Source organism: Cyclobacterium sp. 1_MG-2023 (genome assembly GCF_030546805.1).
GTDB lineage: Bacteria > Bacteroidota > Bacteroidia > Cytophagales > Cyclobacteriaceae > Cyclobacterium.
This window is the reverse complement of sequence record NZ_JAUOPC010000017.1, coordinates 57,672-107,327: the sequence shown is the minus strand read 5'-3', so window position 1 is coordinate 107,327 and position 49,656 is coordinate 57,672. Positions and strand designations below refer to the sequence as shown.

Annotated in this window: 37 protein-coding genes and 1 riboswitch (1 of these 38 cut by a window edge); of the genes, 15 read left to right on the top strand and 22 right to left on the bottom strand. The window is 39.8% G+C overall.

All coding sequences use genetic code 11. The annotated features are described in order from the left end of the window. Nucleotides 1–919 precede the first annotated feature (919 nt). From fabF to Q4534_RS21655, 10 genes are all read right to left on the bottom strand, one after another. Nucleotides 920–2,167 carry a beta-ketoacyl-ACP synthase II gene (gene fabF / locus Q4534_RS21700; RefSeq protein ID WP_303615255.1) on the bottom strand — a complete coding sequence of 416 codons (1,248 nt, stop codon included), beginning with the start codon at nucleotides 2,165–2,167 and terminating at the stop codon, nucleotides 920–922. A 48-nt stretch (nucleotides 2,168–2,215) separates the two neighbouring features. Continuing rightward, nucleotides 2,216–2,806: a TetR/AcrR family transcriptional regulator gene (locus tag Q4534_RS21695; protein ID WP_303615254.1), complete on the bottom strand. Its 591-nt coding sequence runs from the start codon at nucleotides 2,804–2,806 to the stop codon at nucleotides 2,216–2,218. A gap of 170 nt (nucleotides 2,807–2,976) precedes the next feature. Then, entirely contained in the window at nucleotides 2,977–4,056 is a 1,080-nt protein-coding gene (locus Q4534_RS21690; protein ID WP_303615253.1) for a DUF262 domain-containing protein, read from the bottom strand. After that, nucleotides 4,043–4,633 (bottom strand): hypothetical protein, encoded by a 591-nt coding sequence (locus tag Q4534_RS21685; RefSeq protein WP_303615252.1) that lies wholly within the window; start codon nucleotides 4,631–4,633, stop codon nucleotides 4,043–4,045. Before Q4534_RS21685 ends, Q4534_RS21690 begins: the two co-directional genes overlap by 14 nt. Before the next feature lie 71 nt (nucleotides 4,634–4,704). After that, nucleotides 4,705–4,893, bottom strand: coding sequence for a hypothetical protein (locus Q4534_RS21680; protein ID WP_303615251.1), 189 nt, complete (start codon nucleotides 4,891–4,893; stop codon nucleotides 4,705–4,707). A gap of 438 nt (nucleotides 4,894–5,331) precedes the next feature. After that, nucleotides 5,332–6,642 (bottom strand): C1 family peptidase, encoded by a 1,311-nt coding sequence (locus Q4534_RS21675; RefSeq protein ID WP_303615250.1) that lies wholly within the window; start codon nucleotides 6,640–6,642, stop codon nucleotides 5,332–5,334. A gap of 1,448 nt (nucleotides 6,643–8,090) precedes the next feature. Beyond that, on the bottom strand, nucleotides 8,091–8,561 hold the full coding sequence (locus Q4534_RS21670; protein WP_303615249.1) for a GAF domain-containing protein: 471 nt from the start codon (nucleotides 8,559–8,561) through the stop codon (nucleotides 8,091–8,093). Next, nucleotides 8,554–9,588, bottom strand: a complete 1,035-nt coding sequence (gene ribD / locus Q4534_RS21665; protein ID WP_303615248.1) for a bifunctional diaminohydroxyphosphoribosylaminopyrimidine deaminase/5-amino-6-(5-phosphoribosylamino)uracil reductase RibD — start codon at nucleotides 9,586–9,588, stop codon at nucleotides 8,554–8,556. The genes Q4534_RS21670 and ribD overlap by 8 nt, the downstream gene beginning before the upstream one ends. A 13-nt stretch (nucleotides 9,589–9,601) precedes the next feature. Further along, a complete protein-coding gene (locus Q4534_RS21660) occupies nucleotides 9,602–10,408 on the bottom strand; it encodes a DUF4382 domain-containing protein (RefSeq protein WP_303615247.1) in 807 nt (268 codons plus the stop codon). A gap of 53 nt (nucleotides 10,409–10,461) precedes the next feature. Further along, a complete protein-coding gene (locus tag Q4534_RS21655) occupies nucleotides 10,462–11,523 on the bottom strand; it encodes a carbohydrate-binding family 9-like protein (RefSeq protein WP_303615246.1) in 1,062 nt (353 codons plus the stop codon). A gap of 245 nt (nucleotides 11,524–11,768) precedes the next feature. Between Q4534_RS21655 and Q4534_RS21650 the strand changes: the two genes are divergently transcribed. The 7 genes from Q4534_RS21650 (at nucleotide 11,769) to Q4534_RS21620 (ending at nucleotide 25,225) form a co-directional block, all read left to right on the top strand. Next, nucleotides 11,769–12,953: an efflux RND transporter periplasmic adaptor subunit gene (locus Q4534_RS21650; RefSeq protein WP_303615245.1), complete on the top strand. Its 1,185-nt coding sequence runs from the start codon at nucleotides 11,769–11,771 to the stop codon at nucleotides 12,951–12,953. Nucleotides 12,954–12,956: 3 nt separating this feature from the next. Continuing rightward, nucleotides 12,957–16,136 (top strand): efflux RND transporter permease subunit, encoded by a 3,180-nt coding sequence (locus Q4534_RS21645; protein ID WP_303615244.1) that lies wholly within the window; start codon nucleotides 12,957–12,959, stop codon nucleotides 16,134–16,136. Nucleotides 16,137–16,147: 11 nt separating this feature from the next. Next, nucleotides 16,148–17,569, top strand: a complete 1,422-nt coding sequence (locus tag Q4534_RS21640; protein ID WP_303615243.1) for a TolC family protein — start codon at nucleotides 16,148–16,150, stop codon at nucleotides 17,567–17,569. Between the two features lie 51 nt (nucleotides 17,570–17,620). Continuing rightward, nucleotides 17,621–18,949 carry a dGTP triphosphohydrolase gene (dgt, locus tag Q4534_RS21635; RefSeq protein WP_303615242.1) on the top strand — a complete coding sequence of 443 codons (1,329 nt, stop codon included), beginning with the start codon at nucleotides 17,621–17,623 and terminating at the stop codon, nucleotides 18,947–18,949. Between the two features lie 672 nt (nucleotides 18,950–19,621). Beyond that, the gene (locus Q4534_RS21630; protein WP_303615241.1) at nucleotides 19,622–20,017 is read left to right on the top strand and encodes an endonuclease domain-containing protein; all 396 of its coding nucleotides are present in this window, start codon (nucleotides 19,622–19,624) and stop codon (nucleotides 20,015–20,017) included. A gap of 1,188 nt (nucleotides 20,018–21,205) precedes the next feature. Then, nucleotides 21,206–24,580 carry an isoleucine--tRNA ligase gene (ileS, locus tag Q4534_RS21625; RefSeq protein ID WP_303615240.1) on the top strand — a complete coding sequence of 1,125 codons (3,375 nt, stop codon included), beginning with the start codon at nucleotides 21,206–21,208 and terminating at the stop codon, nucleotides 24,578–24,580. A gap of 3 nt (nucleotides 24,581–24,583) precedes the next feature. After that, entirely contained in the window at nucleotides 24,584–25,225 is a 642-nt protein-coding gene (locus tag Q4534_RS21620; RefSeq protein ID WP_303615239.1) for a lipoprotein signal peptidase, read from the top strand. Nucleotides 25,226–25,784: 559 nt separating this feature from the next. Here Q4534_RS21620 and Q4534_RS21615 read toward each other — a convergent pair. Together Q4534_RS21615 and Q4534_RS21610 are read right to left on the bottom strand one after the other, a co-directional pair. Beyond that, entirely contained in the window at nucleotides 25,785–27,494 is a 1,710-nt protein-coding gene (locus Q4534_RS21615) for a GMC oxidoreductase (RefSeq protein ID WP_303615238.1), read from the bottom strand. A gap of 16 nt (nucleotides 27,495–27,510) precedes the next feature. Further along, complete coding sequence (locus Q4534_RS21610; protein ID WP_303615237.1) at nucleotides 27,511–28,053, bottom strand: gluconate 2-dehydrogenase subunit 3 family protein; 543 nt, start codon at nucleotides 28,051–28,053, stop codon at nucleotides 27,511–27,513. Between the two features lie 149 nt (nucleotides 28,054–28,202). Between Q4534_RS21610 and Q4534_RS21605 the strand changes: the two genes are divergently transcribed. From Q4534_RS21605 to Q4534_RS21585, 5 genes are all read left to right on the top strand, one after another. Then, the gene (locus tag Q4534_RS21605) at nucleotides 28,203–30,455 is read left to right on the top strand and encodes a TonB-dependent receptor domain-containing protein (RefSeq protein ID WP_303615236.1); all 2,253 of its coding nucleotides are present in this window, start codon (nucleotides 28,203–28,205) and stop codon (nucleotides 30,453–30,455) included. Between the two features lie 23 nt (nucleotides 30,456–30,478). Next, nucleotides 30,479–31,084 (top strand): nitroreductase, encoded by a 606-nt coding sequence (locus tag Q4534_RS21600; RefSeq protein WP_303615235.1) that lies wholly within the window; start codon nucleotides 30,479–30,481, stop codon nucleotides 31,082–31,084. A gap of 2 nt (nucleotides 31,085–31,086) precedes the next feature. Continuing rightward, on the top strand, nucleotides 31,087–31,701 hold the full coding sequence (gene gldD, locus Q4534_RS21595) for a gliding motility lipoprotein GldD (RefSeq protein ID WP_303615234.1): 615 nt from the start codon (nucleotides 31,087–31,089) through the stop codon (nucleotides 31,699–31,701). Nucleotides 31,702–31,799: 98 nt separating this feature from the next. After that, entirely contained in the window at nucleotides 31,800–32,867 is a 1,068-nt protein-coding gene (locus tag Q4534_RS21590; RefSeq protein ID WP_303615233.1) for an acyl-CoA desaturase, read from the top strand. A 49-nt stretch (nucleotides 32,868–32,916) separates the two neighbouring features. Then, nucleotides 32,917–33,013, top strand: a riboswitch (TPP riboswitch). An 82-nt stretch (nucleotides 33,014–33,095) separates the two neighbouring features. Beyond that, a complete protein-coding gene (locus Q4534_RS21585) occupies nucleotides 33,096–35,498 on the top strand; it encodes a TonB-dependent receptor (RefSeq protein ID WP_303615232.1) in 2,403 nt (800 codons plus the stop codon). 64 nt (nucleotides 35,499–35,562) lie between these two features. On the opposite strand, the gene Q4534_RS21580 is transcribed toward Q4534_RS21585, so the two are convergent. Beyond that, nucleotides 35,563–36,678: an NAD(P)/FAD-dependent oxidoreductase gene (locus Q4534_RS21580; RefSeq protein ID WP_303615231.1), complete on the bottom strand. Its 1,116-nt coding sequence runs from the start codon at nucleotides 36,676–36,678 to the stop codon at nucleotides 35,563–35,565. A gap of 121 nt (nucleotides 36,679–36,799) precedes the next feature. Between Q4534_RS21580 and Q4534_RS21575 the strand changes: the two genes are divergently transcribed. Next, on the top strand, nucleotides 36,800–39,292 hold the full coding sequence (locus Q4534_RS21575) for a zinc-dependent metalloprotease (RefSeq protein ID WP_303615230.1): 2,493 nt from the start codon (nucleotides 36,800–36,802) through the stop codon (nucleotides 39,290–39,292). Nucleotides 39,293–39,355: 63 nt separating this feature from the next. Here Q4534_RS21575 and Q4534_RS21570 read toward each other — a convergent pair whose 3' ends face one another. From Q4534_RS21570 to rfbC, 7 genes are all read right to left on the bottom strand, one after another. Continuing rightward, nucleotides 39,356–40,102: a shikimate dehydrogenase gene (locus Q4534_RS21570; protein WP_303615229.1), complete on the bottom strand. Its 747-nt coding sequence runs from the start codon at nucleotides 40,100–40,102 to the stop codon at nucleotides 39,356–39,358. After that, nucleotides 40,099–41,034 (bottom strand): DUF368 domain-containing protein, encoded by a 936-nt coding sequence (locus Q4534_RS21565; RefSeq protein WP_303615228.1) that lies wholly within the window; start codon nucleotides 41,032–41,034, stop codon nucleotides 40,099–40,101. The genes Q4534_RS21570 and Q4534_RS21565 overlap by 4 nt, the downstream gene beginning before the upstream one ends. A 30-nt stretch (nucleotides 41,035–41,064) precedes the next feature. After that, the gene (locus tag Q4534_RS21560) at nucleotides 41,065–41,826 is read right to left on the bottom strand and encodes a phosphosulfolactate synthase (protein WP_303615227.1); all 762 of its coding nucleotides are present in this window, start codon (nucleotides 41,824–41,826) and stop codon (nucleotides 41,065–41,067) included. Nucleotides 41,827–41,862: 36 nt separating this feature from the next. Then, nucleotides 41,863–43,275, bottom strand: a complete 1,413-nt coding sequence (locus Q4534_RS21555; RefSeq protein WP_303615226.1) for a tetratricopeptide repeat protein — start codon at nucleotides 43,273–43,275, stop codon at nucleotides 41,863–41,865. A 99-nt stretch (nucleotides 43,276–43,374) separates the two neighbouring features. Beyond that, nucleotides 43,375–44,337 (bottom strand): NAD-dependent epimerase/dehydratase family protein, encoded by a 963-nt coding sequence (locus Q4534_RS21550; RefSeq protein ID WP_303615225.1) that lies wholly within the window; start codon nucleotides 44,335–44,337, stop codon nucleotides 43,375–43,377. Between the two features lie 22 nt (nucleotides 44,338–44,359). Continuing rightward, nucleotides 44,360–45,115: a tyrosine-protein phosphatase gene (locus tag Q4534_RS21545; protein WP_303615224.1), complete on the bottom strand. Its 756-nt coding sequence runs from the start codon at nucleotides 45,113–45,115 to the stop codon at nucleotides 44,360–44,362. Then, a complete protein-coding gene (gene rfbC / locus Q4534_RS21540) occupies nucleotides 45,115–45,666 on the bottom strand; it encodes a dTDP-4-dehydrorhamnose 3,5-epimerase (protein ID WP_303615223.1) in 552 nt (183 codons plus the stop codon). The genes Q4534_RS21545 and rfbC overlap by 1 nt, the downstream gene beginning before the upstream one ends. 228 nt (nucleotides 45,667–45,894) lie before the next feature. Between rfbC and hflX the strand changes: the two genes are divergently transcribed. Beyond that, nucleotides 45,895–47,160 (top strand): GTPase HflX, encoded by a 1,266-nt coding sequence (gene hflX / locus Q4534_RS21535; RefSeq protein ID WP_303615222.1) that lies wholly within the window; start codon nucleotides 45,895–45,897, stop codon nucleotides 47,158–47,160. Nucleotides 47,161–47,405: 245 nt separating this feature from the next. Further along, nucleotides 47,406–48,089, top strand: coding sequence for a monofunctional biosynthetic peptidoglycan transglycosylase (gene mtgA / locus Q4534_RS21530; RefSeq protein ID WP_303615221.1), 684 nt, complete (start codon nucleotides 47,406–47,408; stop codon nucleotides 48,087–48,089). A gap of 9 nt (nucleotides 48,090–48,098) precedes the next feature. Here mtgA and Q4534_RS21525 read toward each other — a convergent pair whose 3' ends face one another. Together Q4534_RS21525 and Q4534_RS21520 are read right to left on the bottom strand one after the other, a co-directional pair. Beyond that, a complete protein-coding gene (locus Q4534_RS21525) occupies nucleotides 48,099–48,701 on the bottom strand; it encodes a DUF2179 domain-containing protein (protein ID WP_303615220.1) in 603 nt (200 codons plus the stop codon). A gap of 159 nt (nucleotides 48,702–48,860) precedes the next feature. Next, nucleotides 48,861–49,656, bottom strand: partial view of an MFS transporter gene (locus Q4534_RS21520; RefSeq protein ID WP_303615219.1) — the 3' portion only. The gene runs 395 nt beyond the window's last position; 796 of the gene's 1,191 nt are visible here — the last part of the coding sequence; the start codon falls outside the window, past its right edge; its stop codon occupies nucleotides 48,861–48,863.

Here is a 49,656-nt window from a genome sequence, read left to right as displayed (position 1 = left end):
AAGCTACCGGAGGCTGAGTCCAACATACGCTACAATGAACCGAAGTCTTACTTCGCATCATTGTAGCTTAATTGTTGTACATTTTTTCTTTCTTTTTTCTGAGTTTTTGATCGATAATGAGTTGTTTAATATCTTGTCCGAGTGATAAAAAATAGGAGATAAAAATGTTCAACTGATAAGGGGGAATGCGTTTTTAAGAATTTCGAATGACAAAAGAAAGTCCAGTTTTCATCGACGAAATGAAAGAGAAGTTTGAAAGTCGATTCCTACGGATGAACTGTTAGATTTTAAAAGTTTGTTCGATAAATAGAATTTCATTTTCAATTGATAAGTAGAATTTTTTTTACTTTCATCATTACGATTTTCTTGGTTTAAATTTCTATCGACGAATAGAAAGGTTTTGACTTTCTACGATAAACTTTCTTCTTAAACAGCCAAAAAAAGCAAAAAACAGGAGAGGAGTTTTTAGCGAGTGAATTATCAATAAATTTTAAATCTGGTTGATAATTATGTACAACAATTGTATATAGCTATGTTTTGCAGGGAAGTTGCGTATATATCGACTATGTATCTCGCTCTTTTGTATTGTTTTTCCCTGTCAAATTAAGGATTTGGGACAAGGAATCTAAAGGAGAGACCACATATTTATTGGAAAGGGTTAAAATTGGACTTCCAGCTAGATTCTTTTTATTGTATAAGGGTTTAGAAGTGAATAAATGGCAATTGGCTTAATGGGACAGGTATGTCCTAATGGCAAAACAGCCTATAACTCGCGCTTAAGCCATTAGAAAAGTGGTAAAAAATAAAACTTAGCAAACAAACACCCTATATCCAACCATTCCCCAAAGCAACCAAGTTCCCAATATCGAGAACTGCTCCCTGAGCTTGCCGAAGGGGCAGCCGTCAGGATGCTTGGTTATTAGCCAACGTATTTTTTGATTATCATTGCTGAACAATGACCTCCAAATCCAAAACTGTTGCTTAAAGCATAATCAACTTTTTTTGAAGATTTTTTCCCTAATGACAGATTTAATTCTTTGTGAATATTTTCATCTACCTCTGTCGTGTTGATTGTTGGTGGAATTAAATCTGTTTTTACGGATAAACATGTCGATATTGCTTCTATAACACCTGTTCCTCCTAATAAATGACCAGTCATAGATTTGGACGCACTAATCTGTACCTGGTCAATATTTGATTCAAATAGTTTTGTTATTGCTTTAATTTCAGATAGATCTCCTAATCCGGTAGAAGTTGCGTGTGCGTTTATGTAATCAATATTATTTGGTATTATTTCAGCCTCATTTATTGCGTTTTCCATCGCTAAATATGCTCCAAGACCTTCGGGATGCGTTCCAGTTATGTGGTAAGCATCTGAACTTTCCCCACCACCAACAATTTCTGCATAAATTTTTGCATTTCTTTTCAATGCCGAATTAAGACTTTCAACAATTAAAGCTCCTGCACCTTCTCCAACAACAAAACCGTCTCTATTCTTATCAAATGGTTTTGAAGCTAAACTATAATTTTCATTATTGGTAGACATTGCTTTCATAGCGTTAAATCCTCCAATCGATGATTCTGTAATTGGTGCTTCTGAACCACCGGCGATAATAATAGCTGCCTTTCCTAATCTGATATAATTAAAGGCTTGAATTATGCTCTGTGTTGATGAAGCACAAGCGGTGACAGGGCAATAATTTACGCCTCTTAGGCCGTGGTTAATTGAAATTATACCAGACAAACCATTGGATATTATTTTTGGTATAAAAAACGGATTAAAACGAGGGTTAAAATTCCCATTTGTATAATCAATTATTTCTTTTTCAAAGGTTTCAAAGCCACCAATTCCACTCGAAAAAATTACACCAATTCTATTCGTGTCCAATTGTGAAAAATTGAGATTAGCATCTTTGATGGCTTCTTCAGCTGAAATTAGTCCATATTGACTAAACCTGTCAAGTTTTCTTGCTTCCTTTCGGTCAAAATAATCTAAAGCGTCATAGTCTTTTATTTCACAAGCGAATTGAGTTTTGAATTTGCTTGCATCAAAACGTGTTATTCTATTTGCACCAGAAACACCTTTCAATAGATTTTCCCAATACTGTTTTACATTTGCTCCAATAGGTGTAATTGCCCCTAGTCCTGTTATTACTACTCTTTTCATATTTATATATTTTCATATACCGTAAGGTATATGGGTGGTTAAATTTTTTTATTGCTGTTTTAATTGTTGAATTTCGGTCTTTAGATGTTCTAGGTTATTTAATAAAATCTCTGGTTTGTTCAATGTTTTTGCCAATAAAATGCTACCCTCAATTATAGCAATCATTCGATACGAAAATTGTTCAATGTCTATTTCTTTGAGTTCTTTTTTATTAACTCCTTCAATCAAGATTGATTCAATTTTTTTATGCCAATTGTGAATTGTTTTTATTACTTCTTTTTTCAATAATTCATTTCCATCATCCGTATCAACTGCAGTATTTAGGATTGCACAACCTCCATTATTAAAAATTGGTTTAAATGCTGTTTTATAATGATTTAGAAATGCAATTAATTTATTTCCTGAATTGTCTTCTTTTTCAATTTTGTTAATTATTTGACGCGTCTGAAATTTATAATTGAATTTAAAAGCTTCTAGAGCAACTTCGTTTTTATTTTTGAAATTGCCATAAATACTGCCTTTTGTTAATCCAGTAGCATTGGTCAAATCGGACAAATAAGTGCCTGTATATCCCTTTTTATTGAATATAGAAGCAGTCTTTTCAATTATTAATTGCCTAGTTTTTTCGGACCTTACCATTTCGCTAATATACTCTACGGTATATGAGTTTCCAAATTTCTATATTGATTTTGTTTTTACTATGATTTTTTTGCTTGCTCGATATGTTGGCTAACGTTGAGTATAAGCAAGGTAGGCGATTGCGGACTTCAAACTTATCAAATCGTTACATAGTTGGGGGCTAAAACCCTTTAATTTACTACTGTCTTGGCTATTATTTTCTTTAGAATTCTATATCGTTCAAATCGATTAGACTTCTGTCTTGTTCCTTCTTTTGAAAGAGATTTATATTGATATATTTCCGTCATGAGTTCTGGGAAGTGTTTTTCTAAGACTTCATCATTGTCATAATTATCAATGAAGTTTTGATAATTCAGTTTTTGCTCCTCAGTCAATTTCTCATTATCACTAAGTAATTCATAAATTACTGTAAAAAGGGAATACATATGAACTTGTCTTCTTAGGAATTTCATTCGTTCTGAATTTGAACTGATTATTTCCTGAATTGAATTTAAGATTGATTCGAATTTCTCATGGTCTTTATCTTTATTTGGATAATCATCATTATACAAGTCATATATCTGATTTAAGTTATTATTTGATATGTCCTCAGATATTCCTTTTTTCATAAAAACAAGAAGGGTACCTATGAATGAGATATCTCTCATTCTACGTCTGTCGGCTACACCAAAAATTTTATTCTCCTCCCAAAAATTTAAATCAGCGAGCGTAGATGCTAGTGTCATGAATTCCCCCTCAAACTCGGCATTTCTTAACTCTTGAGGGTTAAGAGTCATATTGTTACTATTTAACCGCAGAAACATTTTAACAATAGATTCTCTATCAACTTGAAATCGAACCAATCTAATTGAAAAGATGTATGCCCACAATGCTTTTTTTTCACCCGTCTCTAAGTCTTTGAAATGCCGATTCTTGATAACTGCAAACTTCGAACTGTTTGGGTCGAGATGATTCTCCTTTAACTTAAAAGTGTTAGCTATAAATTGAAAAATTGCACCACATCTTTGTTGTCCATCAATGATGGAATATTTTGTGTCACCTGTATCCTCATCTGTTCCTGTATTCCATAAATAGATTTCTGGAATTGGGAAACCTAATAGAATGGATTCGATAAGTTGAACTTGGTTTTTTAGAGTCCAAACATAGTGTCTCTGAAAGGAGTTATCTACTTCTAAAAGCCCTTTGTCATTTAAGTCATAAAGCCATTTAGCGCTTTGTGGCTGTATATCTATTTGTTCAATTAGTTTCATCTAATGTGTTTTTAAGTTTTGAAATACCTTTTAAATGGTAAGCTTCAACAGATTCCCAATCAGAATAGATGCGATAATTGATTTCATGTTGAATGTTGAATTTCAATTGCAGTTCTGCCTTAAAAGAAAGAATCAATTTCTGCCAATTTTCTAAAGTTTCATTTCCATAGGTTTTATCATCATCCTTAAGACTTACAAATCCCTGAAAGACATTGCCACATTTATATTCATAACCATGTAAAAATTGATTGTTTGAAATTTGCCGGTATGCTTCCCAAATGTTATAGAAAAGTCTTCTCGATACAATTATTAAATCAAAATCGGACTCTTCGTGAAATTCAGAGAAATTTTTAGAGGGGGAGAAACTGTAACGAGTCTTTGCGCTTCCTACAATAGAAATATTATTAAAAGGAATTTTTAAATTTTTAGATATAAATTTTTTAAACTGGTCATAATCAGAACTAAAATCAGGCCCATTGTTTTGGAAATACCATACCTCTTGGCCTAACAAATAGTCATAATAGATATCCAATTCCTTTTTGGATTTGATTTGTTCTATAAGATTCTGTTTATCCATTTTCTAATTATGCATAACAATTGTAAATAGCTATGTTTTGCAGGGGAGTTGCGTATATATTGACTATGTACCTAGCTCTTTTGCATCGTTTTTCCTGTCAAATTAAGGATTTCGGACAAGGAATCTAGGGGAGAGACCACATTTTTATTGGAAATCGTTAATTTATGACTGTAAATCTTTGTGGTAGTGGAGCAGTTATGCGCTTGCCCAAGCGTGGCATTTTTCTGTGCCGAGTTCCATCGGTTAATTCGATGTTTCATTTTGACCAGGTTCATTAGAAGAGGAAGTGTGATAGAAAATGAAAAACCTGATCAGATATGGAGTAGAAAAGTGACAAGCATATGCATGGAAGGACTGAGCGTAAAAAAATGACCTCTTTAGGTCATTTTAGTGAAGGGCCAGATTGCGGGAGGGTAGAAAAGGAGGCTGGGCAGTGGCTTAAAGTCCAATTCTGATTACTACTATTACTTTGTCACGCCTGAGAAGAAAAGGGTATAAATCTATGCTTTCCTATTACCTCAAAACGCAACCCATAATCCGGTGAACTGGGGCTAAGCGTAAAAAATGATCTCTTTGGATCATTTTAGTGAAGCGCCGGAATGCAGGGCAGGTACGAGACCCGTACGTACGGTGGTTTGAGAGCCTCAACCTGAGCTATTTGGCTCAGGTCGGGCTACTCGATTAGGCAAAGTTTTATTCTACCATCTAATAATCATTGGAGTCATATTTGATTTTGCTTTTTCAAACTCATTAACATATAAAGTTGCTTGGACATTAACGTTATGAGAGACACTGCCGTTTGTTGCAGGAAAATTTAAAGCATAATAGGGTATGTAAATTAGATGATTTCCTAATGGAGCAGGGTCATTAAATACTTGACCTCTCATTGTTCCTGAAGCAACTAATCCATGTACATCTCTGTAATTTTTTTCCGAAACATTTGCAAAGAGAGGAGCTCCATTTTGCATATAAAATCTTATCACAACTTGTGCTCTTGAACCTCTTCCGTTAAAAATATTACCTGGAACACTAATTATCATCCCTAATTGATTTCCTATTGGGGTTTGGATTATTTGATTATGATTTACAATTGGCTGATTTAAAATTGCATTAACTGAAACGGCACTTGGCGGAATTGGAGGTGGAATTGTAACATTATCATTGATGTTTTGCTGTTCTTCAATTTGGGATACTGCGTCTGGGTTATTGATAACTATATCTTGGGAAGAGTATGCTTCTCTAACTCTTGCTTTGAATGCGCTATATGAAACCCAAGCATATCCATTTGTTCCAAAATTAGTACTCCAAGAGTTTAAAATTTTATATGCTTTTTTAGAGTCATCATATCCTGTAACAACCATTGCATGACCACCTTTTTCTTGACCACTAGGGTTTGTATAAATTTGGTTCATTCCGAGGTTTTCAAAGCCTTGGTCAACTCTCATCCCAATAACGATAGGAAATCCAGAGTTTAATTGACTCTTTACTTCAATATCATCACTAAAATTGACTCGCCTCCACTCAGCAATAGCATAGTTTTTGGCTTTCTGTTTAACAGTTTGATTAGGCTTCGAAGAGCATTCAAATTCACTATATGGGAAATCCTCAATTGTAGAAACTCCACTAGATTTTAACAAGTTTAATGCTTCGACAATACTCGAGCCACCTCCACAACTTCCTAGTTTTATCTGATTATATATAAATGATGGACTATAAATTTGATTATTAGATGTTGGCTTTAGATTTCTTTCCCTTGCCTCTTGGTAGCTTTTTAATCCATAAGCAACTGCCCAACCTACACATGATGATTGTTGTCCTTGATTACCAGGAGAAGGAAACCATGAGGATAAATCTACTTTTGAAGGCAAAGTACCCATCATTGCGGAAGTTGCAAGTGGAATATCTTTATATTCTTCTTGGTCAATAAAGACTAAACCTGTAGTGTTTTGAGCAAATAAAAAATATGAATTGAATAAAATCGCGATTATTAATAATGTGTGTTTTTTCATGGTTTTCTAATTTTGCCTAACAATTGTATATAAACAAGACCCTTGGAGGAATTACGTATATATCGTCAATGTGCCCAGCTCCTTTGCATTGTTTTTCCCTGTCAAATTAAGGTCAACAAACAAGTCCTCTACTAAATTATAATCATTATTAATTTTATCCTTGGCCCCACGAAATTATGAGAGATCAAATTAAACCGCTAATAAATATTTGTTGTTATCTAAATAATTAAAAGTGACTCACATTGCCATGCTCTAATTATCAAGGTGTTAATCCTAATTTTCTACCATTAAGATAGTTTTAACCCATCCTTACTGAAAATATATAAATTTACTACTAAAAAGATTCTTCAATTCAATATAGCTTCTACACATAGGTATATTTCACCAAAAGAGTTTCCGATATACGTGTTGTGTATCAGTGTCCTATGATTTTATTATTGCATTTCAACTTAATAAAAATGTTTTATATATATACTGTATTGTATTAAGTTTTTAAAATAAAAATTTAAAATAGGATTTTATGGTTGGGCGGATTATCTTATATTGTGTTTTTTAATAGATAATTCTTTTTTTGACTTCCTTAGATGATAATTTTAAAATTTGAAATCAATCTATAAGTGGCTTCTAAATTATTTTTATAAGGGGACTGAGTGATATAAAAAATAAAGCTAGAATATTAAAACCAAGGCTTTTACTTTATCAATATTTTAGGTTGTTAAAAAATTAAATAAATACCCTCTTTGTTAATAATTTATTGAGGTGTAATAGTATTCCATTGAAGGGCCAAATTAAATTGTTTCGGCCTTTTGATTATTAAGTTCTTAAAAAATCGTATTTATCTATTCAATCATCTCTTCAGTTTTGCGCTGAAGGTGTTCTGCTAAATTCATTCCTATTTTATAAATTTCTTCCTATTGTTTTTTAGGAACTCCTTCGTAATTCTTTTTATAGGGTTCGTGAAAAATCTTATGTATCACTTGGTTTCTTAATTGATTGAATTTTATCAACTTTTGATACTCATCTTCACTCAGTTTAGAAATAATACATAGCATTTTTGCAGAAGCAATTAGACTAATTTGATTGGCAATATCCCAGGTTTTCTCTGAATCAACATTTAAAATTAATATTTCTTGAAGTTTGTTTTTAATCCAACCATGTAAAACCTGAATAGCTTCAATGTAATGTTTGCTAGCCTATGCTGATTGAGCGTGATCAGTGACCCACGTTCTGATTCTAATATATTCTTCAGACATATTGCTTTTTTATTAATTCAACACTTGAATGTATCAGTGTCTATCAAAAAAGCTATGAATAGTATCAACTTCCTTCAAATTTCTTCTGTTTATTTTTCTATTTCAAATGAAGGGATCCAGTTAAAAGTGTTCATTTATTAAAAAATTACCAACATAGGCATGTAAGCCCCATTTGTAGTGGATTTGCGGAACCTCCTAGAACCACCCCACCATTTCCTCCAAATACTTCCGGTCCACTGCGTCAAATGCATTCAATTGATCAGAATCAATATCCAAAACAGCAATGATCTCCTTTCCTTTGGATACAGGGACGACTATTTCTGATTGGGAGGCTGCACTGCAGGCAATATGACCTGGAAAGGCATTGACATCTGGTACCAGCTGTGTTTCCCCGGTCTCCCAGGCTTTGCCACATACGCCTTTTCCTTTTTGGATCCGCGTGCAGGCTACCGGTCCCTGGAAAGGGCCCAAAACCAGTTCACCTTTTTTGATTATATAAAAGCCCACCCAAAAAAAGCCGAAAGCCTCCTTTAGTACAGCGGACATATTGGCCATATTGGCGACCAAGTCTTCCTCTCCGGAAAGCAAGGCCTTAACTTGTGGCAGAAGGGCTTTGTATATTTCCTCCTTGTTGGCATTTTTGGGTAGATTGATTTCCTCAGTCATGGTTCCTGTAAATTGCTAGTAAATCCTCCTTAAAAGTATATTGGGCTTTGGGAATGGATGTCATGATGGGTGCGGGGATGCCCAAACCAAACTTGGCATTTCCAGTAAAAACCCTTGCCTCATCCCATAAGTCATTTGCTATAAAATCCCCCAAAACAGCGGCCCCACCTTCTACGATCAGACTCTGAATGTTTCTGGCATAAAGGTCTGCTACGATTTCTTTGGCATCGATGCGAACATCCATTTTTACCCATTCGGTCTTTCCGACGGTCTTATTGAGTTGGTTATTGTAGATGATGGTGTCCTGCTGCCCATCAAACAAATGTAAACTTTCCTCCAATTTCAACTCCCTGTCTACGACCAACCTCAGTGGATCTTTTCCATACCAATCTCTGGCATTCAGTCGGGGATTGTCATAGCGTGCAGTATTTGTACCCACCAAAATGGCATCCTCTTCTGTTCGCCAGCGGTGTACCTGTTGTCTGCTAAGTGAATTACTGATCCATTTACTGTCAAAGTTGGTTCGGGCTACAAAGCCATCTTTTGTCTGGGCCCATTTTAGAATAATATAGGGACGCTTTTTTTCCATCTGGGTAAAAAACCGCACATTCTGATTTCTAACCTCCTGCTCCATCACTCCTGTAGTCACGGCTATTCCTGCCTGCGCTAACTTCTGAATGCCTTTTTTCTCTACCAAAGGGTTGCTGTCTACGGCAGCGATGATGACCTCCTTTAATTGATGCTTTACAATTAAGTCTGCACAGGGCGGCGTTTTTCCATAATGGGCACAAGGCTCCAGGCTAACATAAAGGGTTGCCTCTTTTAAAAGGGATTTGTCCTGAACTGAAGCGATGGCATTTACCTCTGCATGGGCTTCCCCATATTTTTGGTGGTAACCTTCTCCGATGATCAAACCATCATGTACGATCACACAGCCCACCATGGGATTTGGACTCACGCTCCCTCGGCCCAATTCCGCCAATTCTATGGCCCTTAACATGTATTTTCTATGCGTACTTTCTGTCATCACTTTGGCTATATTATTCGGATGAGGTGCTTTCTTGTAAAGTGATGGATTCCAGGGTCAAGGTACTGTCGGGGTAAGTCAAAAGATTGAAAGTAGTGTCCACATATCCGCTGGGTGCCTCGATCTTAAATAGGTATTCATCTTCCGGTAAGCCACTGAGAAAGAAACCGCCATCATCTGAGGTAAGTGTACTAAAGGTGTCGGTGGCTGATATGGCCAAAACATGCGGAGCAATATCAATTGGTAGGATAGTCCCTGAGATTTCCGACAAACCGTTGCTAACAAAAGCCCTGAAATGGGGTGTAAAGACATAATCTCCATTTTGGTCAGCTACTACAGATTGTATCAGGTCAAGGTCCAAAATGATGTCATAAGAATAGCCACTTTCTACGGAGATGTCTACATCTAACTCCAACAAATCCTCTATATCCGGAGTTAAAGTCATGTCTGTTCGCTCGTCATCTTCATTTAAGAAGTAAGCCTCTTCGCCTAAGAGTAATCGTATTTTAGAAATATTTCCGGATTGTAATTCTGTTCGGCCCACGAGCAACTGGGTTTCGTCTATCAAGGCACTGACCAACACCATATTGCTGGCCGCTTGATAGGGGATACTGACCCAGTTGGCATTGTCCTCACTTCCCCGACTTCCTGCAGGCAGGATTTCCACGCCTTCCACTTCTATCCATACTTCATCAAAATCTCCGGGTGCGTCAATTAGCAAAATATTTACCAAGGATCGGGTCTCTGAAGGTTCTGTGCAGCCTGTATAGAGAGCGCCAAAAAGGACAAGCAGGAACAAATAAATTGTATTTTTTATCATGAGATGAGATTTGCCATGGTTTGAATGAATACCTCCTTCTGCGGAATTGCCATTTATTTTTTCCAAATCTTACTGTCTTCGGTGATATGCCAGTATTCACCATTGGTAACAGCCGGGCTGGAAATTTTAAACCAAGATTTGGTGGCTTCAATTTCCACCTTGGTTAGGCTAGTATCAACGTTTAAATCAGATAATTTGTTGGTATACCGTCCATTTCCTGCAAAAAATTGCTTCTCTGCATCATAGAGCTTCCTCAACTCATTTTTGATTTTTTCTTTGGGCTCAGCTTTAAAAGCTTGCTTTCCTTCCCCAATATTGATCTCCGAAAACTGTAAATAACCCCAGCGTTCTGGAAGGTGCATATTGATTGGTCCCATAGGTGACCAAACCCAATTGTCTTCAGGAAATGCCTTACCGGTTTTTGGATTGATGGTTTTTTTATACCCATTGGATTTGGGCTCTATTTGCCATTGCACCCTTGAAAAGTTGATGCGCCATTGGTCACCATCAACAGGGGCTTTATAGGATGGGCCGGATTGGGAGAGGCTTTTCCATGGAATGGCCATTTCTATGGACCAATAATCATCCACATCTGTAGGGTCATTGACTGTTCCACTTAGATGGATTGCGTATTCTAGATCGTTGATATTCCATCCATTGATTGGCTTACCGCCGTTTTTGTAGGGCTTGGTAAGTAGCAGGTCCCAGAGCGTCCCCAAGGCATTGACCTCAATTTCATAATAATTGTGGGTGTCACCATCCGGATCTATAAATACTTCAATGTCATTCTCATGGAAGATAACAGATTCTCTTTCAGTATAAGTGGCCCAAATGTTTTTTTCATATAGTTTGACTCCTATGTATAAGTGCTGTTCATCCCAAAGCATTTTCATTTGGGTCAATTGATTGGGAGTGGGCAAGTCAGGACCTTGAATATCGAGAAAGGGCTCGGACCAATCTGCGGCTTGCCAAGCGGCTTCGTTTAGTTGCCCGTCTACTATTGGCTTTTCCGACACTTGATAGGCTAAGTAGCTTCTGGGCTGCGGAATATCCTGAGAAAATGCATTAAAGTTTAAGCTTAAAAGGGCTAGTAATGATAGTGGTCTTTTGAACATGTTTTTGCTATTAAATTGCTGCAAATATACAATAAGTAATAGAATGAACAGGCTTTGTAGAAGCCTTAATCCTTGGATTGGCCGGCGCGCTTACTTATCCATGATATTGCCCGTTGAAAGCCTGTAAAAGTTACTTTGGAAAAATCTATCTGGTTTTCACCAAAATTATTGTATTATTTGTTGTTGCTTTAAAGTGTAAAAAGCACATCACTTGAATAAAAGTAAAACTAGTTTTGGCATCGAATATGAGTAAGATAAAATTAAACAAGATCGGGATTTTCACCTTTTTTATTCCGATGGTTGTCATTTTTTCATGTAATAGTGACAATAAGACGGGGAAAAAGGCCGAAGCCATCAAAGAATTTCCGGTAATAGAGGTGGTGGCTTCAGACACCATATTGCACAGAGATTATGTGGCAGACATCAAAGCCATTCAGAATGTGGAACTTAGGGCTCGGGTTCAAGGGTTTCTTGAAAAAGTAAATGTGGATGAAGGCCAGGAGGTTAAGAAAGGCCAAATTCTCTTCAAAACCAATGAGCAGGAGTACAAGGCTGAGTTAGCCAAAGCCAAAGCCAATTTGGAAACTGCCAAGGCGGAAGCCAAAGTAATAGAGTTTGAGGTAGACCGCCTAAAAATAATGGTTGACAAAAATGTCATCTCTGAATCAGAGCTAAATCTGACAAAAGCAAAATACGATGCCGTGCTGGCCCAGATTGAAGAGGCAAAATCAGCCTTAGACAATGCCCAAGTTCAATTGTCCTATACCAATATCAGGGCCCCTTTTGATGGGATTATTGATAGAATCCCTTTAAAAACAGGTAGTTTGGTAGATCAAGGCAGTTTGTTTACTACTGTTTCCAACATTAGTTCTGTGCATGTCTATTTCAATGTTTCCGAAAAAGAATACCTTGAATACATCAAGTCAAAAGGCGAAACCACAGAAAACAATGTGGTTCAGTTGGTACTTGCAGATGGCGCTCCCTATCCATATGATGGCATCATCGAAACCATGCAAGGAGAATTCAACGCCAATACCGGTTCCATTGCCTTTAGGGCTTTATTTCCTAACCCTAGTAAAATCCTTAAACATGGTGCAACAGGTAAAATCATTCTTACCAATAAGATAAGGAACGCAATTATTATACCTCAAAAGGCGGTTTTTGAAATTCAGGACAGGAGTTTTGTATACATTGTGAAAGAAGACAACACAGTGGAAATGCGCAGTATTGTCCCTAGAGCAAGATTTTCCCATTATTATGTCATAGAATCCGGTTTGGAAGTAGGAGAGCGCATGGTGTATGAAGGCATCCAAAACGTAAAAGATGGAATGACCATCCAACCAAAAATTATTGCAGGGGAGACAGATGCTGCCTTACCGGAAAATGACGATACCCTTGCAGAAGTAATGCCTACCAGTACAGAACAATAAGCTATGTTTGATTTATTTATAAAAAGGCCGGTTTTATCACTGGTGATATCCCTTTTCTTTGTGTTGCTGGGATTGTTGTCTTTTTTCACCTTGCCGGTAGAACTTTTCCCGGATATTGCGCCACCCTCTGTATCCATTCGTGCCAAATACAGGGGAGCAAATGCAGAAGTGGCGGCCAAGACGGTGGCCACTCCTCTTGAAAAAGTAATTAATGGTGTGCCTGGAATGACCTACATGACTTCGGTAAGTAGTAACAGGGGTACCGTTGTTATCAAGGTTTATTTTCAAGCAGGTGTAGATCCGGATCTTGCAGCAGTGGAAATTCAGAACAGGGTTTCCACGGTAGTCAATGACTTGCCGGAAATTGTTACCAAAGCCGGGGTTACGGTGGAAAAACAAGTGGAAGGCTTGCTCATGTATATCAATGTGGCCAGTGATGACCCCTCACTGGACGAAGCCTTTATCTATAACTTTACCGATCTCAATGTGCTCCAAGAGTTGCAGCGGGTGGATGGTGTAGGTCTTGCCGAAATCATGAGTACCAAAGATTACTCCATGAGAATATGGCTCAAGCCGGATCGTATGACGGCATATAAAGTTGCTACAGATGATGTAATTGATGCCATCAATAATCAGAATGTGGAAGCAGCCCCCGGGCAGCTGGGGATCAGTTCCGGTAAGGATATGCAAATGTTACAGTATGTCCTTAAATACACCGGTAAATTTTATGAACCCAAGCAATATGAAAACCTAGTTATCCGGGCCAATCCGGATGGGTCAATACTAAGGTTAAAAGACATTGCGGATGTGGAATTTGGTAACCTTAATTATGGAAGGATTGCCAAGATGGATGGAAAACCTGCCGCTTCGGTAATGGTTATTCAGCGTCCCGGTTCCAACGCAAGTGAGGTTATTGCCAATGTAAAAGAGAAAATTGAACAAATTAAGCAGGACAATTTCCCTTCAGGGATGGACTACCAAATTTCCTATGATGTGTCCAGGTTCTTGGATGCTTCCATTCATGAGGTATTGGTTACACTGGTAGAGGCCTTTATTCTAGTGTTTATTGTGGTGTTTATTTTCCTTCAGGATTTTCGCTCCACACTTATCCCTACTTTAGCGGTTCCTGTAGCATTGATTGGTACCTTGTTTTTTATGCAGTGGTTGGGCTTTTCTATCAACTTGCTTACCCTATTTGCATTAGTACTGGCCATAGGTATTGTGGTGGATAATGCCATCGTGGTGGTGGAGGCCGTCCATGCCAAAATGGAGAAAGAAGGACTGGCACCGCGTGCGGCTACCTTTGCTGCCATGAAAGAAATTAGTGGGGCAATCATTGCCATTACCATGGTAATGTCTGCCGTGTTTGTTCCGGTGGCATTTATGTCAGGTCCGGTTGGTGTATTTTATAGGCAGTTTTCCTTGACCTTGGCAATAGCCATTTTTATTTCGGGGATCAATGCACTGACTTTAACTCCTGCCTTATGCGCCATCTTGCTTCAAAACCACTATGGAGAAGAAAAGAAACAAACCTTGTTGCAACGATTTTTCAATGGTTTCAACCATTACTACAATTTCTTTGAAAACAAATATTTACAATATGTCACCTTTTTGGTGCCTAGAAAGGGAATCACTACGCTTATATTACTCTTCTTCTTTGCGGCCACTTGGGGAGTAAGTAAAATATTACCCACAGGATTTATCCCCACAGAAGATCAGAGTATGGTCTATGTGAATGTAACCACTCCCGTGGGTGCAACAGTGGAAAGAACAGAAAAGGTATTGGATGAATTGATTCATAAATTGGAAGGAAATGAGGCGGTAGCTTCCGTATCCAGTTTGGCCGGTTATTCTTTGGGAAATGGACTTTCCGGGGCTTCATATGGTATGGCCATGGTCAATCTCAAATCCTGGGATGAAAGGAAAGACCTGCCCATTCAGGAAACCCTAGATGAATTTGGAAGGCTTGGTGATGAAATTTCTGATGCGAAGATCAGTTTCTTCTTGCCTCCTACAGTTTCAGGTTTTGGTAACTCCAGTGGTTTTCAGATGAAAGTACTCGACCAAACAGGAACAGGTAACTTAGATCGCTTGTCCACAGTAACCAATGACTTGGTGGAGGAGCTGATGGCCAGCCCAGAAATAGGCTTTGCCTTTACTGACTTTGACCCTACCTTCCCGCAGTTTCTTATCCGGATTGATCAGGATCAGGCAGCCAAAAATGGAGTAACGATAGCCAAAGCCCTTGGAACCATGCAGGTTTTATTGGGGGGGCAGTTTGTTTCTGACTTTGTTCGCTTTGAGCAAATGTATGATGTGATGCTGCAAGCCGGGCCAGAATACAGGGCCAAACCTGAGGACGTAATGGCCCTACAGGTTAAAAACAATGAAGGCGAAATGGTGCCTATCTCTTCTTTTCTAACCATGGAAAAAGCCTATGGTCCCGAACAGTTGACCAGATTCAATATGTACAATTCATCTACCGTAAAAGGTTCTGCTGCCCCCGGGTACAGTAGTGGAGATGTGATTGCAGCTATTGAAAGAGTAACAGCCGAAAAACTTCCGCAGGGATACAATCATGATTGGTATGGGATGTCCAGAGAAGAGGTTACTTCAGGAAACCAGGCCATTGTTATTTTCTTGATTTGTTTGTTGTTTGTCTATTTAATTCTTTCCGCACAATATGAAAGTTTCCTCTTGCCACTTCCTGTGATTCTATCTCTTCCGGTGGGGGTATTTGGTGCCTTTATCTCTCTTTACTTATTGGGCTTACAGAACAATATTTATGCGCAAGTGGCACTGATCATGCTTATCGGTCTTTTGGGTAAAAATGCCATTTTGATTGTGGAATTTGCCATTCAGAAAAGAGAATCAGGACATTCTGTGATACAAGCAGCTGTGGAAGGATCCGTGACCAGGTTGCGACCTATATTAATGACATCCTTTGCCTTTATTGCCGGCTTATTGCCTTTGGCTATGGCTACAGGGGCCGGTGCTTTGGGTAACCGATCCATTGGTACAGCGGCTGCAGGTGGAATGTTAATCGGGACCATTTTTGGTTTGATTATCATTCCGGGATTGTATGTGATTTTCGCTCATTTTACTTTCCAGAAAGTAGAAGAAAATCAAAAGCCAACTTCAGAAAAGAAAGATAATACACAAGTATCTTTTTCAAATAATTGAACAAATACCCCATGTTTTTAAAAAATAAATTGATCCTTCGTCTTTCCATAAGCATCCTAGCGATGGTATCGGTATTTGCCTGTAAAAGTATTGAGGCTCCGGTAATGCCAGAAATGGAGCCACTGCCAGAGACCTTTTTGGATATAGAGGACTCTGCCAGTATTGGAAACATTTCCTGGGAGGAGTTCTTCAACGATCCTAACCTGGTGTACCTGATAGAGGAAGGGCTTGAAAATAACCTGGACATTCTCACCGCTTTGGAAAGAATTGAAATTGCAAGGGCACAGTATAGAATTACTAAAGGACAAATGTATCCTACCTTAAATGGGATGGTCCGATACCGTTCAGGTGATATCCGCCCCAACTTGTTTAGTGGCACCATCAATGGAGACAGAAATGTTGTCAACAGAACGGAGAATAATTTCATAGGCTTTCAGAGTACCTGGGAAATTGATATTTGGGGAAAGATAAAAAATAGAAAAGAAGCAGATTATGAGAAATTTCTAGCTACAGGCATGGGAAGACACCTGGTGGTCACCAATATGGTAGCTGAGATTTCAAGAATTTACTATCAATTACTGGGCTTAGACATTCAGTTGGAAACCATCAATAGGAATATTGAATACCAAGAGATGGCACTGGAGCTAATTAAAATTCAGAAGATGGCGGGTAGGGCGACAGAGCTGGCTGTGCAGCAGTTTTCAGCTCAATTGCTTTCTACGAAAAGCCTTTCTTACGAGAAGCAACAGGAGATCATCGAGACGGAAAACAGATTAAACTTTATTATTGGCAGGTTTCCGCAGCCCATTGAAAGGGCCTCCTCCTTATTGGAAATCAAACTACCCTATGGGATGGAAGCCGGTTTGCCATCAGATATGTTGCTTCGTAGACCTGATATTCGTCAAGCGGAACATGAGCTTAGGGCAAGTAATTTCAATGTAGAAGCAGCTAGAAAAGAGTTTTTGCCTTCCCTAAGTCTTACCCCATACGTAGGGTTGAATGATGAAAGTCTTCCGGCAGCTTTGGAAATGCCCGGAGGCTTGACCATTGGGATATTGGGCGGTTTGACAGCTCCGATTTTTGCTCAGAATCGCATCAGGGCAGGATACGATCAGTCTATAGCTTCCAATAAAATTGCCTTGTATAATTATCAAAAAAGCATTCTAGATGGTTACCAAGAGGTGTCAAGTAAACTCCAGCGTGTGGGTAACCTTAGAAATATTTATAGCCTAAGAGATGAAGAAACAGCCGTCCTGCTTAATGCAGTTTCTACGGCCAATGAATTGTTCCGTGGAGGATATGCTACTTACCTGGAGGTGATTACCGCCCAGTCAAGGGTACTAGAAGCAGAATTGGACAAGACCAATACAAGGATTGAAATGTTCCTCACTGTAGTGGATCTTTACCGTGCATTGGGAGGTGGTTGGAAATAGTCCGGCCATTTCTTTTTTACCTAAGCCTACACTTCGTATTTTTGAAGTGCTATGATGAATTGGGAAAAACTACTATTGCCCGAAGGCTTAAAGCCCTCGGATACGGACCTTCAGAGAAGTCAATTTGAGCGGGATTTTGATCGCATAATCTTTTCGGCACCTTTTCGAAATCTTCAGGATAAAACCCAGGTTTTTCCCCTTCCTGAAAATGATTTTGTGCATACCAGATTGACCCATAGCCTCGAAGTTTCAAGTGTAGGGCGTTCTTTGGGAAAGTCAGCAGGAAAATTCCTTTTGGACAAATATCCGGAATTGGCATCAAAGAAACTTCAACCTTTTGACATAGGAGGAATTGTGGCCACTGCGGCCTTGGCCCATGACATTGGCAACCCACCTTTTGGACATGCCGGAGAGGAAGCCATTTCAGATTTTTTTAAGTTTCATGCCACCGGTAAATTATGGCAGCAAAAATGTTCGGCCAATGAATGGGAGGACCTTATCAACTTTGAGGGAAATGCCCAAGGATTTCGCATGCTGGTGGACAAAAATAATGGGATGAATATCTCTCCCGCTACCTTGGCCGCATTTACCAAATACCCAAGACCGGCTTGGTGCAAAGCTTCCGGTCAGAAAAGAAGAAGCCAAAAGAAATTTGGGTTCTTCACCAGTAATATTTCTCATTATGAACTCTTGGCAGAAGGAATGGGCATTCCTCAATTGACTGACAATTGCTGGATGAGGCATCCATTGGCATTTCTTGTGGAAGCAGCAGATGATATTTGTTATAGTATTATTGATCTGGAGGATGGTTGTACCCTAGGTTTGGTTTCCCTTGATCAGACCATTTCTTTAATGGGGGCGATTGTTGGAGAGCGATATTCACCGGAGAAACTTAAAAAATACAACAGCCCAAAACAGAAATTGGCGATCATGCGGGCCATGGCCATCAGCCAGCTTATTCAGGAAACCACGGCTGTTTTTGAAGAGAAAGAGGCAGCCATTTTAAGCGGTGAATTTGATCAAGCTTTGACAGAAATTATACCTTCAGCTGAGAACTTGGAAGCCATTACTTCGCTTTCTGTTAAAAAAATATACCGATCTCAACCTGTATTGGAAAAGGAGGCGGCAGGATACCAGGTATTAGAAGGCTTATTGGCTACTTTTTCTGACGCCTTATTTAATTTTCACTTTGAGAAATCAAGGTTTTCCGGCCACAACAAGAGTATTTTGCGTTTGCTTCCTGAGGAGCTGGAACTCCAAAAATCCGGTGATGCCTATGCGTTAATGAGAGGTTTGTTGGATTTTATTTCCGGGATGACAGACAAACATGCTCTTTCTCTTTACCGAAGAGTAAAAGGGATCACCATTCCGGGTACTTGAGTTTGTAAATGAGAAATATTAAATCAGGAATGAACTCGTAAGCCCTAAAAAAACCAAACTCCCCCTTTATTTCAAAGGGGGACAAAGGGGGATTTTATCGTAAACATCCTGACTCGTCCTAAAATTAATTTGCCGATTATTGTTTAAATACAGATATAGGTTTACAATCCCGTAATAATCCCCCTAGCCCCCTTGAAGGGGGATTTGCGGCAAAAGATATTTTATCGATGAATTGGCATCATTGAAATTGACAGACTTAATTTAAAGCCAATAACGTACTCGTAAATACCTGAGCAACTAAAATCCCCCTTTTCATCAAAGGGGGACAAAGGGGGATTTTTTCGTAAACATCCTGACTCGTCCTAAAATTAATTTGCCGATTATTGTTTAAATACTGATATAGGTTAACAATTCCGTAATAATCCCCCTAACCCCCTTGAAGGGGGATTTGCGGCAAAAGATATTTTATCGCTGAATTATTGAAATTATAAAGGGCTGAAGACATGTAAGATCAGGTATGCGCTCGTAAGCCTTGAAAGCACAAAATCCCCCTTTTCTTCAAAGGGGGATAAAGGGGGATTTTTGACTTGCTTATTATGAGAAAAATAGTCTAAAGTCAATTTTAATAGGAGGTGTTTCAAATACTTCGCCAAATTTTTTTTAAATTTTAGTATGTATTATGTGCCATACAAAAGAAATTTAAAAGAATATTCTCGGATATTAAGAAATCACTCAACCTTATCTGAAGTTTTGCTATGGCAAAAGCTAAAGGCAAGACAATTTAGAAGCTATGCATTCAATAGGCAAAAGCCTTTAGGGAATTTTATTGTCGATTTTTATTGTAAAAAACTACAATTGGTCATCGAAATTGATGGGGACAGCCATTATTATGCTGAATCTGTTGTTAAAGATCGGAGAAGACAATTGATACTGGAGAAAATGAACCTTTCTTTTTTGAGGTTTTCGGACAAAGAGGTCAAGAAATCTATGCCATTTGTCCTTCAGGAAATTGGAGCGTTTATAGATGATTATGAACTTAAAAATCACATGCCTAAAACTGGTTTTTAGCTATGAAACGTTCAAATATTAGGTTTAGATTGTTTGCCTTTACCGTAATAATCCCCCTAGCCCCCTTGAAGGGGGATTTGCGGCAAAAGGTATTTTATCGCTGAATTGGCATCATTGAAATGAGCTGACTTAATTTTAAGCCAATAACGTACTCGTAAATACCTGAGCAACTAAACTCCCCCTTTTCATCAAAGGGGGAGAAGAGCCTGTCCCGACAGCATCGGCAGGGAGTTTATCGTAAACATTTTAAAATATAAGCTTGAGATAGCATGACATTCCTGACTCGTCCTAAAATTAATTTGCCGATTATTATTTAAATATTGGTATAGGTTTACAATCCCGCATAAATCCCCCTAACCCCCTTGAAGGGGGATTTGCGGCAAAAGGTATTTTATCGCTGAATTATTGAAATTATAAAGGGCTGAAGAAATGTAAGATCAGGTATACGCTCGTAAGCCTTGAAAGCACAAAATCCCCCTTTTCATCAAAGGGGGACAAAGGGGGATTTTATCGTAAACATATTAAAATATAAGCTTGAGATAGCATGACATTCCTGACTCGTCCTAAAATTGATTTACCGATTATTATTTAAATACTGGTATAGGTTTACAATCCCGTAATAATCCCCCTAACCCCCTTGAAGGGGGATTTGCGGCAAAAGATATTTTATCGCTGAATTATTGAAATTATAAAGGGCTGAAGACATGTAAGATCAGGTATGCGCTCGTAAGCCTTGAAAGCACAAAATCCCCCTTTTCTTCAAAGGGGGACAAAGGGGGGGGGTTCGTAAACATATTAAAAAAATAGCTTGAGAATATTACTTTTCGACACTGTCAAGACTAGCACTGCTCCCTCTACCGGCGGCTGAGCGGAGTCGAAGCCATAGGAATAGGTGCTCGTTTTACTTACTCCTTTGGATTCGTTTAACTTCTCCAAAAAACTACGGTATAATTCAATAATTTATAGGGCTATTTAGCCAGCTCAAAAGCAATTACTTGAGCATAGACCCTATTTAAAACTGCTAAATTGATGTTTCTCTTAGTCTCAGTAGGCCAAGTGCATAGATTTTCTTCAATTGCCATACATATACCCCTGTTTTCTATTAACTTTACGGCTTCGTTTTGGACAGATTACAAATGTCCTAAAAAATAAGGCGCATCAAGACACAGATAATATTTTCTAATTACAGTGAAGAAATATCAGGAGTTTAAACAGGTAGATTACCCCAAAATAGGGGAGGACGTATTGGCTTTTTGGAAAAACAATGCCGTTTTTGAAAAATCCATTAGCAATAGGGAGGGTGCACCTTCCTATACCTTTTATGAAGGCCCGCCTTCAGCCAATGGAACCCCGGGGATTCACCATGTAATGGCAAGGGCTATTAAAGATGTCTTTTGCCGCTATAAAACACTAAAAGGATTTCAAGTAAAAAGAAAGGGAGGTTGGGATACCCACGGCTTGCCTGTAGAGTTACAGGTAGAAAAGGAGTTGGGAATCACCAAAGAAGATATTGGTAAAAAAATCTCCGTAGAAGAATACAATCAAAAATGTAGGGAGACCGTCATGCGTTACAAGCATGAATGGGACAACCTGACCGAACAGATAGGTTATTGGGTAGACCTAGATGACCCTTACATTACTTTTGATGTAAAGTATGTAGAGAGTCTTTGGCATTTGCTTAAAAAGCTCTATGAAAAGGACTTGATTTACAAAGGTTATACCATACAGCCCTATTCACCGGCTGCAGGTACAGGCCTGAGTTCGCATGAACTTAACCAGCCGGGTAGTTATCGAGATGTAAAAGACACTTCCATCACAGCCCAGTTTAAGGTTAAAGGAGAGGAGGATCTATATATATTGGCATGGACCACCACACCTTGGACCCTGCCTTCCAATTCAGCTCTTGCCATCGGTGAGAAGTTGGATTATGTAAAGGTCAAAACATTTAACCCTTACACCTTCGCCCCTCAAACGGTACTATTGGCCAAGGCCAGGATGTCTGCTTATTTTAACCCCAAAGGTGCTGAAGCAGATCTGTCTGCGTACAAGCCGGGAGACAAGGTCATTCCTTACCAAGTAGTGGAGGAAATAAAAGGCAAGGATTTGATAGGAATGAAGTACGAACAATTGTTCCCTATCGATGCTTTGGCACTTCCCGAACCGGCTTTTACCGTGATTTCCGCAGATTATGTAACCACTGAAGATGGTACAGGAATCGTGCATTTGGCCAAAGCTTTTGGTGCGGATGATTTTAGAACGCTCGTGCAGCAGGATGTTCCTGGAATATTCCTGAAAGATGAGAAGGGGATGGAAATCCCTATTGTGGATAAAAAAGGAAAGTTCCTTCCAGTGGTGGGCGAGTATTTATTGTCCAAAATGGAGGAACATTCCATTCAGGTTCATAAGACCTTTACTGCGGATGACTTTTACGTAAAAAATTATACCCACGATGATGAAAATGACAAAGCATACAAAAGTACGGATGTCATCATTTCCATCATTTTAAAAAATGAAAACAAGGCATTTAAAGTAGAAAAGTACGAGCACAGCTACCCACATTGCTGGCGTACGGATATGCCTATCTTGTATTATCCGCTTGAAAGTTGGTTTATCAAAACCACTGCCTATAAAGACAAGCTAGTAGCCTTTAATAAAACCATCAATTGGAAGCCTGAATCTACCGGAACAGGTAGGTTTGGCAATTGGCTGGAGAACCTTGTGGACTGGAACCTTAGTCGCTCTAGATTTTGGGGAACACCTTTGCCTATCTGGAGAAATAAGGAGGGCACCCAAACCAGGTGTATAGGTTCAGTAGCTGAACTGGAAGCAGCCATAGAAGAATCGATAGCTAAAGGATATATGAAAGAATCTCCCTACAAAGGCAAAGAGGTGGATCTTCACAGGCCTTTTGTAGATGATATCGTATTGGTAGCAGAAAACGGAGACAAAATGTTCCGCGAACCTGATCTTATCGATGTATGGTTTGATTCCGGGGCCATGCCTTATGCCCAGTGGCATTATCCCTTTGAAAATGAAGAGATCTTCAAAGCCAATTATCCTGCAGATTTTATCGCAGAAGGTGTTGACCAAACAAGGGGGTGGTTCTTTACCCTGCATACGCTGGCGGTAATGTTATTTGATAGCGTAGCTTTCAAGAATGTAATCGCTAACGGCCTGGTGCTGGACAAAAATGGCAACAAAATGTCCAAACGTCTGGGCAACGCTGTGGATCCTTTCAAAACCCTTAAGGAATTTGGACCGGATGCCTTGCGTTGGTACATGTTGAGCAATGCCAACCCTTGGGACAACCTTAAATTCAACAAAGAAGGCGTAGTGGAAGTGCAAAGAAGATTCTTTGGAACCCTTCAAAACACTTATAATTTCTTTGCGCTGTATGCCAATTTGGATGCCTTTGCTTACGATGCAGCCAATGTAATCCCTGTGAATGAACGGCCCGAACTGGATCGATGGATCCTTTCCAAGTTGCAGTCATTGATCAAGGAAACAGAAACGGCCTACGAAAATTATGACATAACGCCTGCCTCCAGGGCCATCATGAATTTTACTGTGGATCAACTGTCCAACTGGTATGTGCGTTTGGCAAGAAAACGATTTTGGAGAGGCGACATGAATGCAGACAAGCAGGCTGCCTATGAGACCTTGTATGAATGCTTGGAAGTGATTGCCGGATTGATGTCCCCTGTGGCACCTTTTTATTCGGATTGGTTGTACCAGAATCTTACTTCAAGCTTGGAAAACAAAACTTTGTCTGTGCATTTGACAGATTGGAAGCCTTCCAATGAGGCCTTGATCAACCTGTCCTTGGAAAACAGCATGCAGTTGGCCCAAGACATCTCATCTTTGGTGCATTCCTTAAGGAAAAAGGAAAGATTAAAGGTAAGACAGCCGCTTCAGAAAGTACTTATCCCTGTTTTAAATGCAGAGACCAAAGGCTTGATTGAGCATGTAGAGGACCTAATAAAATCAGAAGTCAATATAAAATCAATTGAATACATAGATGATACTTCTGACATTTTGGTAAAAAGTGTCAAGCCCAATTTCGCCCTTTTGGGTAAGCGTTTTGGTCCTAAAATGAAGGCTGTCAACCAGCTCATTCAGCAATGGGGCAAAGAAGAAATCGCTCAAATCGAGAAGGAAGGACAGGTAGAAATCAGCATTGATGGAGAAGCTGCCACACTTAAACTGGAAGAAGTATTGATCCAGTCACAGGATATCCCTGGTTGGTCTGTAGCTACAGACAATGGCATCACGGTGGCCTTGGATGTTACCCTAAGCACCGAATTGAAGGAAGAAGGCATTGCCAGGGATTTTGTTAACAGGATCCAAAATTTCCGTAAGGACATGGGACTGGAAGTTCAGGACAAAATCCGTATCCACATTGCGCCACTTAATGCAACGGTGGACAAGGCCTTGCTTAATTTCTCCGACTATATCAAAACTGAAACACAAGCATTGGGGTTAACCCTTGATGGAGACAGTAATAATTCTACCGTTTTGGACATGGATGAGTTTGAACTCGCCGTTAAAGTAGAGAAAGTATAATATATGAAATATTGGAAATATTTTGGCATCACCTTATTGGTGATTGTGATTGACCAAGCAGTGAAGATGATGGTCCACTACGGAATGGATTTTGGCACAGCAGGACAGATCAAAGTTTTTGGAGATTGGTTCAAGCTCCATTATACCACCAACCCGGGAATGGCATTTGGCATGCAATTGGGTTCCGAATATGGTAAACTATTACTGACCAGCTTTCGATTGGTGGCCATGTTTGGGATTGGTTATTATTTGTATTCCCTAATTACTAAAAAAGCGCACCCGGGATACATTATATGTATTGCCATGATACTCGGAGGAGCAGTGGGTAATCTTATTGACAGCATCTTTTACGGTGTTTGGCTTGGGAACGCTCCTTTTGATGCTGCCACCCCATGGTTTCATGGACAAGTTGTGGACATGTTTTACATTGACATCTGGGAAGGTTTTGTACCTGAATGGATCCCAATATTTGGCGGAGGCTATACTGCCCTATGGCCAATCTTTAATATAGCAGATGCTTCCATTTTTGTAGGTGTAGGTATCATCCTAATTTTCCAGAAGCGTTTCTTTGATGAAGAAAATGAGGAACATGGAGAAAAAGAAGAAGAGGACCATATCCAAAAGCAATTTATTGACGAAAAGTAAAGATTTATCGGATAGTTAAAAAGTAAAAAAAGGCGGTAAATGTTCTAAAGGAACTTTACCGCTTTTCTGTTTTAATTTGTCATGAGTACTGAACTTTCAGTTTCTTTATTCCTTTAGAGGGATTTATCTCTAATTGATTTTTGTCCTGACTTTATCTTATTTACCATCAAATAAGCGAATGCTCCTCCTAGCGCTGCAGCAATAAGTAAAATAACTATCCAAACGATGTTCATGGCTTTAGGGTTTTATTTGTTATAAGTTATTAAATAGCTGATACATTGTCAATTATAAAGCTGAAAAATAGTTTCGGGAGCAAACCTATTCCACAAAAGGCCTGAAAGGCTGAAACAAATTAGCAATGGGTGTAGCCCATGGTAAGAATGAATTTGGATAATGATTTTGGCGGTATTGTTGCCAGTTTTTAGCAATAACGCTGACAAAATCTCAAGTCTTTATAATCAATCGACCTCCTGAAGCCCAACGCCAACCCCAAAAAAAGGCCGGAAAATATTTCCGGCCTGTCTGATTGATCTTTTGGGTCTTCCTATTTTATTTTGATTTAACTTTTACCCCTTGTCTTCACTGCATGGTCTACTGCTCTTGCCGTAATGGCCATATAGGTTAGGGAAGGGTTTTGGGTACTGGTGGAGGTCATGCAGGCACCATCCGTGACATATACATTAGGGCAGGCATGCACTTGATTCCATTTGTTGAGTACCGATGTTTTTGGGTCTTTGCCCATTCGGGCTCCTCCCATTTCGTGGATGTCAAGGCCGGGCGCACGTTTGTCATCCCTAGTGCGGATATTGGTAAAACCTGCTGCTTCAAACATTTCCGACATTTGCTCTAAATAATCCTTGATCATGGCCTCATCATTGTCGTCATAATCCATGGCGATTTTCAATTGTGGTATACCCCATTCATCCTTAAGTTCGGAGTCTAGGCTTACCTGGCTTTCTTCTTTTGGAATGGTTTCCCCCATCATGTGGGAACCCATGCGCCAAGGACCATACTCCGGTGCTTTTGCCATGGATTTTTCCAGTTCATCGCCTATACCTGAATAGTCGCTGTGCGTGCTTCTTCCTGAGCTAAAGCCCGCTGCATAGCCTCTTAAGAAGTCTGTTTCTTGTTTATGTAGGTTCCTGAACCTGGGGAAATAACCTGAAGTAGGTCTTCTTCCTTCAGTCGTGTATTCCTTCAATCCATCGTATTCTGCAGAGATGCCTGCACGATAATTATGGAAGGCAACATATTTACCCAGCACCCCACTGTCATTGCCAAGACCATTGGGAAAGCGGCTGGAAGTAGAATTCAGCAAAATTAAATTGGTATTCAAAGCACTGGCATTGACAAAAATGACTTCTGCATAGAACTCTTTCATTTCTTTGGTTTGGGCATCGATCACCCTTACTCCTGTGGCCTTTCCTTTTTCATCATCATAAATGATAGAGTGTACCACTGCATGGTGATGCATGGTAAGGTTGCCTGTTTTGGCAGCCCATGGAAGGGTGGAGGAATTGCTACTGAAATATCCGCCAAATGGACAACCACGCTGGCAAAGGGTCCTGTTTTGGCAAAGGGTTCTACCCTGCTTGGCATAGAATTCTTGGTTGCCGGTGATATGGGCACAGCGTGCCACAACAATCTCCCTTTCAGGGTAATTGTTTTTCAGGAACTCCTTAAAATATTTTTCTCCGGCAGTTAGTTCAAAGGGAGGTAAAAACTCCCCATCCGGCAAATTGGGCTTTCCGTCTTTGTTACCGGATACACCAATGAATTTTTCTACATGGCTGTACCAAGGTGCCAGGTCTTTGTAGCGTATGGGCCAGTCTACTGCAAATCCATCTCTTGCGGGGCCTTCAAAATCAAAATCGCTCCAACGTTGTACCTGTCTGGCCCAAAGCAGAGATTTTCCTCCGGTTTGGTAGCCACGAATCCAGTCAAATGGCTTTTCTTGAACATAAGGATGTTCGGTATCTTTAACGAAAAAATGCTGTGTATCTTCTTTATAGGCGTAGCACCTGCTCACAACCGGGTTTTCCTCTTTCACATTTTGGAGTATTCCTCCCCTGTGCTCAAGTTCCCAAGGCATGCTGTTGGTGGTGGGATAATCTTTGACATGCTTTACTTCCCGGCCTCTTTCAAGTACCAGGGTATTCAATCCTTTCTCACAAAATTCTTTGGCAGCCCATCCTCCACTTATTCCGGAGCCGATGACGATGGCATCATAGCTGTTTTCTTTTTTGCTTTTTATATTCAAATTGGCCATTGGGTCCTATCTAAGTTTATGCGTTTTCAATTAATTTACTACCATAAAAACGTGCGGGAACCAGTTCGTATGGCTTTATCTCTGTCATAAAATATTCAGAATTAAGATATCCCTGCAAGGCAAAACGTTTGGTGGTATTCAAGAATTGGCGGGTATGGCCGGCTTCACTGTCGTTCTCTCCTTCCAATGCCATTCCTTTTATTATGGCTTCTTCGGCTTCATTTTGGTCCATTTTAGAAAATGCCTTACCAAAGGTTTTCTTTGAAAAATCATCCCAGCCTTTAAGCCCTTTTACAAAACCATTTTGTTGATCGGCGTTCAGACAATCGTTACTCATAAGCAGAACAAAGTCCGGAATCATCAATTCTTCGGCTTTTTTAAGTGTGGTGCCTGGAAAAATGGTATTGGTCACTTGGCTTAGCAAAGCATGATCGCTTTGGGTAACTTTTAGGTTTTGATAGGCTTGCAAAATCGATTCCTCACTGAAGTTGCAGGCAGGCATCATGACCGCCCCTCCGGTAAGAATTGCTAATTGCTTCATAGCGGATCTTCTATCCATAATATTTTTTGGGTAAAATGAAAATACTCGAACAAGTTATTAAATTTTTGATTAACAGTCCAAGGTTTTTTTCATTGGTGTTACTTTCCCTTAAAAATGGTTTAATTTTACGCTTGAAACTTAACCACCACTATTATAAAAAACAAAAAATGAAATTAACATTACAACTATTATTAATATTGCTCCTTCCGATGGGGCTTTTGGCGCAGACGAATATTAAGGTTTTGGATGCTGATTCTCAAGAACCTGTGTCTTTTGTTACGGTAAAGGTAGACACCCGAAAAGCGGTAACTGCCAATGAGCAGGGAGAGTTGACAGTAGACTTGACTGAGCCTTCTAATTTGCTGTTCTCACATATTGCCTTTGTTGATCAAGTAATTTTGGTGCCGGCTTCAGGTGAAGTAACGGTATACTTGGAAAGAGGAGAAAATGCTTTGACAGAAGTATTGGTCAGCTCCTTTGATTCTGAAAGGCCATTGTTGGAACAGGCTGCAGGAATCGCCAGGGTTGCAGAATCGGATTTATATCGATTTAATGAAACCTCCTTGGTTCAGGCTTTCAACACAAAGCCCGGAATACGTATAGAGGAAAGGGCACCGGCCAGTTACCGGGTTTCTATCCGAGGTAGTTCTTTGCGTGCTCCATTTGGGGTAAGAAATGTGAAGGTTTACTGGAATGGCATGCCTTTTACCGCGGCAGACGGTACCACGCCATTGAACATGCTTGACTTATCCAATATTCAAAATACAGAAATAATCAAAGGTCCGGCCGGCAGTATTTATGGTGCAGGAAACGGAGGGGTAATTAGCTTTACCAGTAAGGAAAGTATAGACCAAAATAGGATTAGCGCGGATCTTTCTGTAGGTGATTTTGGACTGGTTCGGTATCGCTTAGGGGTTGATCAAAAATTGGAAAATGGTGGGGTATCTGTGGCCTATGCCAGCCAAAAATCGGATGGGTACAGAGACCATACGGCCATGGACAGAGAGGTCGTGCAAGTAACCGGTTACTATCAGCCTTCAAAGAAACAGAAGCTTACCACACAAATCCTTTATTCCGACCTTTTCTATGAGTTGCCGGGAGCTTTGACAGCCGATCAGGTGGCAGAAAATCCACAACAGGCAAGACCAGGATCTGCAGAACAAAATGCTTCGATCAAACAAAAATCCATGTATGGTACCTTGTCACATGACTACAGGTTTAACCATAATCTGGACAACAAAACCTCACTATATATCAATACCACCGATTTTGAGAATCCTTTTAACCTGGATTACAAAAAAGAAACGCAGTTTAGCTATGGTGGTAGAACCAGTTTTACCTATGATGACATCTGGGCCAATATTCCGGTTAGACTTATAGGAGGTGGGGAATACCAGTTTTCCAAGACCTCTGCTCTGAATTTCGGAAACAATGGAGGACAGATTGATACCGTTCGTTTTGGAGATGAATTGCTTACCACCACTGCTTTCCTATTTCAGCAGCTAGAAGCAGAGCTTACCGATAACTTGCTTATGACAGTAGGTTTAAGTGAGAACTTTTCCAGCTTTGATATCGCCAGAAATATAGATGCGATCAACGGCGTACCCTCCAATGCCAAACGTACATTTGATCCTGTAGTTGTACCTAGGGTAGCATTGTCGGCAAAAATTAACGCCAATTCAGCTTTACATGCTAGCATTAGCTCCGGTTTTTCTCCACCAACCATAGATGAGGTAAGAACCAATGAGGGATCCATCAATTTGGATCTGGAAGCTGAAAAAGGAGTGAATTATGAACTGGGTTACCGTTCCAGCTTTAATAAAGGAAGGGTAAATGTGGATGGCTCGGTTTTCTATTTTAAACTGGATGAAACCATCACCACCTTCGTGAATGAGCAAGGCGTAGTACTTTTCAGGAATGCCGGAGCGACCAATCAGAAGGGGTTAGAGTTGATGGTAGATTATGCTTTGATAAGGAAACAATTGGGATTTGTGCAGGAAGCTAAAATTACCCATTCATTTACAGGTCACTATTTTGAGTTTGTAGATTTCGTAAAAGGAGACAATGATTATAGTGGAAATGACCTTACAGGTGTGGCTCCACATACCTTGTCCAATCAATTGGATATCAAGACCAAACCCGGGTTTTACTTGAACTTTACCCATCAGTTTGTGGATGATATTCCATTGAATGATGCCAATACAGTATTTCAGGAAGCATACCACTTGATGAATTCAAGGGTAGGCTGGAGAGGAGATGTAGGTAATGCCCTTGATCTCGAGTTGTATTTTGGGGTACAGAATTTAACCAATGCGAGCTATAGCCTGGGCAATGATCTTAATCCATATGGCGGAAGGTATTTCCAACCGGCAGCGACAAGAAACTTTTATGGTGGAATTAAGGTTGGACTAAGATATTAACAATCTCAAAAAAGCAATTATTTATGAACAACAGGCCTGTATTCAATATAGAAGAAGTCAATAAAATTATACGCAATAGGAGGTCTCAATTTGTGGCCCAATTTAAGGAAAATGACCCTATTGATGATGGGATTATTGAGGAGCTATTGGAGAATGCCAACTGGGCACCTACACATAAGCTTACAGAACCTTGGCGCTTTGTAGTTTTTTCGGGTGAAGGCTTAAAAAAATTAGCTGATTATCAATCGAACTTATACAAAGAGCGTAGTAAAAAGACAGGCGTTTTTAAAGAAGCTGTTTACAATAAGCTGAAAGAAAACCCTTTAAAGGCTTCTCATGTAATTGCCATTGGCATGAAGAGAGACCTGCGGGCAAACCTTCCTGAAATGGAGGAGATTTCTTCCGTAGCTATGGCTGTTCAGAACATGTACTTAACTGCTAGTGCTAGAGGCTTAGCCGGCTATTGGAGCACAGGTGCTCCTACATTCTGGCCGGAGGCAAAGGGCTTTTTTGGCTTGGGAGAAGAAGACATGTTGATGGGTTTTTTCTTTGTAGCCAAGCCTTCCTCTGATGGTTGGCCCGAAGGAAAGAGAAGCCCTATATCTGATAAAGTGACTTGGATAAAATAATAATGGTTTTTTTAAAAAAACTGTATCAAAATCCTGCTTTGGCCCTTTGTTGGTTGGCCTTGCTGGTGATGGGAGCATGTAGTGAAGACTATCTTCCCAAACCTACGGGTTATAACCGCATTGATTTGCCGGAGCGGGATTTTGTTTCATTAAATAAAAATTTACCTTATAATTTTGAACATTCTGCTTATGCGCAGATTGAACGAGATTCCTTTAACCTTGATGAAGAGACCTGGACGAATGTACATTATGCAGGACTAGATGCCCGAGTTCACCTTACCTATAAGGAAATCAATGGTGATGAGGATTTGCTCAAAACTTATCTGAATGATGCCATGAGTTTGACCTTCAAGCATCAGGTCAAAGCTTATGGAATAGATGAAGCTGTTTTATTGACGCCCAAAGGCTATAGCGGCTTTGTTTCTGAATTAAGTGGGGAAGTGCCTACCCAGTTTCAATTTTTTGTTACTGATTCTACACAACATTTTTTACGGGGAGCGTTATACTTTCAGACAGCAGTTAAAAATGACTCACTGGCACCCATAATTGAATACATCAAAGTTGATATGATGCATTTGATGAATACACTTTCATTTGAAAATGTCAGATTAAAGTAGTATATTTAGAAGTATATTTGTACCCTACCACCGGCTACTTTTTATATTTACTAGCGCCTAGTAACCTTTCCAATTTTATTAAACATTTATTTACATTTATGGCTACGCCTAAATTTTCTAGACCAAAAATAACCTTCCACCAAGATTTGAAACAAAGGGTTGGAGAGTATTTTAAATCTCAAAACATTGCCCGATCTGGGAACATTGACCTTTTCATAAAGGCAGGCATCATGGTTGTGTCTTTTCTTTTGCTTTACGTTCATTTGGTGTTTTTCACACCACATTGGATTTTAGGCCTAATAGAGTGCTTAATATTGGGTGCCTTGACTGCTTTCATTGGTTTTAATGTAATGCATGATGGTGCTCATGGAAGCTTTAGCGATAAGCCATGGGTCAATTCTTTAGCAGGAATGTCCATTAATTTTCTAGGTGCTAATGTTTTCATGTGGAAAACCAAACACAATGTGGTTCATCATTCTTATACCAATGTGGATGGGGTTGATGATGACTTGAATGCAAGGCCATTTTTACGCCTTTCTCCAAGTCAAAAGAAATTCAAAATCCACAAGTTTCAGCATTACTATTTCATTTTAACTTATTCCCTGTTGTACCTTTATTGGGTGTTTTTCACAGATTATAAAAAATATGTGACTAGAAAAGTCGGAGTAGTGCCAATTCAGAAAATGAAATTATCTGACCATATCAGTTTTTGGGGTTTTAAGGCCTTGCATTTGCTGCTGTTTATTGCCATTCCGGTATACATGATGGGTTGGGTGCCATGGTTAATAGGCTTTTTGGTGTACAGCCTTTTTGCAGGATTATTGTTGACCTTGGTTTTCCAATTGGCTCATAGCCTTGAGGAAACGGCCTTTCCTGTGCCTGAGCCGGTATCTAATTGCTTGGAAGACGAATGGATGATTCATCAAATTAGAACCACTGCTAATTTTGCTACGGGTTATAAATTATTGACTTGGTTTTTGGGTGGCTTGAATTACCAAATTGAGCACCATTTGTTCCCCAAAGTATCGCATATTCATTATCCGGCCCTAAGTAAAATCATTAAGGAAACCTGTAAAGATTACAATATCCAATACCTTGAACATCAAAAATTAAGGTGGGCTTTTAGGTCTCATTTTCGTCATTTGAAAATTTTGGGTACTGCATAATCTAAAATTGGAAGTTTGATATTTTAAATAATACCTGCTACATTTGTGGCAAGATCATTAGGGGTGCCTTAATATTTCGGGCTGAGATCATACCCATATCACCTGATCCGGATAATGCCGGCGCAGGGAAATGAAAAATAGCTAATCGTACGTAATGCTATTGGGTAAACAAGAAAAGGAGATTTGTCCCCTCATTTCTTCTATGTTTAACCAGAATAAAATATCAACATGATTCGTATTTGTATTTCAGCAGTATTTTTATTGCTGAGCCACTGGGCTATTGCCCAAAATAATATTCAGGGTTTAATTACTGACGCTGAAAGTAATGCGCCTCTAGAAGGTGCGACCATCTATCTGGAAGGTACCTCCAAAGGGACAGTTACTGATGAAAATGGTGCTTTTCAGTTAATGAACCTAAAGCAAAAGAACGCAAGTCTTCGCATTTCATTTATAGGGTTTTCCTCCCAAACGATTAGCGTTTCTCTTCCTCAGGAAGAAAAACTTGTGGTGGCACTTGAGCCCATAGCCCTTACGGCCGAGGAATTTATTGTGTCGGGAACCAGGGCTTCAGAAACCACCCCTACGACCTTCCAAGTGATAGACAAGGAGACCATTGGTAAGGATAATTTAGGGCAAGATTTACCTTTATTGCTAAATTATACCCCATCAATTGTAACCCATTCCGATGCCGGAACGGGAGTAGGCTATACAGGGCTGCGAATAAGGGGGACAGACCAGACAAGGATCAATGTCACCGTAAATGGAATCCCACTGAATGATGCCGAATCACACGGGGTGTTTTGGGTAAATATGCCTGATTTTGCTTCCTCAGTAGACAATATTCAAATCCAAAGAGGAGTAGGAACATCTACCAACGGAGCGGCCACCTTCGGCGCCAGCCTCAACATACAGACCGATACAAAGAAAGAGGAGGCCTATGCTGAAACAGACAATTCCTACGGTTCTTTCAATACCCGCAAGCATACCATAAAAGCAGGTACCGGATTGATCAATGACAGGTGGGCTGTGGATGCACGACTTTCGCAGGTAACATCTGATGGGTATATAGACAGGGCTTTTTCTAACCTCAAATCCTATTTTGTTTCCGGAGGATATTACGGAGACAAGCATGTGGTCAAAGTGAATATCTTTGCCGGTGCAGAAAAAACCTACCAAGCTTGGAATGGTGTTCCGGAAAATTTGCTGGCCACCAATAGAACTTATAATGGGTATACCTACGATAACGAAACAGACAATTACCAGCAAAATCATTATCAGTTTATTTATGCCGGAACGCTTTCTGACAACTTAAAGGCGAATTTTGCCTTGCATTATACTGCAGGTCAGGGTTATTATGAGCAGTTTAAAGAAGATGATGACCTAGAGGATTATGGAATTGACCCTATACAGATAGGAGATCAAGCAATCAATAGTACGGATATTATCCGAAGGAGATGGCTTGACAATGATTTCTATGGTGCTGTTTTCTCCTTAAAGTATGTTTCATCTGATGGAAGGTTGGATGCCATTGTAGGTGGAGGAGCCAATCGCTATGATGGCGACCACTTCGGTGAAATCATATGGATGGACATTGCCGGAAACACCAATATTCGCGACAAGTATTATAACAATGTGGCGGTAAAAGATGATCGAAACATATACACAAAAGCTACTTATGAGGTAAGGGAAAGACTTTACTTATTTGGAGACCTTCAAGTAAGAGGGATTGATTACTCTTTTAATGGAAAAAATAGTGACCAAAGAGATGTTAGTGGACAACAATCTTACACTTTTTTCAATCCTAAGTTTGGGCTTTCTTACGAAAGTGGAAATGGAAAAACTTTATATGCCTCTTATGCAGTGGCCAATAGAGAACCTGTAAGAAGTGATTTTACTGACTCTCCCATTACTGAAATTCCAAGGCCTGAAAAGCTTAACAATGTGGAGGCCGGAATTAGGGTCAAACAAGCTAATTTTCAGTACAATGCCAACTTTTATTATATGGGTTATAAAGACCAATTGGTGTTGACCGGTCAACTAAATGATGTGGGGGCTTATATTAGAGAAAATGTTGCCAGTAGCTATAGGGCGGGCATAGAACTTGATGCAGCAGTTGTACTTTCCCCGAAATGGACCTTAGGCGGTAATGTTGCTTTTAGCCGGAATAAAATTGATAGCTATACGGAATACAGTGATGTATACGACGAAAACTGGGCATTTATTGGTCAGGAAAGCATCACTTATACCAAAACAGACATAGCCTTTTCTCCGGATGTAGTGGGGAGTGCAATTATTGATTTCAAGCCTATAAAAAATCTTGAATTGAGCCTGCTCAATAAATATGTAGGCCAGCAATTTCTGGACAATGCCCAGCAAGAGGATAGAAGTCTTGATGCTTATTGGACCACTGACTTTAGGTTCGTTTATTCTTGGAAACCGGGATTTGTAAAAGAAGTTGTATTCTCAGGTAAAGTCAACAATGTATTCGATAAACTTTACGAACCCAACGGCTACACCTTTGGTTATTTCGTCCCCAACAGTGAAGGACAGGGGATGCAAAGGGTAGCGGAGAACTATTATTACCCAATGGCAGGTACCAACTTTATGGCAGGAATATCCATCCGCTTTTAAATTATAAGGAAAAGTAATTTTGTTTCTATAGGAATCTCTCCTTGGTTTTGACCAGGGAGAGGTTTTATCTTATAGGATCTCCATGCGTTTGGAGAATAAGTTTTTTGGCCAGGAAAGGGGACTTTTTGAGCACATTTACTGCTATTTTGGAGACCAGAGGGGCACCAAATAGCCGCTGAACAGCCCTGCCGGTGCGCAAGCGACTGTAGAAAAAATAATTCCAAGCCTTAGTATATTCCTCCTGTACGGTTTTGAGGTTCTTGTGTTTTAGGATAGCTTCGGCTGCCAGTTTTCCGCTATGAATGGCAATGGCCATGCCATTGCCACACAAAGGTGTGATCATACCGGCTGCATCACCTATCATAATCACCTGGTTTTCTACCGGAGATTTGGTGGCAAAACTGATCTCATTGATAACTTCGGGTTTCTCCCAGAGAAATTCTGCACCTTCATAGATTGCTTTGATATGTGGGTTTTTAAACAAATATTGTTCTTCCATGGCAGGGATATTCCCTGCTGCTTTTAATTGGGCCCTGCTCCCAAGGTAACATAGGTTGAAATGTTCATTCTCCACGCGATTGATGCCCAGATAGCCGCCTTCATAATTGTGCAGTGCTACAATATGGTCTGCTTGGGTTATTTTGATATGGTGTTTGATACCTATATAGGGGCTCCGCTGTTTTAAATAAGGTCGCTTGAGGTATTTGTCAATCTTGGATCTTTTGCCGTATGCTGCCAATACAATGGGAGAAACCAGTCGTTCACCATGATTGGTACTTAGGTCGAAAGCCTTTTTTTTGGGTATATAATCTATTGTAGCTACTTGAGTCTTTAATAAAAACTTTACGCCTACTTCTTGACATTTTTGGTAGAGAAAATGGTCAAAGCTGTATCTGCTGATGCCAAAACCACCCAAGTCCAGCGGAACTTCTGCCAAGGCACCATTGACGGCAGTTAACCTAAAAGTATTGATTTCTGCAGGATTAAAGCAGGATGGGAAGAGATTTTCATTGATTAAAAAATCCCTTACTTCATTGGAGATATATTCTCCGCAAACCCTGTGAAAGGGGTAGCTCTTTTTTTCAATGAGAAGAACCTCCTTACCATTCTTCGCTAAAAGGTAAGCCGCGATTAATCCGGAAAGCCCTCCGCCTATGATTGTAATTTGGTTTTGGTTCATCTGTTATATTAACTACTTGAATACGTAATGGTTTGCAACTATTACTGAAGCATGTGCCGGATTACAAATTAAAATTTTAATTTTACTTTCTATTATTCCTAACTTAATTAAATAACCCAATATGTTGAAGTCAAAGGTAAGCCTTTTGATTTTGCTGCTAGTCGGATTTGGGCTGAATCTTGTTTCACCGGATTTGGCAGAGGCGCAGCGACGAAAGAAAAAAAAGGACAAGCAAGAAGAAAAAGATACCGAAAAGAAACCTACGAAAACCAAGGATGGATTTAAATCTTATGGTGAAATAATTAAAGACAGTACCCAAAGCAAAGCTGGGCTTTTTGCTGTCCATAAGGTGGATGAGAAATACTATTATGAAATTCCTGAAGAAATGCTCGGCAGGGAAATGCTTATGGTTACAACCATCGCCAAGACGGCCAATGGGATAGGCTATGGTGGGGAGCGCACCAATACCCAAATGCTCAGATGGGAAAAGAAAGACAAGAATATCTTATTGAAGGTGGTATCTTATGCCAATACTGCTGCGGACTCCCTTCCGATTTATCAAGCAGTGAAAAACTCCAACTTGGAGCCTATATTATACCGATTTGATATAGAGGCAAAAGGCAAAAATGAAAAAGGTTGGTTGATTGAGGTGTCGGACCTATTCTCCAAAGATATACATGCCCTTGGTTTACAACAAAGGCGCAGAAAAAGCTACAAGGTGACGCGGCTCGATACGGACAGGTCCTATATAGAAAGGATCAGTCCCTACCCCACCAATATTGAAGCCCGATATGTGTTGACTTATGCGGCTTCTGCTCCACCTTCCAATGCCTCAACAGGACTTATTACAGTGGAAATGAACAGTAGCATGGTCTTGCTACCGGATGAACCCATGAAGCAAAGACTCGCTGACCGAAGGGTAGGCTGGTTCAACACGAGGGTAACAGATTATGGTCTGAATGTCCATAAAGCAAGTCAACGCAGCTACCTGGATCGATGGAGACTCGAGGTAAAAGAGGAGGATATGGAAAAATTCAAGGCGGGAGAACTGGTGGAGCCCAAGAAGCAAATTGTCTATTATATAGATCCGGCCACCCCTTCACAATGGGTGCCCTATTTGATTGCCGGTGTGGAAGATTGGAATGCTGCTTTTGAAGAAGCTGGTTTTAAAAATGCCATTACAGCCAAAAAAGCACCTAACCCGGAGGAAGATCCGGATTGGAATCCCGAAGATGCCAGGTATTCGGTGATCAGGTATTTTGCCTCTAATATTCAGAATGCCTATGGTCCCCATGTTTCAGATCCCCGATCAGGTGAGATTATTGAATCTGATATAGGATGGTACCACAATGTTATGAACCTATTGCACAATTGGTTCTTTGTGCAGACAGCAGCAATCAACCCTGACTCAAGAGCTATGCAATTTGACGATGAAGTGATGGGAAGGTTAATCCGATTTGTGTCTTCTCATGAAGTAGGACATACCCTTGGCCTGCCACATAACTTCGCTTCATCTTTTGCCTATCCTGTAGATTCTTTGCGCTCTGCTACCTTTACCGCAAAGTATGGAACAGCCCCCTCTCTTATGGATTATGCACGTTTTAACTATATAGCGCAACCTGAAGACGAAGGGGTGCATTTATTCCCTGAGGTAGGTCCTTATGATAAATTTGCAATCTCCTGGGGCTATCGGCCTATTCCAGATGCTACAACGCCGGAAGATGAGCAGGAGATCCTTGACGAATGGATCTTGGCAAAAAAAGGTGACCCCATTTACCGCTATGGGAGGCAAGGTAATCCTTATGATCCCAGTGCGCAAAGCGAAGACTTGGGCAATGATGCCATGAAGGCCTCCTATTATGGGATTCAAAACCTTAAACGTATCCTTCCTAACCTTATCGAATGGACGGGAGAATTGGATAAACCCTTTAAAGATTATGATGACCTGAAGGAGTTGTATGTGCAAGTGCTAACCCAGTACAACCGGTATATGGGGCATGTAAGAACAAATATTGGAGGGGTTTATGAGATATATAAAGCCATAGGTCAGGATGAGCCCGTTTATACCCATGTGGATAAAGCCAAACAAAAGGAAGCCATGGCTTTTATTCAAAAGGAGTTGTTTTTGACTCAGGATTGGTTGACGGATGACAATATAACCGGTAGAATTCAAGACTTTGGGGTTTTGGATAGAATAAGAAAACTGCAAGTAGGTACCCTCAATGGGATTTTAGATTGGGGACGCCTTGGAAGAATTATTGAGAATGAAGCCATAAATGGTGCTGAGGCTTATGGTTTGTTGGAAATGATGACAGACTTGAGGAAAGGAATATGGGTGGAATTGCCGGAAGGGAAATCCATTGATGTGAATCGAAGAAGCCTGCAAAAGGCACATTTGGAGAAACTTGAAGAGTTGATGACCAAGGATGCAAGTGGTCGATCTGCCTCTACTCTGAATGCATCGCAATCAGACATACCCTCAGTGGCTCGCGCTTCATTAAATGTAATCCAAAGTGAGATCAAAAGGGCTATTCCAAGAACCTCAGATTCTATGAGTAAAATTCATCTGGAAGATTGCCTTGAGAGAGTAAATAAAATATTAGATCCATCTTAAGGATCTATTCCAACCCATTTAATAAAAAAGCCATGAGACTATATCTCATGGCTTTTTTTGAATTTATTTGTTCCAAATATCCCAAGCAGCTTCTGCTTGAAGGTGGAGCATTTCTATTCCATTTTTTGTTTTCGCTCCCATTTTAGCTGCGGCACTCATCATGGCCGTTTCCGTAGGATTATAAACCAGGTCATAGTACCAATTATTGGCCGTCAGGTGATCTACCGGCAAATCCGGCAGGGCTGAGGTATTCGGATAAGTACCCAAAGGGGTGCTGTTTATGATCAGCGGGTATTCTTGGAGTAAATCCGGAGAAGCTATGATGTCCTTGTAGCTAATGGTGTTTTTTGTAGAAGCATCAGGATTTCTAGAAACTTTTAAAAAGGGCATTTCCAGGTCTTTCAAGGCTTGGCAAACAGCCTTGGACGCACCACCTGTTCCCAATATTAGGGCTTGGGGTTTTTTCTCTCCTAACCAATTGGTCAAGGAGGTTTTGAAGCCATAGTAATCGGTGTTGTATCCGATTAGTCCTTTCTCCGTTAGTTTGATACAATTGACAGCGCCGATGGCTTTACAGGCAGGATCTAAATTGTCCAAAAAGGGGATTACCTGCTCTTTGTAAGGTATGGTCACATTAAGTCCTATCAAACCTTTTTGCGAGGAAATGATTTCCGGCAGGTCTTGGATTGTTGGGATTTCATACAAATCATACCTGCAATCTGTGGTTCCTTCTCTATCGAATTTGTCAGAGAAATACTTTTTTGAAAAGGAATGGGTCAGAGGATAACCTATTAAACCGTATTTTTTCATTCTTTCCTAAAATTATAAGCCAACCTTTCAAGTCCGACTACCAAGACCACACCAATTAAAAATGCCAAAATAGCGATCAGAAAGGCAGGTTCCTGTCCTGTTTCGGCTAGATATACATGGGGCAATATGTTTTCTGTCAACAATGGCTTTTGAGCACCGGAACTTGACACCCTATAGGTTAGGATTTTTTTCCATGGCCAAATCTTATTGATAGAGCCAATCATAAAGCCTGACAAAAAAGACAAGGTAAGGGCATGGTAATTTTTCAAAAACCAAGAAATCACCCGGCTAAACAGCAATAAGCCGGTGATACATCCCAAAGCAAAGACACCCAGGATCACAATATCCCTTTCATTGACAGCGTGTAGGATGAATTCGTATTTCCCTAGGATTAGCAAAAGGAAACTACCGGAAATTCCCGGAAGTATCATGGCACAGATCGCAATGGCTCCGGCAGTGAAAGTAAACCAAATGTTGTTCGGTGAAGAAATCATCGGAAGCTCAGTGATGAAATAGGCAATGAGCGCTCCAATAGGAAACATCAGAATAGCGACAATGGTCCATCGTTTGATATCACGCAGAATAATTATGGCGCTAATGAGTATCAACCCACAGAAAAAAGACCACAAGGGTATAGGGTATTTGTCAATCAGAAAAGTTATCACTTTTGAGAAAGCAAAAATACTGGTTAAGATTCCTGAAAATAAAGTCAGTAAGAAACCTGCATTTACGTGTTTCCAGAAAGCCGCAATATCAAATTTTGCCAATAGCTTAATGGCGGTGAGGTCAAAGGAATTAATGCTGGCAAGAAGTTCTTCATAGATCTTCGTAACCAGTGCTATTGAACCTCCGGAAACCCCGGGGACAATATCGGCACTTCCCATACCCATGCCTTTTAAGAAAAGGAATGCCTTCTCACGAAACTTATTCATTGATTGGACTTTTAATAATGAGATTAAAAATTATTTGTTCAAAAAGAAATCGAAAGTATCTCCTCTTAGTCCTAGTCTTAGCGTTTCCAATGGAATGATTTCATTGGGGGCAATATTTCCTAAATTAACATTCGTGCCCAATAGTTTGATAAACCAAACTTGTTGCTCCTTCTGTGGTGCTTCCCAAATGATTCTTTCTTCCGGAACTTGGGTTAAAATTTCTTCAACCAGACCTTGCCTTACTTCACCCGAATCTCTGAAAAGACCTACAGTACCTCCTTCTCTAGCCTCACCAATTACTTTCCATGCACCGGCACTAAGTTCTTTTTGCATTTGATCAATCCATTTATAAGGAGGAATGATTTTGGCGGCATCTTTGGATCCGACTTCTGAAAGCACGGTGACATCCTTCGCAAGGGTTTGAATGTACTCACATTTAGTGTCATGGTCCAAGGTGATGGAACCATCAGAGACCTCTACAAAAGAAAGTTGGTACTTGTCCAATAGTCGCCTGTAGTCTTCAAATTGATCCCTAATGATAAAAGCTTCAAATAAGGTGCCTCCAAAATATACAGGAATGCCGGCAGCCCGGTAAATATCAATTTTTTCTTTTAGTTTGGTAGTGACATAAGAAGTGGCCCAGCCTAATTTGACGATGTCTACGTAATCTCCGTTAGATTCTATGAAGTCTTCCACTTCTCTTAGACTTAAACCCTTGTCCATAGCCATGGTAAATCCCGAATTTCTAGGCTTCTGTGTTCTGGATGGGATGCTGTTCAGGATGTAATTCATTCAATATGATTTTGATATTATAGATAAATAGGAGTCTTATTCCTTAAAACCCTCTCTATACTGATTGATTATTTTATAGATTGCTTTTTGTTGTTCCAGTTCAGGCATCAACTCATAAAGCAACGTGTGTTTTTCAAAGTCCAAAGTTAATGCATTTTCCAAAATTGAAAAGGCTTCTTTGTATTTACCTGTCTTAATCATGTATACTACCAGTCGATAATACAGGCTTGCTTCCTCAGGTAACTCTTCTAAGCCTTCCATTATAACATCTTCCGCCTCTTCAAATCGGTTTTGATCAAAATAAATCAAAGAGAGGTTGACATAAGTTTCTAATATGCCTGGTTCCAGATTAATGGCTTCTTCATAGGCCTCAGAGCTTGATTGTAGGTTGCCCAGTTCGTATTCTGCATCAGCCAGCCCCACCCAGTAGTTGGCATTTTCTGCAGTTAATTTGATGGCTTTCTTGAAATAATGTATGGCTTCAAAATATTTTTTCTTTTTGACCATGCACATTCCAAGCCCAAACCAGGCATCGTCATATTCTGAATCCAGTTTTGCGGATTTTTTAAAATACTTGAAAGCCATGTCTATTTGATCCAGCTTCTCATAAGAAGCCGCTAGGTAACAGCAATTTTCAGCATTGCTTCCTTCACAATTGATTGTATTAAGATAGGCTTCCAGTGCCTTTTCATACTGGTTGGTATTCATCAGGGCATTGCCAAGATTGAAGTAGGCAGATGAGAAGGTGTCATCGATCAATAAGGCATAGTCATAGGCGGCGATGGCATCCTCAAACTTACCCAAGCGATTATATACTACGCCAAGGTTATACCATGCATTGGCATTGTAAGGGTCTTGGTCGATGAATTCTTGATAGAAATTGAGTATTTCGTCAAATGAACCTTCTTCGTCAGTTAGCATGGCCAGCTGAAACAAGGCATCTTCATGATTGATTTTTAGCTTTACAGCTTCCTTAAGGCATTCAATGGCCTGCCTATTTTTATTTTCAATCCTGTAAAAATTCCCCAAAAGGTAAAATACCTCAGCTTTGTCCTCAGCCAAGGGGATAAAATTTTGAAGTAATTGAATGGCATCTGAATTCTGATCCAATATGGACATGGCATTGGCTAATGTCAGCACAATGTCTTCGTTGTTGGGGGAAATATTGTTTAGATTTTCAAGAATCTCTAAACCTTCTTCTACCTCATCGAGAAATATATGCGATTGAGCCATCAACAATTTTATTTCAATTGAAAATGGAAACTTAGATAAAGCCCATTCGCTGGTTTTTAATGCTTTCCTATATTTAAAATGATCATGGTAATATCTAATGATATCTTCTAGTTCTTCTTCTCCGAAGAACAAATTTAAGTTAGCGCTAAGTGAGTCCTCAAACCTCTTAACCAACTCTTTCTCTTGATCTGAATGATTATCAAAATCTTCTGTCATAGGTTTGATGTAATTTTTAAACTTAATGTACCAATTTTATTCTTGAGATGGCCTAAACCAGTTAAGTTTTTATGATTAATTAACGGCATTGTATGTGTGTTAATTAACCGATATTGCCCATTTAAAGGTATCCGTCAAAGGGGTATAGGTATATTCTGTAATCGTATTAATTTTATTGTTGTCATACCTGATTTTGCTTTGAGCAGTTTTAATCGTCTGACGCGTAACAGGTATTTTATTTTTAGCAAAATAATTATAAAGCATGGACCAGTTGATTACCATCTTGGCCATCCAATTATTCAAAGGTTTTTTGGGTGGGGTTAATTTAAATTCTTTGGCCATTTCTTTGAAGAAGGTTTCATAAGGTATGGCTTCTTTATTGATGATGTACCGTTGCCCCCAATGTCCGGAATCTATCATGGTATTGATCTGGGAAACAGCGTCTCTGATATCTATATAGTTTATGTCTCCAATTGGGAAATACCGGTTTCCTTCCAGTACATATCTGTAAATTTGACTGGAACTTCTTTCATCACCGATCTTTGCCAATAAGATGGATGGATTGAAAACCATTACCTCAAGTCCCTCTTGTGCCCCACGCCAAACTTCAAGTTCAGCAAGATGCTTTGAAATGGCATAGGGAGTATTGAGTGGTGAGGTTACCCATTTCTGGTTTTCATTGATTAGGGGGATGGCATCTCTCCCAAGGGCGGCAACAGAGCTTATAAAAACCAGTTTTTTGCAGCTTGAAGACAGCATGGCATTTACCATACAGGCTGTACCTTGGGTGTTGGTTTCCAGTAAGGCTTCTTTTTTGGACTCATCAAATGAGACCATGCCGGCAGCATGGATCACTAGATCCTGATTGTTGCAGGCCTCGATCAGCAGTTCTACATCTGTGATCTCACCTTCATACCAGTTGATTTGAGAAGCGAGATTTCCCAGAAGCTGTGTGCTGCTATTTTGCCTTTTGAGCCCGGAAATTTGAGCTTTGCCGGCATAGCTTTTTGCCAGATAGCTTCCCAATAACCCGGTAATGCCGGTAATCAATATTTTTTTCACACGCAATAATGCTTACAGGTTATTATAATTCTTTATTCCACAAATCCATTTCCTGTAATTTATCATAGTATTTGCTATGGGGTAATCTTTCCATGGCATTGAGGTACTTTTCATTGTGGCAGTCTGTTCCTGCTAATTTCACCAAGTTTCGATCTATTAATTTCTCGGCAAATTTTTTGACGCCTTTAGAGTAGTAACCTGTCAGTGAAAGTAAGTTAAGCTGAAAAGGGATGCTTCTATCTATCAACGCATCGAGTGTTTCCACCTCCTGATGTAAATAAATATATCGTTCCGGATGAGCAAATACCGGTTGGTAGCCCAACATTTCCATTTTAAAGAATGTATCCAAAAGAATGTGAGGCTTACTCATGAATCCAGTTTCTACAAGAACCATTTTATTCCTCCCAAAAGAGAGAATAGGCTCCTTGTTTTCAATTTTTTCATAGAAAATTTCATCCAGATAATATTCAGCTGCAGCATCCAATTCTATGTCAATTCCTGCTTCCTTTACTGCCAATCTAAGTTTTTCTAATCCGGCCCCTATGATTTCAGGCGTGTTTTTAAAAAACTCGCTCATGATATGTGGGGTGATGATTAATTTTTTCAGCCCGTAACCCGAAAGCCTGCTGATCAGTTCAATGGACTCTTCCATATTTTGTGAGCCATCATCAATACCCGGTATCAGGTGACTGTGCATGTCTGTCCGTAGCCAGCTGAGGTCGAGCGGTTTATTTTTAGGTGATTGATTAAATTTTTTAAATAGTTTAATGATAGACATTAAAGTCCTCCTTTGCTTATTTCTGTAAATTTTTCAACATCAGGCCATAACTGGTCTTTCTCTGATAGCAGTGGTTCATCCACTCCCCAATCAATGCTTAACTGTTTATCATTCCAAATAATTCCACCTTCACTTTCTTTGTTGTAAAGGTTAGAACATTTATAGGTAAATACAGCGTCTTCCCATACGGCAAAACCATGGGCAAAGCCTTTAGGTACATACAACATGTTTTGAAGTTTTTCATCCAATACCACTGAATGGAATTTCCCATAAGTATCTGAGCCCTTTCTAAGATCCACACAAACGTCCAATACCTTGCCACTAATAACCCTAACCAACTTTGCTTGGGCATGTTCACCCTTTTGAAAGTGGAGGCCACGAACAATTCCGGCCTCTGAATAGGATTGGTTGTCTTGGACCCAAGTGGTATTCATTCCTTTTTTTTCAAAACTATCTTGTCGGTAACTTTCTAAAAAATAACCCCTTGCATCTTTGAATACTTTTGGGTAGATTTCATATACATCTTTAATAGGTGTTTCCCTGATTTCCATACCTTTGGATTTATATCTCTAAAAACGTTGCAATTTGACAATTATGTTATGAAGATATATAAATTTGAAACGAAATTGTACAGTTGTGGTTTAAAGATTGGTCTTTTAATGTATAAATACCGGAAATGGTCTCCAAATACACAGATTTAATTTGACTGATAATGAATCTATTGCTAGCACAATATGTTATAATTTCCTAAGTTAAAAAAGATTGATTTAAATTTCTGAATGAGTAAACATAGTAGAAAATTAGCAAAATTAGTAGATACTTCTCCGAAAGAAGAAACGGCCATATTGGTAGCACTGATCCATCAAAATGAGACGGAAAAGTTGGTGCAAGAACATTTGGACGAACTGGCATTTTTGACGGAGACCTTAGGAGCGAAAGCCATACACCGGTTTACCCAAAGAATGGACAAACCGGATACCAGGTCTTTTGTAGGTACCGGTAAACTTGAGGAAATAAAGGCTTATATAGAATACTTTGATGTGGACATGGTCATCTTTGATGAAGACCTGAGCCCTTCACAAGTGAAAATTCTGGAAAATGAGCTGAAGATTAAGGTTTATGACCGATCCATGTTGATCTTGGATATCTTCCTCAACAGGGCCCAAACGGCCCAAGCTAAAACCCAGGTCGAATTGGCGAGGTTTCAGTACCTATTGCCTAGGCTTACCCGAATGTGGACACACTTGGAGCGACAAAGAGGTGGTACCGCCACTCGTGGAGGGGCAGGTGAAAAGGAAATAGAAACAGATAAAAGGGATATCAGAAGGAAAATCGATATTCTGAAGGATAAGCTCAAGAAAATTGAGAAACAAGGCCAGACCCAACGAAAAGGCAGACAAGGAATTGTGAGAGTTGCCCTTGTAGGATACACCAATGTGGGTAAAAGTACCTTGATGAACCTTTTGACCAAGGAAAATATATTAGCGGAAAACAAACTTTTTGCGACGGTAGACTCCACGGTTAGAAAAGTTGTACTGGAAAATATCCCTTTCCTGATATCCGATACAGTTGGTTTCATACGAAAGCTTCCTACGCACCTTATTGAGTCTTTTAAATCTACCTTGTCTGAGATAGAAGAGGCAGACCTATTGGTGCATGTGGTAGACATTGCACACCCCGGGTTTGAAGACCAAATAGCTGTAGTGAACCAAACCCTTAGAGAAATGGGGGCCGGTGATAAACCAATGATCATGGTTTTTAATAAAATTGATATAGCGCCTAAAATGCCCTCAGAAGAGGAATTGATGGAAATGTCTGAATTTGAAGTGGAGGAGGCAAATTTTATCGATTTTGAAAAGTTGAAAGTAAGTTATGCCAAAAAATCGGCGATTAACCCGGTTTTTATGGCCGCCGGCGATGGAACCAATATTGCTGAATTAAGAAAAACCATCATAGAGGAGGTGAAAAAGATTCATAAGAAAATGTACCCGCATTACCTTGAAGATGAAGTTGTGGATTTCTCTCAATATTCCGATGAGGAATAAATGATAATACCCACGCAGGGCTAAGTCCCGGTTATGCTTTTCCCTGAATTGGTTTATCTTAATTCAGGGAAAAGTTTGGCTTTTTTAAATGAAAATAGATAAAGGCAATGCCCCACCTTCATCAATTTTTTTCAGGTCAAAGTTTTACAATTTAAGCGTATTTATTATTTTTTGCCTGTAGGTATTTTGTGGGCAAAGCCAGTTTTCGGTTTAAAATATCAATACAAATTTAATTAAACGATACATTGAGGAGATTAGCAGCTTGGCTTGGAAAGGCTTTACTTATCTTATGGGTCACTTCCCTGCTACTGGTCCTGGTTCTTAAGGTTTTGCCTGTTTATTTTACGCCTTTGATCGGGATTCGAACCATAAATCAGGTTTTCTCTGAAAAGAAGGTAGTGCTTAATAAGAACTGGGTGCCCATAGAAGAAATTTCTCCACATTTGTGTTTGGCGGTAATCGCTTCCGAGGACCAGAAGTTTTTAAGCCATCATGGCTTTGATTGGGAAGCCTTGGAAAGTGCAATGGCTGATTATAGGACAGGTAAGCGTTTGAGAGGTGGGAGCACTATATCTAATCAAACCGCTAAAAATGTTTTCCTCTGGCCGGGAAGGAATTTTGTACGAAAAGGGTTGGAAGCTTATTTTACAGTGCTAATCGAATTATTTTGGAGCAAGCAAAGGATTCTTGAAGTATACCTGAATGTAATAGAAATGGGGGATGGCCTATATGGAGCAGAGGCGGCCGCTCAAAGATATTTTAAGAAACCGGCCTCTAAACTTTCCCGACAAGAAGCCGCTTTGATTGCTGCGATTTTACCAAACCCCATCCAATGGAGAGCCGATCGTCCCTCGGCTTATATTAAGAAGAGACAAGCTTGGATACTGAGAAATATGAACAACCTAGGGGAGCTAAAGCTTGAGCCATAAGAGGCTTGGTCATTTTCTTATGATACTCCTTAGGCGGGTAGTATACCTTGGTTTGTCCTCCATAACATTCAGATCATCTTCTGAAATTCGTTTCACGCTTTCGATGGTATAGAAAGCTTTTTCATCGCTTTCTTTCAGCTTATTTATCAAGCCCGGAAGCATTTCCCTCTTGATCACGGTAAACATTAGGATTACTTTTCCATACCTACCTTCTGCACCTACGGAGGTAAACCTGTAGCTTTTTTCTTTCATGTATTCTACCAATTGGGGTAGCGGTTCAGGCGTAATAATTCTAACTAGCACCCTTCCCAAAGCCAATCGTTCTTCGATGACCATCCCCACATAGGTGCCTGTAGCAAAACCACCTGCATAAGCAATATAGGACATGGGGTTGCTAATGTTTTGAAAAATTTGACCTATGGCCAAGAGCCAAATAAAAGCTTCGAAAAAGCCAAGTATGGGGGCAATGGTTTTTTTACCATTGAGCACAAACATTATTCTCAGGGTGTTGATAGAAACATCAACCACCCTGGCAAAAAAGATCAATAATGGCATTACCAAGTAGTCGAAAACCGTTTCGGATATACCAAAAGACGCTATAAATTCCTGCATGAGATTGATCAAAATTTTGAAAACGCAAAAGTAAGAAAAGTAAATCAGATTAAATAGCTTTCATAAAATCTAAACGATTGGTAACCATAAATTTTAGGGCAGTTTTCATGGATGTGGGTAGCGTCCAATTACCAACTTAGTCTGCTTCGGAAAGCCGGCTTAAATTGTTTTATTCTTACCTGCATGATACCCAAAAAAGGTAAATAATGTGGAGGCAATAATCATTAAGTAGATTAGTAGATCCCAATCCTGCCACATATCAAATGCAACACCAAATAACATAGGGCCGAAAGCAGCAAGAAAATAGCCGGCTGACTGGGCCATACCGGATAATGCTGAAGTATAATTGTCTCCATCCGTTCGAAGGGCGATAAGGGTATAGGCCAAACTGATGCTTGCTCCCATACCAAGACCTATAAGTCCTATGCTAAAAATGTTTAGCCAAAGAATAGGAATAAACAAACTGCTAAAGCCGGTAATGTATATTAGTCCTATGATGGTATTGAAAATGGATTGTTGCTGGTATCTGACTGCAATAAACGGTGCCACAAATGTGCCTGATAACCCCACGACTTGCATCAGAGATGCAGTCAGCCCTGCCTCAACGGGGGACAAGCCTCTGTCGATCATCATGTCAGGAAGCCAAGTGACAAGGGTAAAGAATAGAAAGGATTGTAAACCCATAAATAAAGTAACCTGCCAGGCCAATCTGGAGCGCCAAACTGATTTTTCTGTTTTTTCGGGTTTGACTTTTGGCTTGGGGCTGAGTTTTAGTTGTGGCCACCAGACGATCAAGGCAAGGAAAAGCAAGGAACTCCAGAATAACAGGGAGCCTCTCCAACCCCAGCCCAGGTCAATGGCCAGCGGGACACTTAAAGCAGTGGCTATCGCGGCCATAAGTGACATGCCTGTGCTGTACATTCCCGTCACAGCCCCTGTTTTTGTAGGCATTCGT

Excerpts from the sequence above, each read along its gene's own strand:
- Q4534_RS21630 (WP_303615241.1), top strand. The coding sequence starts at position 19,622 with ATGTATTATGTGCCATACAAAAGAAATTTAAAAGAATATTCTCGGATA.
- Q4534_RS21545 (WP_303615224.1), bottom strand. The coding sequence starts at position 45,115 with ATGTCTATCATTAAACTATTTAAAAAATTTAATCAATCACCTAAAAAT.
- Q4534_RS21560 (WP_303615227.1), bottom strand. The coding sequence starts at position 41,826 with ATGAATTACATCCTGAACAGCATCCCATCCAGAACACAGAAGCCTAGA.
- Q4534_RS21570 (WP_303615229.1), bottom strand. The coding sequence starts at position 40,102 with ATGAAAAAATACGGTTTAATAGGTTATCCTCTGACCCATTCCTTTTCA.
- Q4534_RS21580 (WP_303615231.1), bottom strand. The coding sequence starts at position 36,678 with ATGAACCAAAACCAAATTACAATCATAGGCGGAGGGCTTTCCGGATTA.
- Q4534_RS21670 (WP_303615249.1), bottom strand. The coding sequence starts at position 8,561 with ATGACTGAGGAAATCAATCTACCCAAAAATGCCAACAAGGAGGAAATA.
- ribD (WP_303615248.1), bottom strand. The coding sequence starts at position 9,588 with ATGACAGAAAGTACGCATAGAAAATACATGTTAAGGGCCATAGAATTG.
- Q4534_RS21590 (WP_303615233.1), top strand. The coding sequence starts at position 31,800 with ATGGCTACGCCTAAATTTTCTAGACCAAAAATAACCTTCCACCAAGAT.
- Q4534_RS21575 (WP_303615230.1), top strand. The coding sequence starts at position 36,800 with ATGTTGAAGTCAAAGGTAAGCCTTTTGATTTTGCTGCTAGTCGGATTT.
- Q4534_RS21690 (WP_303615253.1), bottom strand. The coding sequence starts at position 4,056 with ATGAAACTAATTGAACAAATAGATATACAGCCACAAAGCGCTAAATGG.
- Q4534_RS21655 (WP_303615246.1), bottom strand. The coding sequence starts at position 11,523 with ATGTTCAAAAGACCACTATCATTACTAGCCCTTTTAAGCTTAAACTTT.
- Q4534_RS21605 (WP_303615236.1), top strand. The coding sequence starts at position 28,203 with ATGAAATTAACATTACAACTATTATTAATATTGCTCCTTCCGATGGGG.
- Q4534_RS21685 (WP_303615252.1), bottom strand. The coding sequence starts at position 4,633 with ATGGATAAACAGAATCTTATAGAACAAATCAAATCCAAAAAGGAATTG.
- gldD (WP_303615234.1), top strand. The coding sequence starts at position 31,087 with ATGGTTTTTTTAAAAAAACTGTATCAAAATCCTGCTTTGGCCCTTTGT.
- Q4534_RS21675 (WP_303615250.1), bottom strand. The coding sequence starts at position 6,642 with ATGAAAAAACACACATTATTAATAATCGCGATTTTATTCAATTCATAT.
- Q4534_RS21620 (WP_303615239.1), top strand. The coding sequence starts at position 24,584 with ATGAAATATTGGAAATATTTTGGCATCACCTTATTGGTGATTGTGATT.
- Q4534_RS21650 (WP_303615245.1), top strand. The coding sequence starts at position 11,769 with ATGAGTAAGATAAAATTAAACAAGATCGGGATTTTCACCTTTTTTATT.
- Q4534_RS21660 (WP_303615247.1), bottom strand. The coding sequence starts at position 10,408 with ATGATAAAAAATACAATTTATTTGTTCCTGCTTGTCCTTTTTGGCGCT.
- Q4534_RS21565 (WP_303615228.1), bottom strand. The coding sequence starts at position 41,034 with ATGAATAAGTTTCGTGAGAAGGCATTCCTTTTCTTAAAAGGCATGGGT.
- Q4534_RS21640 (WP_303615243.1), top strand. The coding sequence starts at position 16,148 with ATGTTTTTAAAAAATAAATTGATCCTTCGTCTTTCCATAAGCATCCTA.
- Q4534_RS21600 (WP_303615235.1), top strand. The coding sequence starts at position 30,479 with ATGAACAACAGGCCTGTATTCAATATAGAAGAAGTCAATAAAATTATA.
- hflX (WP_303615222.1), top strand. The coding sequence starts at position 45,895 with ATGAGTAAACATAGTAGAAAATTAGCAAAATTAGTAGATACTTCTCCG.
- Q4534_RS21645 (WP_303615244.1), top strand. The coding sequence starts at position 12,957 with ATGTTTGATTTATTTATAAAAAGGCCGGTTTTATCACTGGTGATATCC.
- Q4534_RS21680 (WP_303615251.1), bottom strand. The coding sequence starts at position 4,893 with ATGAAACATCGAATTAACCGATGGAACTCGGCACAGAAAAATGCCACG.
- dgt (WP_303615242.1), top strand. The coding sequence starts at position 17,621 with ATGATGAATTGGGAAAAACTACTATTGCCCGAAGGCTTAAAGCCCTCG.
- Q4534_RS21695 (WP_303615254.1), bottom strand. The coding sequence starts at position 2,806 with ATGGTAAGGTCCGAAAAAACTAGGCAATTAATAATTGAAAAGACTGCT.
- Q4534_RS21525 (WP_303615220.1), bottom strand. The coding sequence starts at position 48,701 with ATGCAGGAATTTATAGCGTCTTTTGGTATATCCGAAACGGTTTTCGAC.
- rfbC (WP_303615223.1), bottom strand. The coding sequence starts at position 45,666 with ATGGAAATCAGGGAAACACCTATTAAAGATGTATATGAAATCTACCCA.
- fabF (WP_303615255.1), bottom strand. The coding sequence starts at position 2,167 with ATGAAAAGAGTAGTAATAACAGGACTAGGGGCAATTACACCTATTGGA.
- Q4534_RS21610 (WP_303615237.1), bottom strand. The coding sequence starts at position 28,053 with ATGGATAGAAGATCCGCTATGAAGCAATTAGCAATTCTTACCGGAGGG.
- Q4534_RS21585 (WP_303615232.1), top strand. The coding sequence starts at position 33,096 with ATGATTCGTATTTGTATTTCAGCAGTATTTTTATTGCTGAGCCACTGG.
- Q4534_RS21555 (WP_303615226.1), bottom strand. The coding sequence starts at position 43,275 with ATGACAGAAGATTTTGATAATCATTCAGATCAAGAGAAAGAGTTGGTT.
- Q4534_RS21615 (WP_303615238.1), bottom strand. The coding sequence starts at position 27,494 with ATGGCCAATTTGAATATAAAAAGCAAAAAAGAAAACAGCTATGATGCC.